This window comes from Rhodococcus sp. PSi06, from assembly GCF_054960675.1.
This window is the reverse complement of sequence record NZ_JBHNYO010000017.1, coordinates 1-56868: the sequence shown is the minus strand read 5'-3', so window position 1 is coordinate 56868 and position 56868 is coordinate 1. Positions and strand designations below refer to the sequence as shown.

The following is a 56868-nucleotide window of genomic DNA, read 5'->3' as shown; positions in this document are numbered from 1 at the left end:
TCCACCAGAGACCCGACGATGGCCTGGGTGGTGCGTGTTCCGTGCTTGAGCAGCAGGCGAGCGCCCGGGCGAAGAGGCTTCTCCGCGAGCCAGCACACGGTTGCCTCGAAGTCGCCGATCGGTTCCGGTGCGTCCTGCGGGGACGCGATGGTATCGCCGCGCGAGACGTCGACATCGTCGGCCAGCACGAGAGTGACACTGCGTCCGGCATGAGCGGTACGCAGCTCGCCGTCGGCGGTGTCGATGCGCTCGACAGTTGTTCGGGTGCCGGACGGCAGGATGACGACCTCGTCGCCCACCTCGACCGTGCCCGCCGCTACCTGACCGGCATAACCGCGGTAGTCCGGGAATTCGGCTGTGCGAGGACGAATGACGTACTGCACGGGGAAGCGCAGACCGACACGGTGCGGTTCGGCATCGACCGGTACCGACTCGAGGTGCTCGATGAGGGTGGGCCCGTCGTAGTACGGGGTCTTGTCGGATTTCACGGCGACGTTGTCACCGTGCAACGCCGAGACCGGTATTTCGATGACGTCCTCGCTGGACCACCCGAGTGAGGAAGTCAGCGAATTGAACTCGGCCGAGATTTCGGCGAACACCGTTGCCGGATCCTCGACCAGGTCGATCTTGTTGACGGCGAGCACCAGACGCGGAACACCGAGCAGAGCCAGAACGGCTGCGTGCCTACGGGTCTGGGTGATCACGCCTTTACGGGCATCGACGAGCAGGATGACGAGCTGGGCCGTCGATGCACCGGAGACGGTGTTGCGGGTGTACTGCACGTGGCCGGGGGTATCGGCGAGAACGAAGGACCGCTGCGGCGTCGCGAAGTAGCGGTACGCGACATCGATGGTGATGCCCTGTTCGCGTTCCGCGCGCAAGCCGTCGACCAGGAGGGAGAGGTCGGGAGTGGCCAGACCCTTGTCCACGGATGCACGCGTGACGGCGTCGATCTGATCTGCCAGAACGGATTTGGTGTCGTACAACAGCCGTCCGACGAGAGTGGACTTGCCATCGTCGACGCTGCCCGCGGTGGCGAGGCGAAGAAGCTGGGTGCCGCGAGTGGAGCCTGCGGAATGACCATTGGATGTGCTCGTGCTGCTCATCAGAAGTATCCTTCTCGTTTGCGATCTTCCATGGCAGCTTCGGACACGCGGTCGTCGCCGCGAGTGGCTCCGCGCTCGGTCAGCCTGGACGCGGCCACCTCGGCGAGGATTGCCTGGTTGTCGGCGGCCTCGGACAGCACGGCTCCGGTGGTGGATCCGTCGCCGACGGTGCGGTAGCGCACCGAGAGTGTCTGCAACTCCTCGCCTTCGGCCGGCCCGCCCCAGACGCCGGGCGTCATCCACATGCCGTCGCGCTGGTACACCGGACGCTGATGGGCGTAGTAGATGCTCGCCAACTCCACGTCGTCGCGGGCGATGTAGCGCCAGATGTCGAGTTCGGTGAAGTTGCTGAGCGGGAACACCCGTACCTGCTCGCCGGGAGAGTGCTTGCCGTTGTACAGGTTCCACAGTTCCGGACGTTGCTTCTTGGGCTCCCATTGCCCGAAAGCATTGCGCAGCGAGAAGATTCGCTCTTTCGCACGGGCGCGTTCCTCGTCGCGTCGGGCACCGCCGAACACGGCGTCGAACCGGTTCTCGGAGATCGCGTCGAGCAACGGCACTGTCTGCAACGGGTTACGGATGCCGTCGGGACGTTCGGTGAGACGGCCGTCGGCCAGGTACTCCTCGACGCTGGCCACGTGCAGTCGCAGGTTGTACTTCGCGACCACGTGATCGCGGAAGTCCAGCACCTCCTGCAGGTTGTGGCCGGTATCGACATGCAGCAGGGCGAACGGCAGGGGAGCCGGCCAGAAGGCCTTGATGGCCAGATGCAGCAGAACCGTCGAGTCCTTACCGCCCGAGAACAGAATGACGGGGCGCTCGAATTCGCCGGCCACCTCTCGGAAGATGTGGATGGCTTCGGATTCGAGCGCGTCGAGGGTGTCGAACCGATCTGCGTCGAGATGGGTTCGACCGACGGTTGCCGTCGTGAGGTCGAGTGTCATGAGGCGTGCAACCCACATTCGGTCTTGGCCTTACCGGCCCAACGTCCGCTACGCGGGTCGGCTCCGGGGGCAGGTTTGACGGTGCACGGTGCGCACCCGATGGACGGATATCCCTCGTCGACGAGAGGGTTGACCAGGATCGAATGTTCGTCGATGTAGGCCTGCATCTGCTCGTCGGACCACGGGGCGATCGGGTTGATCTTCACCAGGCCGAAGGCGTCGTCGAAAGAGATCAGAGGAGCGTTGGCGCGAGTCGGGGCTTCGACTCGTCGGATGCCGGTGACCCACGCGCTGTAGTTCGCGAGTTCCTTCTTCAGCGGTGCCACCTTGCGCATGGCGCAGCAGCGGTTCGGTTCGCGAGCGAACAGGTCTTTGCCCTCGATCGAATCCTGTTCTGCCACAGTCTTCTCGGCACGAGCGTTGACGACGTTGACGCCGTAGACGGACTCGACCGCGTCGCGGGTTCCGATGGTCTCCGCAAAGTGGTATCCGGTGTCGAGGAACAACACGTCCACGCCGGGATGAACCTGCGCGGCAAGATGCACCAGCACGCCGTCCTGCATGTTGGAGGCGACGATGAAATCGCTACCGAAGGTGTCTTCGGTCCACTGCAGCAACTCCAGAGGGCTCGCGCCGTCGAGTTCGCGGGCACCGCGCTCGGCGATGTCCTTCAACTGGTCGACCGTCAAATTCAGTCCGGTACTCATCGCAAATCCGCCTCGTCTGCTCGCACGGCCCATTGAGCGAACCGTTCGCCGTCTTCGCGGTGCTTGTCGAAATTGCGCACCACTCTGTCGATGTAATCTCCCAGCTCGGAGCTGTTGACCTTGTGCTGGCGCAACTTCCGGCCGAACGCACTGTCCAGGCCCAGGCTGCCTCCGAGGTGAACCTGGAATCCCTCGATCTGATTCCCGGCCCCGTCGTCCACCAGTTGTCCCTTGAACCCGATGTCCGCGATCTGCGATCGCGCACACGAATTGGGGCAACCGTTGATGTTGATGGTGATCGGCACGTCGAGTCGGCTGTTGATGTCCGACAGTCGCTCTTCGAGCTCGGGAACGAGAACTTGTGAGCGCTTGCGGGTTTCGGCGAACGAGAGCTTGCAGAACTCGATGCCGCTGCAGGCCATCAGGTTCTTGCGCCAATGGGAGGGTCGGGCCGGCAGGCCCAGTGCGTCGAGATCGGAGATCAGCTGCTCGAGCGTCTCGTCCGGAACGTCCAGCACGATCAGCTTCTGGTACGGCGTGAACCGAACGCGGTCCGAGCCGGCCTTCTCGGCGGCGTCGGCAACGGCCGCCAGGATGGTGCCGGACACGCGGCCCGCGATGGGTGCGACGCCGACCGCGTTGAGACCGTTCTTCAGTTTCTGGATGCCGACATGGTCACGCGGCCGAGCGGGCTTCTCGGGAGCCGGGCCGTCGATGAGCTTGCGGTGCAGGTACTCGTCCTCGAGGACCTGGCGGAACTTCTCGATGCCCCAGTCCTTGATCAAAAACTTCAGGCGCGCCTTGGTGCGCAGGCGGCGGTAGCCGTAGTCGCGGAAGATCGAGACGACGCCTTCCCACACGTCGGGAACGTCTTCCAGTGGAACCCAGACGCCGACGCGTTGCGCGAGCATCGGGTTGGTGGACAGTCCGCCGCCGACCCACAGGTCCAGACCCGGTCCGTGTTCGGGGTGGTTCACTCCGATGAACGCGACGTCGTTGATCTCGTGCACCACGTCCTGCAGGCCCGAGATCGCCGTCTTGAACTTGCGCGGCAGGTTCGAGTACTCGGGCTTACCGATGTAGCGCTCGACGATCTCGTCGATGGCCGAGGTGGGATCGAGAATCTCGTCGACGGCTTCACCCGCCAGGGGGGAACCGAGCACCACACGCGGGCAGTCGCCGCACGCCTCGGTGGTCTTCAACCCGACTGCTTCGATGCGACGCCAGATCTCGGGGACGTTCTCCACCTCGATCCAGTGGAACTGGACGTTCTCTCGATCGGACAGGTCGGCGGTGTCGCGCCCGAAGTCCTTCGAGATCTGGGCCAGCGTGCGGAGCTGCTCCAGATTCAGGGCTCCGGCATCGCACCGGATCCGCATCATGAAGTACTTGGCCTCGAGCAGGTCGATGTTGTCGTCACCGGTGAAGGTGCCGTCGTAGCCCTGTTCACGCTGGGTGTACAGACCCCACCAGCGGAACCGGCCGCGTAGATCGCCCTTGTCGATGCTGTCGAACCCCTGCTTCGAGTAGATGTTCTCGATGCGGGCACGCACGTTGAGCGGGTTGTCGTCCTTCTTGGACTGCTCGTTGGCGTTCAGTGGCTCCCGGTACCCCAGAGCCCACTGGCCTTCGGCGCGACGTTTGGTCGGCCGCGGTGCTCGCTCTCGCGGTGTGGCGGAGGCAGCGTCGGTGGTCGCGTCGCTGGTCGACGACATGCATTGCTCCTGCATCTTCGGTGCGGGCCGGGTCCGGTCGTTGCGCAGAAGTGCGCTCACGAGATGGTGCGGAACCGGTGGATCGAATGGACGTGCTCGAAGGAGGGCTGGGTCAGCAGCCGGTCGTGTGTCGACACGACGCGCTGCAGACGCGGCCGAGATCGACGTGGCGGCGCGCCACGAGTCGAATTCCTGAGTCGGTCACGGGTGCCATTGTGCCACGTCATCGACGGGGTGCCGACCGCGGCGGCCTATTTACCCCAAAATTCCGGTAAATAGGCTGGCAGGGTGCGATCGAGGCGTCCCCGACGCGGTGGACGGTGGGTGGATGGGGCCGCCTGTGAACTCTGGGACACTGGAGTTCGTGAATACCGTCGTACCAGTCCCGTCCACCTTCGAGTTGCCGAACGAGGCGTTCGACGGGGTCGGGGACCGTGCGTTCGGGATCTACGTCCACGTTCCGTTCTGCGCCACCCGCTGCGGCTACTGCGACTTCAACACCTATACGGCCGGCGAACTGGGCACTTCGGCATCCCCGCAGTCCTGGTTGGAGGGCCTGCGTCGAGAACTCGACAGTGCCGCGGATCTGATCGGTTCGGGCGCGGGACGTGTTCCGACCGCGGACACGGTGTTCGTCGGTGGCGGCACACCGTCGCTCCTCGGCGGTGACGGATTGGCCGACGTCCTCGGCGCGGTCCGATCGAGCTTCGGTCTCACCGACGGCGCCGAGGTGACGACGGAATCGAATCCGGAATCGACATCGCCTGCATTTTTCGAGCGGCTGCGCGACTCCGGGTTCACCCGGGTCTCGCTGGGAATGCAGTCCGCCGCACCACACGTGCTCGCCGTTCTCGATCGCACCCACACGCCGGGTCGAGCGGTGGCGGCGGCGAAGGAGGCGCGTGCGGCCGGCTTCGAGCACGTCAACCTCGATCTCATCTACGGCACTCCCGGCGAGCGCGACAGCGACCTCGATCAGTCTCTCGCCGCCGTGCTCGAGGCCGGTGTCGATCATGTCTCGGCGTACGCACTGATCGTGGAGGACGGCACGGCCATGGCGCGCAAGGTGCGTCGCGGCGAGCTGCCCGCCCCGGACGACGACGTGTTGGCGAGCCGATACGAACGCATCGACGCGGCGCTGAACTCGGCCGGGCTGTCGTGGTACGAGGTGTCGAACTGGGCCACCGACGCCGACGCGCAGTGCCGCCACAACATCGGTTACTGGGACGGCGGCGATTGGTGGGGTGCCGGGCCGGGAGCGCACAGTCATATCGGCGGTACGCGATTCTGGAACGTCAAACACCCGGCCACCTACGCAGATCGGCTCGCCGCGGGCGAGCTACCGGTGCAGGGTAGTGAGCTGCTCACTGCGCAGGACCGCCACCTCGAAGAATTGATGCTGACCGTCCGACTGCGATCGGGGGTGCCGATGAGTTTGCTGGGGCAGACCGAACTCGCCGCCGCCGAGCAGACCGTGGCGGACGGGTTGATGGAGAAGCGGCTGGATCACCTCGTGCTGACCGACCGCGGCCGGTTGCTCGCCGATGCCGTGGTGCGCACCATCGCGGCCGCGTGAACGATCTGTTTCAGGCACCCAGTGCGTCGTAGTCGAACACCCTGGCGTGCAACACCGTTCGGTTCCGCAGTGCTGCACGGACGGCGCGGTGCAGGCCGTCCTCGAGGTAGACGACGCCGCGGAACTGCACGGCGTGCGGAAACAGATCTCCGTAGAAAGTGGAGTCCTCGGAGAGAAGTCGGTCGAGTTCGAGCACCTTCGTGGTGGTGACGATCTCGTCCAGACGAAGCTGGCGCGGCGGAATTCTCGACCAATCCCTGATGGACAGGCCGTGCTCGGGGTACGGCTTGCCGTCACGAACACCTTTGAAGATCATCGCGAGCCCCGAGCCGCTGGACCGAATCGAAAGAACGTTTTCACCCGGACCACAGTAAGGCCTTGCACGAGCACGTGTACCTCGGCTACTAGACTCGAGCGGCGATTGGAAACGAGAACGGAGGTGGGCACCGATGTCGAGCACCGACGACAGGCGGTTCGAGGTTCTGCGAGCGATCGTGGCGGACTACGTGTCCACCCAGGAACCCGTCGGCTCACGTGCTTTGGTCGAGCGACACAACCTGGGCGTATCCAGTGCCACCGTGCGCAACGACATGGCCGTGCTCGAGGCCGAGGGCTACATCGCGCAACCGCACACCAGCTCCGGTCGGGTGCCGACCGACAAGGGGTATCGGCAGTTCGTCGATCGAATCGCGGACGTCAAACCACTCTCGGCTGCCGAACGCCGCGCCATCCTGGAATTTCTCGAGAACGGCGTCGACCTGGACGACGTGTTGCGCCGTGGCGTTCGACTGTTGGCCCAGTTGACCCGACAGGTCGCCGTGGTGCAGTACCCCACGCTGTCGGCCTCGTCGGTTCGGCACCTCGAAGTGGTGGCACTCACCCCGGCTCGACTGCTGCTGGTGCTGATCACCGACTCGGGTCGAGTGGATCAGCGCATCGTCGAGCTCGGCGACGTTCTCGACGACGAAAATCTGTCGCAGCTGCGTCGCCTGCTCGGCAGCGCGCTGGAAGGAAAGCGACTGGCAGCCGCGTCGGTAGCGGTGGCGGAACTTGCCGAGAACGCGCCCGCAGGGCTACGGGACGCCATGATCCGATCCGCCACCGTGCTGGTGGAATCACTGGTGGAGCACCCCGAAGAGCGCTTGGTGCTCGGCGGAACGGCGAACCTGACCCGCAACGCCGCGGACTTCGCGGGCGACGCAGGGTTTCCCGGATCGCTCAGAGCGGTACTCGAGGCGCTGGAAGAGCAAGTGGTGGTACTCAAGCTGCTCGCAGTGACACAAGACACGCGCACCGTCACCGTGCGCATCGGCGAGGAAACGCAGGTCGAGGAAATGCGCGGCACGTCGGTGATTTCCACCGGCTACGGCTCTGCTGGCATGGTCCTCGGAGGAATGGGTGTGCTGGGGCCGACCCGAATGGATTACCCAGGAACAATCGCGTCGGTAGCCGCGGTTGCCAGGTACATAGGCGAGGTTCTGGCCGAGCGTTGAGACGAGCGAAACCCGATCGAACGCCGGCAGTGGGGGCATGGGCTGCCGGAACACAGCACTAACTGACGAGATTCATCTTCTAGGACGAAAGAGACGACGTGGCACGGGATTATTACGGGACTTTGGGCGTCGGCCAGCAGGCGACGGACCAGGAGATCAAGCGCGCATACCGGAAACTGGCGCGAGAGCTGCACCCGGACGTCAACCCGGACGAGGCCGCGCAGGCCAGGTTCAAGGAAATTTCCACCGCGTACGAGGTGCTCTCGGATCCGGAGAAGCGTCGGGTCGTCGACCTCGGCGGCGATCCGCTGCAGCAGGGTGGCGGAGGCGGCGGCGGGTTCGGTGGAGCCGGATTCGGCGGTGGTCTGGGAGATGTGTTCGAGGCGTTCTTCGGCGGCGGCGCGGGCGGTGCCCAGCGCGGGCCCAAGGGGCGCGTGCAGCCGGGAGCGGACTCACTGCTGCGAACCAAGCTCACCCTCGACGAGTGCGCGACCGGGGTGACCAAGCACATCACCGTCGACACCGCGATCCTGTGCGATCTGTGCACCGGCTCGGGAACCAACGGTGACTCCAAGCCGGTTCGATGCGAAACCTGCGGCGGTGCAGGCGAGGTGCAGTCGGTGCAGCGCTCGTTCCTCGGCCAGGTCATGACCAGTCGTCCGTGCCCCACCTGCCGCGGTGCAGGCGAGACCATTCCAGATCCGTGCCGCAAGTGTGGCGGCGACGGGCGCGTGCGCTCGCGTCGCGATATCTCGGTCAAGGTTCCCGTCGGCGTGAGCAACGGCATGCGAATTCGCCTTGCCTCACAGGGTGAGGTCGGACCGGGCGGTGGCCCCGCAGGGGATCTGTACGTGGAGATCGTCGAACAGCAGCACGAGGTGTTCGTCCGCGACGGCGACGATCTGCACTGCACCGTCCGCGTTCCGATGGTCGACGCGGCACTCGGCACCTCGGTGAACATCGACGCAATCATCGACGGACCCACCGAAATCTCCATAGAACAAGGCACACAACCGAATTCGACGACGGTGCTGCGCGGGCACGGTATGCCCAAGCTGCGCTCCGGTATTCGCGGTGACCTCCATGCCCACCTCGAGGTCATCGTCCCGACCAAGCTGGACAGCAAGCAGACCCATCTGCTCGAGCAGCTCAAGTCGATGCGAGACCGTGACTCCGCGGAGGTCGTGACCACCGGTTCGGCACACAGCGGCGGCCTGTTCTCGCGGTTGCGGGAAGCGTTCAGCGGTCGTTGATCCATGGCCCCCACGGTCTTCTATCTCTCGCCGCTGCCGAACGTCGGCGAGATCGCGGTTCTCGACGGCAAGGAAGGGCATCACGCCGCAACCGTGCGGCGCATTCGCGTCGGTGAGCGGGTGCTCCTCGGTGACGGAGCGGGAGGCTTGGCCGACACGGTGGTGGCCGCCGCCGAGAAGAACCGTCTCGAGCTGACCGTGCAGTCGCGGCGCGAGATGCCGCCGCCAGCCCCGACGGTGACCCTCGTGCAGGCGCTACCCAAGGCCGATCGCTCGGAGCTGGCCGTGGAGTTGGCCACCGAGGCCGGAGTCGACGCTGTGGTGCCCTGGCAGTCCGCGCGATGTGTCGCGCGCTGGGAAGGGCCCAAGGCGGTCAAGGGCGTCGCCCGGTGGCGTAGTACTGCCGCCGAGGCAGCCAAGCAGTCGCGTCGGGCATACATCCCCGATGTCGCCGAGCTGCACGATTCGCGTGCCGTGTACGCCTGGGTCGGAGCTGCGGTGGCGCGCGGTGGGATCGTTGCCGTGCTGCACGAGAGCGCAACCTCGGCATTCGGTGACCTGCCGTTCCGATCCGTACCGGAAGTCGCGATCGTCGTCGGGCCCGAAGGCGGCCTCGACGACCGGGAAGTCGCTGCGCTGACCGAGGCCGGGGCAACGCCGGTGGTGCTGGGCCCCACGGTGCTCAGGACGTCGACGGCCGGAGCAGTGGCGCTCGGTGCTTTGGGCGTGCTGACCTCGCGCTGGACGCAACTACCCCCGGATTTCCAGAATTCGTGAGCGCACGGATCAAGATTGCGTACGGCGATCATGCGCAGCAGTTCGGCCATCTGTACCTGCCGCGTGAGACGGTCGACGCGTCGACGCCGGTCGTGGTGGTGATTCACGGCGGGTTCTGGAGCGGGCAGTACGGATCGAACCTGGGCACTCAGTTCGCGCGCGCGGTTGCGGGTGCCGGTGCGGTGGCGTGGAACATCGAATATCGACGCGTCGGCGCAGGCGGGCACTGGCCAGAGATGCAGTCGGACGTTCTCGCGGCGCTCGACGTCGTTGCCGGCGATCTGCAGCATCACGCCCCGGTCGGCATCGACGACGTCCGCGTCATCGGCCACTCGGCCGGTGGGCACCTGGCTGCGTGGCTCGGCGGCGAGACCGGCACGAAGGTCCGCCCGTCGCGCATCGTCTCGCAGGCCGGCGTTCTCGACCTCGAGCCGCACGGTGCGTCGGGTCGGACCAATCCGGCAGTCGAGGCGTTGTTGCAGGCTCGCTACGAGGACAACCCCGAGCTGTACCGTTCGGCGTCGCCTGCCGCACGCGTGCCGATCGGTATCCCGACGATCGTCCTGCACGGGTCGCAGGACGTTCAGGTACCGGTGGCACAGAGCGAACGGTATGTCGACGCCGCAACGGCGGTCGGGGACCACGCGACGTTGACGGTGGTGCAGGGCGAGGATCACTTCGCGTTCCTGAATCCCGATTCGCAGAGTTGGGCGCTCTCGCTCGACGCGGTGCTCGGCCGAGGCGGCGAGTAATCGGAATGCGCATCGAAGCTGCGGCGTTAAACTTCAATCGAACACCGATCCAGGTCTTCGGAGTCGAAACAAGAGAGCAGGCCATAGCCACCACGTGAGTGAACACAGCGAATTTCCCGCCGAGCGCGATGTTCGGTCCACCTTGGAGCTCGCCCCCGAAGCAGTGATGCCACTGCTGGGACAGTCCGACGAGAACCTGCGGGCACTCGAGCAGATGCTGACGGCAGACATCCACGTACGAGGAAACGCCGTGACGCTCACCGGAAAAGTGGCCGACGTGGCACTCGCGGAGCGGGTGATCTCGGAGTTGGCCGCGCTGGCCAAGCGCGCCCAGCCGCTCACGCCCGACGCAGTCCGTCGCTCTGTCGCGATGCTCACCGAGGGGGTGTCCGATTCACCGGCCGAGGTCCTGAGCTTGGACATTCTCTCTCGCCGCGGCAAGACGATCAGACCCAAGACGCTGAACCAGAAACGGTATGTGGACGCGATCGACGCCAACACCATCGTGTTCGGCATCGGGCCGGCCGGTACCGGAAAGACCTACCTGGCGATGGCCAAGGCCGTGCAGGCCCTGCAGACCAAGCAGGTCAGCCGCATCATCCTCACGCGCCCGGCCGTCGAAGCGGGGGAGCGCCTCGGCTTCCTGCCCGGTACCTTGCACGAGAAGATCGACCCGTACCTGCGACCGCTGCACGATGCGCTGCACGACATGATGGACGACGAAGCGATTCCCAAGCTGATGCAGGCCGGGGTCATCGAGGTCGCGCCGCTCGCGTACATGCGCGGTCGCACACTGAACGACGCGTTCATCATTCTCGACGAGGCGCAGAACACCACGGCCGAGCAGATGAAGATGTTCCTGACACGTCTGGGCTTCGGCTCGAAGATCGTCGTCACCGGCGACGTCACCCAGGTCGACCTCCCCGGTGGCGCGAAGTCGGGACTGCGCGCGGCGTCCGAGATTCTCACCGAGGTCGACGACATTCACTTTGCGCAGCTCACCAGCAGCGACGTGGTGCGGCACCGCTTGGTCTCGGAGATCGTCGACGCGTACGAGCGTTTCGAGTCGTCCGCACAGAGTGTGATTCCGGGCCGCGAGCAACGCCGCAGCGGCGGACCGCGTTCGGCGAGAAGATGATTCAGACGCAGGCAACGAGAGTGTGGGTAGTGGCTCGATGAGTATCGAAGTGTCCAACGAGTCGGGGATGGACATCTCCGAACCCGAGCTGGTCTCGGTCGCACGATTCGCGATCGCCGGTATGGACGTGCATCCCGCTGCGGAACTGTCGATGGTGCTGGTGGATTCGGCGACGATGGCGGATCTGCACATGAGGTGGATGGACCTGCCCGGACCCACCGACGTGATGTCCTTTCCGATGGACGAGCTCGAGCCCGGGGGTCGTCCGGACGCCCCCGATCCCGGACCGGCGATGCTCGGCGACATCGTGTTGTGCCCGTCGTTCGCTGCGGATCAGGCTGCGGCTGCAGGCCATTCGCTCGAGCACGAGCTGGCCTTGCTGACGGTGCACGGTGTGTTGCATCTGCTGGGCTACGACCACGCCGAGCCGGACGAAGAGAAGGAAATGTTCGAGCTGCAGAACCGTCTGCTGGCCGAGTGGTACGAGGACGCCAGGCGGGCCGAGCAGGCTGCCGAGCAGTCCGCTCGCGACGCCAGGCTGCTGGGGAAGGCCGGTTTCGTCGACGGTGTCGATCGATGACCCGCATTGTGCGAGGGCTGGATGTGCGGGGTCGTAGCGCGTGAGCAGTGCAGTTGCGCTCATCGTCTTCGCCGTCCTACTGGTCCCTCTCGGAGGCCTGTTCGCTGCGGTCGATTCTGCACTGAACACAGTCTCGCGTGCGCGTATCGAGGACATGGTCAAGGACGAGAGGCCGGGTGCCGCCGGCCTCGTCGTCGTGGTTGCCGACCGCCCGCGCTACGTCAACTTGATGGTCCTGCTGCGCATTCTGTGTGAAATCGGCGGTACCGTTCTGCTCGCAGGCGGCCTGACCCAACTCATCGATTCCACGACTGCGCTGATCGTCACTGCGGTGGTCATGGTCCTGGTCAGCTACGTCGTGATCGGTGTCGGACCACGAACCCTCGGCCGGCAGAATGCGTACTCGATCGCCCTCGCCGCAGCGTTTCCGCTCCGTGCACTCGGTTGGCTCCTCGGGCCGATCAGCAGGCTGCTCATTCTCATCGGTAATGCCATCACCCCCGGTAAGGGTTTTCGCAACGGCCCGTTCGCATCCGAAATCGAATTGCGCGAGTTGGTGGACATGGCCCGCGAGCGCGGCATCGTCGCCGACGACGAGCGTCGGATGATCCAATCGGTGTTCGAGTTGGGCGATACCTCGGCCCGCGAGGTGATGGTCCCGCGGCCCGAGATGGTGTGGATCGAATCCGACAAGTCGGCCGGGCAGGCCACCTCCTTGGCCGTCCGCAGCGGTCACTCGCGCATCCCGGTGATCGGGGAGAACGTCGACGACATCGTCGGTGTGGTGTACCTCAAAGACCTTGTGCAGCAGACGTATTACTCCACCGACGGTGGCCGCGGGGTACAGGTGTCCGAGCTGATGCGTCCGGCGGTATTCGTGCCCGACTCCAAGGCGCTCGACAGTCTGCTCGCCGAGATGCAGCGCGACCGCAACCACATGGCTCTGCTGGTCGACGAATACGGCGGCATCGCAGGCCTGGTGACCATCGAGGACGTGATCGAAGAAATCGTCGGCGAGATTGCGGACGAATACGACTCGGACGAGGTAGCGCCCATCGAAGAACTCGACGACGGACGGTACCGGGTGTCCTCGCGAGTGCCTCTCGAAGACCTCGGTGAGCTCTTCGGCATCGAGATCGAATCGGAGGAAGTCGACACCGTCGGCGGGCTGCTGGGACACGAGCTGGGCCGTGTGCCGCTGCCCGGTGCCCAGGTGATGACCCATGGTTTGTTGCTGCGCGGTGAAGGTGGAGCCGACCCCAAGGGCCGAGTTCGCATCACCACCGTGCTTGTCGAAAAGATCGAACCCGACGAAGAATCCACCGAGGACGACGATTCGTCGGACGTCGCTCACCAACACTGAAAGCTGAAGGTGCTCTTGTGTCCGAGCAGAACAACGGTGAGTTCCGATCCGGATTCGTCTGTTTCGTAGGTCGACCCAACACCGGCAAGTCCACGCTGACCAACGCGTTGGTGGGGTCGAAGATCGCCATCACGTCCTCACGTCCGCAAACCACCCGACACACGATCCGCGGCATCGTGCACCGCGACCACGCACAACTGATTCTCGTCGACACCCCCGGATTGCACCGTCCCAGAACGCTTCTGGGACAGCGACTCAACGATCTGGTGCAGGACACGTACTCCGAGGTCGATGTCATCGGCCTGTGCATCCCGGCCGACGAGAAAATCGGACCGGGCGACCGATGGATTCTCGAACAGGTGCGCCACATCGCCCCCAAGACCACCTTGATCGGGATCGTCACCAAGATCGACAAGGTCAAGAAGGAACGCGTCGTACAGCAGTTGATGGCGCTCTCGAAGCTCCTCGGCGAGTCCAGTCACGTGATTCCGGTGTCGGCCGAATCGGGAGAGCAGGTGGAGAAGCTGGTCGATCTGCTGGCGTCGGAGTTGCCGCCGGGGCCGGCGTTCTACCCCGACGGTGAGCTGACCGACGAGCCGGAGGAAATCCTCATGGCCGAGCTCATTCGAGAGGCGGCGCTCGAAGGCGTCCGCGACGAGCTTCCCCACTCACTGGCCGTCGTCATCGAGGAGGTCGTACCCCGCGAGGGCCACGACAACATGCTCGACGTGCACGCGATCCTCTACGTCGAGCGATCGAGCCAGAAGGCGATCATCATCGGCAAGGGCGGCTCGCGGCTCAAAGAGGTGGGGACGGCCTCGCGCCTGCAGATCGAAAAGCTGCTCGGCACCAGGATCTACCTCGACCTCCACGTCAAAATCGCCAAGGATTGGCAGACCGACCCCAAGCAGATGGGCAAGCTCGGCTTCTGACCTGCCATGTGTACGGGACTTCGTAGCGACTACGAAGTTCCGTTCACATCGGTCCACCAGGGATCGGGGCGCTTGCGGTGCCACTGCAGTACGTTCTCGAGTTGGGCCGCAACCGAGATCAACAGTGGCTCGGAGGATTCGTGCCCCATCAACTGCAGACCGATGGGAAGCCCGTTCTTCGTCAGCCCTGCAGGGACGTTCACGCTCGGCCAGCCGAGCACGTTCCACGGCCAGGTGTACGGGCAGTGTTCGGTGATGATCCGATCGGTGTCGGCATTGGAGACTCCGTCGATGGCGTCGACCCGCGGCGGGGGAGTGGCCGTCGTCGGGGCGAGCACGATGTCGTAGTCGTCGAAGAACCGTCCGATGCGGCGTCCGATGCGCGGTTCGGCGGCGCGGGCTGCACGCAACGGGGCTCCGGCGAGGGCTCGGCCGCTCTTGGCGTTGGCTCGGGTGCGTGGGTCTGCCAGGTTCGGGTCGGGAAGGCGATCGAGCCACGTGGCCACGCCGGCCAGCGAGCGCGGTAAGAAGTTGAGGCCCAACAGCATTCCGTAGGCGGGGTCGTCGACGACCACTCGATGTCCGAGCAATCGCAGTACCGCAGCCATCTCGTAGGCGGCAGCGGCGATCTCCGGATCCAGCGGCGCGGGCGTCGGGATGAACGGCTTACGCAGGCTCAACGCTATTCGCAGTGTGCCCGGATTGCGTCCGACAGCGTCCGAGACAGTCAACGGAGCCGGGCGGTGCAGGTCACCGTCGTGGCCGCCGGAGACCACGTCGAGCAGAAGTGCGGCGTCGGCCACCGTGCGCGCGAGCGGACCGATGACGGTGATGCCGTTGAAGGCCTCGGCGTCCGGCCACGTGGAGATCCGTCCCCGCTGCGGCTTGATGCCCACGAGATTGGTCCATGACGCGGGGATGCGAACCGAGCCCGCGCCGTCGGAACCCAATGCAGCCGAGACCAATTCGGCTGCCACAGCCGCAGAGCTGCCGCCGGAAGAGCCGCCGGGGGTGCGGTCGCGGTTCCAGGGATTCCTGGTGTGGCCGAACGACCCTCCGGTGAACGGCCACTGGCCCAGCTCCGGGCTGTTGGTCTTTCCGACGATGACAGCGCCGGCCGCGCGGAGTCTGCGCACCACCTCCGAGTCTGCGGAGGCAGGTGGAAAGTGTCCGGCGCAGCCGAACGCCGTCGGCTCCCCGGTGATGTCCACATCGTCCTTGACGGCGATCGGAACGCCGAGCAGGGGCGCGGTTCCACCGGCGAGTCGCAGGCGATCCGCCTCAGCGGCCTCGGCGAGTGCGGCGTCACGCCGCACGAGCCGGAAGGCATTGAGAGTGGGTTGGCTCTTCTCGATCCGGTCGAGTGATTCGGTGACCGCCTGTACCGAGGTGATGCGACCCGACGCGAGTGCGGCGGCCTGAGCAACGAGAGTCGACCGATGAACATCCACGTGGGCACAGTATCGGCTTCTCTCCAGCGCGGGAAGCGGCCAACGATGCGGCACCCGTGGGAGACTGGAGACCGTGAGGCCATACCGTGACAACGCAGTCGTCCTGCGCCAGCACAAGCTGGGCGAGGCCGACCGCATCGTCACGTTGCTGACCAGGGAGAACGGTATCGTGCGGGCCGTTGCCAAAGGAGTGCGTCGCACCAAGTCCAAGTTCGGCGCTCGACTGGAACCGTTCGCGCACATCGACGTCCTGCTCTATCCGGGTCGCAACCTCGACATCGTCACTCAAGTGCACACGGTCGATGCGTTCGGCGGAGACATCGTCGCCGATTACGGCCGCTACACCACCGGTTGTGCCGTTCTCGAGACGGCCGAGCGCCTGGCAGGCGAGGAGCACGCACCGGCGCAGCGACTGCATCAGCTGACCGTCGGTGCGCTCCGAGCGCTTGCCCAGCACATCCGCCCACCCGAGCTCGTGCTGGACGCCTATCTGTTGCGCGCCATGGGTTTCGCCGGATGGGCACCCGCCCTGACCGATTGCGCCCGGTGCGCCGCCGTCGGGCCGCATCGCGCATTCCACGTCGCCGCCGGTGGAGCGGTGTGTGTGCACTGCCGGCCACCTGGATCGGCGACGCCGTCGACCGGAGTCCTGGATCTGATGGTCGCGCTCGAACGAGGCGAGTGGGACTACACCGTCACCACCTCGGATGCGGTGCGCAAGCAGGCCAGTGGACTGGTGGCGGCCCATCTGCAATGGCACCTCGAACGACAATTGCGCACACTTCCGCTCATCGAGCGTTCGCATCCGCATCAGACGCCGCTGGCGCAACCTGACTCCGTGTTCGCCGACACCGTCGGGCAGGATGGGGACCGTGATTCGACGACGAGAGCCGCAACCCCGGCCTGACGGACAGTCGGCAGTGCGCCCTCCCGATCCGCACCCGTCGGGCGCTCGGCCGCCGATTCTGCAGCCGGAACTGATACCTCGCCACGTCGCTCTGGTGATGGACGGCAACGGTCGGTGGGCACAGGATCGCGGTCTGCCGCGCACTGCGGGCCACGAGCAGGGCGAAGCGGTGCTCATGGACACCGTCTGCGGATGTATCGAGATCGGTGTGCAGTGGTTGTCCGCGTACGCCTTCTCGACGGAAAACTGGAAGCGCAGCCCCGACGAGGTGAAGTTCCTGATGGGCTTCAACCGTGACGTCATTCGTCGTCGACGCGACGAGATGAACGAGATGGGCGTCCGGGTCCGCTGGGCCGGTCGGCGACCCAGGTTGTGGGGCAGCGTCATCAAGGAACTCGAAGTAGCCGAGGAACTGACGAAGCACAACACCGTGATGACGCTGACGATGTGCGTCAACTACGGCGGGCGAGCCGAGATCGCCGATGCCACAAGGGAAATTGCCCGTCAGGTTGCCGCAGGCAAGCTGAATCCGGAGAAGATCACCGAAGCAACCGTTGCGAAATACCTCGACGAAGCCGATATGCCGGACGTGGACCTGTTCCTGCGTCCGTCGGGGGAGCAGCGCACGTCTAATTTCCTACTGTGGCAATCCGCCTACGCGGAGTTCGTGTTCCAGAAGAAGCTGTTCCCGGATTTCGACCGCCGGGACCTGTGGGAGGCGTGTATCGAATTCGCTTCGCGTGACCGACGATTCGGTGGAGTGAAATATGAGTGAGGACGTACCCGGTCTGACATTGCAAACGCGTGCACAGTTGGCGCTTGCCCAGTTCGCCACAGTGACGGTAGGAGAAGAAGGCTCGCTGGGGTTCGACTACGCGGGCGCGCTGTGTTCGTTACGCGCGGTGCAACTCTCGCCGGAACTCGAGGTGCTCTCTCTCACCGCGGTGTTGGCGTGGGACAGGCCACTCAAGGCTGCTCTGCACAAGAAGGTCTCGGACCGTAATGCCGATTCACAATTCGGCGCTATCTCCGTCAACACTCACGACAAGCTGGCAGATGTACTGCTGCGCTATACCTTCCCTGCGAACGGGTTGGACGACGAGGCCATGCTCACGATGTTGATCCTGGTGCTGGCCGGAGTGGAGAAGGCGCGCGAAGGACTGCTGCCCTGATCCGTCGGCTAAGGTTTGCCTGTACTTACTTTTCGAGTAGAGGCGGATGTGATGACTGTGCGGTTCACCCGAATGCTGACAGCAGTGGCGGCGGTGATCGTCCTGGGTGTATCGGTGACGGCCTGTTCGAGCGCCGATACCGGCGATTCCGATGCCCGATCGGCGGACGGTGCCTTCCCGGTCGTCGTCGATCACATCTACGGCAGTACGACTGTTCCCGAGAAGCCCACCCGCATAGTCACACTCGGAGTGTCCGACGCCGACGCAGTCATCGCCCTCGGCACGGTGCCGGTCGGCAACACCGGGTACACCTTCTACGAGACCGGACTCGGTCCGTGGACCGACGAGTTGGTGGGCGACGCACCGCTGACGCTGCTGGGCTCGGAGTCCGAACCGAACTTCGAGCTCATTGCTTCCCTGGCACCGGATCTGATCACCGGGCTCAATGCGGGCTTCGACGAGGACACCTACGCCAAGCTCAGTGACATCGCCCCGACGGTCGCTCGACCCGCGGGGTCGGCAGCCTATGCCGTCGATCGTGAGGTGGCCACCGACACCATTGCGCGCGCGATGGGCGAATCCGAACGTGGCAAGCAGCTGAACGCGCAGACCACGGCTGCGCTCGAACAGGTGCGAGCCGCGCACCCGGAGTTCGCGGGTAAGACTGCGGCCGTGGTACTTCCGTACCAGGGTCAGTTCGGCGCATATCTGCCCGGTGATGCACGCGGTACCTTCGTCACGTCGTTGGGCTTCGAGATTCCGGACCCGATTCTGGCCGAGGACGACGGCACCAACTTCTTCGTTCCGGTCTCGGCGGAGAACATTTCCACGCTCGACGCCGATGTGGTGCTCTATCTGGGCACAGGCGAGGACGTCGACGTCGTGGCCGAGAATCCGATCTTCGCAACACTGAGCGCCGCCCGCAACAACGCCCTCGTCCCGTTGTCCATCGATCAGCGTGGCGCGATCACCTACAACTCGGTGCTGTCCATTCCGTTCGCCATCGATTCGGTGGTGCCTCGTCTTGCCGATGCGGTGGGCTGAGAGCCGGTCAGCGACCGGCCTCGCTGCACTGACTGCAGGTGCCGAAGATCTCGATGGTGTGGCTGACGTCGGTGAAACCGTTCGACTCGGCGACACTCTGGGACCACTTCTCGACGGTCGGCCCTTCGACCTCGACGGTGAATCCGCATGCTCGGCACACCAGGTGATGGTGGTGACCCGAGGAGCATCGCCGGTAGACCGATTCACCGTTGTCGGTGCGGAGTACGTCCACCGTGCCGGCGTCGGCCAGCGTCTGGAGCGTCCGGTACACAGTCGTCAGGCCGATGCCCTCGCCGCGCTTGCGTAATTCGTCGTGCAGGTCCTGTGCGGATTTGAATTCCTCGATGGTGTCGAGCAAGTCCGAGATCGCACTGCGTTGCTTCGTTGCTCGAACTCCGACGACGACGGGTCGTCTCGGCGCGGCGGTGTCGGTGGATTTCTCGGTCACAGGTTACGGCCTTCCTCGGCGTGGGCCACGGCGTCGACGACGATGTGGGAGAGGTGATCGTCGACCAATCGGTACAGGACCTCGCGGCCGTTGCGTTCACCACGCACCACCCCCGCTGCCTTCAGTACCCGAAGGTGCTGGCTGATCAAGGGCTGCGTGACGCCCAGGGCGACCACCAGTTCGTGGACGCATCGTTCGGACTCGCGCAACTGCAGCACGATCGCGATCCGGACCGGGGCCGCGAGAGCACGCAGGATGTCTCCCGCTGCAGTGAGAGTCTCTTTCGGAGGTATGGGAGCCGGCGGCGCGACGACGAACGGATCGCCCGAATGCAGTGCATCGCCCGCGTGTAACGGGTGGTCGGGGTCCTGCCTGTGGGTGGAACTGGCTTCCACTGTCGAATCCGTGGACACGGTTGCGGCTCCTTCGGTTGCCGATTCGTTCTCGGCGCACTCTCCCTGCACGATCTGTCGTCTCGACATCAGGCTAGTCGAGTTATCGCTATTGCAAATCGTATTCATTGTGATATGCACGGTTACGCATGTCAATTCCAGGCTCGACCGGTGTTCGGATTCGTTCGCAAACCCAGATAGTCTGATCAGGGCGAAAACCGCCCGCGTCACCCCTTCACACGCTGTGACCGAGAATCACGAAGTAAACCGAAGATGGAGAGCTCCGCCAGTGGCACCCAAGTCCAAAGTCGAAACCGTCGCCAACCTCGCCAAGCGCAGAGGCCTCGTCTACCCGTGCGGCGAGATCTACGGCGGTACCAAGTCGGCCTGGGATTACGGCCCGCTGGGCGTCGAGCTCAAGGAGAACATCAAGAAGCAGTGGTGGCGCAACATGATCACCAGCCGCGACGACACCGTCGGGCTGGACTCATCGGTGATCCTGCCCCGTCAGGTGTGGGAGGCGTCCGGCCACGTCGAGACGTTTTCCGATCCGCTGGTGGAGTCGTTGCACACGCACAAGCGGTACCGCGCCGATCACCTCATCGAGGCGTACGAGGAGAAGCACGGCCACCCGCCCGAGAACGGTCTCGCCGACATCCGTGACCCCGAGACCGGTGAGCCCGGATCCTGGACCGAGCCACGCGCATTCTCCGGACTGCTCAAGACCTTCCTCGGCCCGGTCGACAACGAAGAGGGGCTGCACTACCTTCGCCCCGAGACCGCTCAGGGAATCTTCGTCAACTTCGCCAACGTGCTGACCACATCGCGCAAGAAGCCGCCGTTCGGCATCGGCCAGATCGGCAAGAGCTTTCGCAACGAGATCACGCCGGGAAACTTCATCTTCCGCACCCGCGAGTTCGAGCAGATGGAGATGGAATTCTTCGTCAAGCCCGGCGAGGACGACGAGTGGCATCAGTACTGGATCGACTACCGCATGAAGTGGTACACCGATCTCGGCATCGACCCGGAGAACCTCCGCCTGTACGAGCACGCCAAGGAGAAGCTCTCGCACTACTCCAAGCGCACCGTCGATATCGAGTATCGCTTCGGTTTCCAGGGCAGTGCGTGGGGTGAGCTCGAAGGTGTGGCGAACCGCACCGATTACGACCTGTCGGTGCACTCGAAGGCGTCGGGCCAGGATCTGAGTTACTACGAGCAAGCCACCGACACCCGCTACACCCCGTACGTCATCGAACCGGCGGCAGGCTTGACGCGGTCGTTGATGGCATTCCTCGTCGACGCGTACACCGAGGACGAGGCACCCAACGCCAAGGGTGGCGTCGACAAGCGTGTCGTGCTCAAACTCGATCGCCGCTTGGCCCCGGTGAAGGTGGCTGTGCTGCCCCTGTCCCGTAACGCCGATCTGACGCCCAAGGCGAAAGATCTTGCGCAGCAACTGCGTCAGTACTGGAACGTCGAATTCGACGACGCCGGAGCCATCGGTCGCCGCTACCGTCGTCAGGACGAGATCGGCACCCCGTTCTGCATCACCGTCGACTTCGACACGATCGACGACCACGCCGTCACCATCCGCGAACGCGACACGATGGCGCAGGAGCGCGTGGCTCTCGATCAGGTCGAGGCATACATCGCGTCCCGACTGATCGGCGCATAGAACTCACGACACAACAGGGCCCGATCTCCTCGTGAGATCGGGCCCTGTTTCATGTGTAGTTCACATCAGAAGCGGCCGCCGCCACCGCCGAAGCCCCCGCCGCCTCCTCCGCCGCCACCGAAGCCGCCGCCACCACCGAAGCCGCCGCCGAACCCGCCTCCGCCGCCGCGCAGCACGCTGTTGATCAGAATTCCGCCGAGTACGGCACCGGCCACGTTGCCGCCGCTACTGCCTCCGCGTGGGCCGTGACGGTTCTCCCAGTTCTGCACGTCGGACTGGGCGATCTGCGATGCGCGCGAAGCCAATTGGCTGGCGGCATGCGCGTGCTTGAGAGCCTCGTCGGGGTTCTGCGGCTCCAGCTGGCGTGCCGCACCGAGATGCCGTTCGGCCTCGGACAGACGCGTTCTGGCATCGGCACCCACACCGCCGCGTCGCGTCGAGATGTAGTCCGCAGCGGCCGTGATCTGCGCCTGAGCAGCCGCGATGTCGCGTTCGAGACGCGCCCGCAGCTGGTCCTCGGCGGCCTTCTCCGCGGACGCCTCGTCGACGATTTTTTCCAGTTCGGAATCTGCTGCCGCAAGGGCGGTGTAACTGCCGAGGGGATCGGACGACTGCGCCGTCTCCGCGTTCTTCAGCGCCGTCCGTGCCGCGGTCATCGCCGCCTGCAATTCGGCACCGCCGTGCTCGGTCAGTCCTGTCGCCTGCTCGATGTCGCGTCGAACGTCCGCGATGGCGTCGGGCAGGGTTGCGATGGCGTGCCTGATGTCGTCGCGGGCATGGTCGACGCCATCGAGCAGAGCCGTGGCCTGATCGACAGCACGCTCCGCGGTGCGAATCGCGGTCACTGCCGGACCCTGCTTCCCCGGCGGCAGGGCTGCGGCCTTGCGTCCGGCTTCGATGTTCTCCTCGGCCAGCGCCACCCGATCCTGCGCCATGGTGACGTTGTCGGCGATGGATTTCAAGGCTGTGTCGGAGAATTCCGAATGCAGCTGTGCGAGAAGGCTTTCGGACTGCGGAATCCGCACCCTCACAGCGATGACGGCTTGGGTGAGCTCGTCGAGATGCGAGCCGGCATTCATGACGAGGTCCCGGAATCCGTCGAATTCCTGAACCCGAGAGTCGAGCTCGCGATCTGCCTGACCGCACGAGGAGATGATCTCGACGAGCATCGCCCGCCGCTGGTCCGGGGTCTCGGGAATGGCGTCGTCGAGTCGTTGACGGATCTCGAAGGCAGAGGCCAGTGCCTTCTTCGCGTTGTCGAACGCGGTGATGAACGGGGCGGCTGCGGAATCCCCGAATTCACCGCGGGCCAAGGTCAACTCTTCTTCGCTGGCGCGTACCGCGTTGTCGGTCTCGATCAGAATTTCCTTGGCGCGGGTATCGAGAACGTCGACCGGGAACGATGCCAGTGCGGCCGGGTCGCTCGGGTCGATCTTGGCCACGGCCTCGACCTCGGCGGCGATCCGTGCCTTCTTACGGCGGGACGAATAGACAGCGGCTCCGCCGCCTGCGACTGCCAGAACGCCGACGCCGATCAACAGGGGCGCGGACGATCCGCCGCTGCCGCTCGAGGCATAGGCCTCGCCGAGCGCGCCGGCCGCCGCGATGGCGGCTCCGGACCAATCTTCTTCGCCCAGTGCGGGTTCGACGTCGTTGACCCGAATGTCGTCCTGTTCGGACGTGGTGATCTGTGACAGCCCGGTGTTGACGGCGAGATAGTACGAGCGATCCACGGTCGCCACTGCGAGCAACACGTCACGCTGACCGAGATCGCTCCGTTCGTACGTCTGCTGGGCCCAGTTCGTTGCCGACATGTTGTCGAAATCTGCAACGTAGGTGACCCACAACCTGAGCTGGCTGCTGCTGTACAGGTCGTCGATGGAGGTCTGCACCTCGGCCAGCGAATCCGGATCGAGTGCCTGCACGTTGTCGGTGATCTGGGTGGCCAACCGCGAGGGAGCCTCGGCTGATGCGACCCCCGGCGCGAGCAGAACCGCGGCGAACAGGGTCAGAGCACCCGTGGCGGCGAGGCGACGAAATCGATGAACCGATCTACGGACTGCGGCGCTGGACTGCCGCCGGTGCTGGACTGCCATGCGATGAAATCTACCGGTTGGGTGGCGTCCGACTCGAAGAGGTCGATCCATGACAGTTGTCATCGTGCAATCGTGACGCTCGGTCGAGGTGGATGGGCTCGGGCCGCAGCAGAGTAGCTGTCATGACCACAACGAAGGCAGTCGAACTGCGAGGCGTCACCAAGACATACGGATCGGTCCGCGCGGTGGACGGGCTCAGCCTGTCGATCGAACCGGGCGAGGTCGTCGCATTCCTCGGACCCAATGGAGCCGGAAAGACGACGACCATCGACATGATGCTCGGCCTGGCAACACCCACCACCGGGTCGGTCTCGGTGTTCGGAGGTACGCCCGCCGACGCCATCGCCCAGGGTCGGATCTCGGCCGTCATGCAGACCGGAGGTTTGCTCCGCGACCTGACCGTCCGCGAAACCGTCGAGCTGACGTCGGCACTGTTCGCGCACACGCGGTCGGTGAAGGAGGTGCTGACTCGGGCCGGCATCGCCGACATCGGAGATCGCCGAGTGGCCAAATGCTCGGGCGGCCAGCAACAACGGCTGCGATTCGCACTCGCACTCTTGCCCGATCCGGATCTGCTGGTGCTGGACGAGCCGACCACCGGCATGGACGTCGAAGGACGTCGTGACTTCTGGAATGCCATTCGCCAGGACGCCAGTACCGGCCGAACAGTGCTTTTCGCAACGCATTACCTCGACGAAGCCGATGCCTACGCCGACCGCATCGTGCTGGTGCGGCACGGCAAGATCGTCGCCGACGGCAGCGCGGCCGAGGTGAAGAACCTGGCTGCAGGACGCACCGTCACTGCAACGCTGCCCGGCGTCGACCGGTCGGTGTTACTGGCTCTGCCGGGGGTGGACCGAGTCGAAACTCGTGGTGATCGAGTGATCGTGCACGGCCGCGACTCCGACGCGGTGGCCCGGTTCCTGCTCAACGATGCGCATGCGACCGATCTGGAGATCGTCTCGCGCAACCTCGAGGACGCGTTCCTCGCCCTGACCACAGATTCCGACAACAACTCAGCCGACAACGACCCAGCCGCACACGACCTCGCCGGGAGCATCCGATGACCACGACCACGCACTCTGCAGCCACCCGTACACCTGCCAGAGCCGTTGCCTGGGGCGGATTTTCGCCCACCTTTCTCGGACTGGAGATTCGCCGACTGTTCAGGAACAAGCGGACCCTGATCTTCACGTTGGTCATGCCGCCGGTGTTCTTCGTCATCTTCGGTACGCAGTCGGACTTCAAGACCGACTACTCCTTTGCGCACGGAAACGTTACGGGTTACATCGCCATCAGCATGGCCGTCTACGGTGCCATGCTGGCCACCACCAGCGGGGGAGCGATGGTTTCCGTCGAGCGGGCCCAGGGGTGGAGTCGGCAGCTGCGGTTGACCCCGCTCAAGCCCGTGGCATACATCGTCACCAAGGTGCTCGTGGCCATGACGATGGGTGCCGCCGCGATCGTGGTGGTGTTCGTCGTCGCGAAGTTCTTCGGAGCCGACATGCCGATCTGGGTGTGGCTCGCGTGCGGAGTGATCGCATGGCTCGGTTCTGCGGTGTTCGCCGCATTCGGTCTGTTCATGGGGTACCTCCTGCCCTCGGAGAACGTCATGCAGATCCTCGGGCCGGTACTGGCTTTCCTTGCCCTGGCCGGCGGATTGTTCGTCCCCCTCGGTGACAGCGGTTGGTTCCCGATGCTGGCCAAGTTCACTCCGCTGTACGGCCTGGCCACGGTGGCCCGAGCGCCCTTCACGTCTGCCGACGCCGGCACGTTGGCGATCGCAGTGGTGAACCTGGTGGTGTGGGCCGCAGTGTTCATTGCCGGAGCGGCCCTGCTGTTCCGGAAAGACACCAAGCGTGCCTGACGCAGAAACCACCGATCGTGTCGCCCACGGAGATACCGTGGGCGACATGACCACGTTCACCGCCGACTTGCCGGAGGGGCGGGTCTGGCGATACGGCTGGATGTTCGGAGCCATCTGGTTGATCTACCTGATCTACCCGTTGAACGACATCCTGGCCTTGGAGTCCGTGACGGCTCGAGTCTCCGGGATCGTTGCGATCGTCGGGTTCGGGGTGGTGTTCACCGCCACCTTCTGGCGCTTCCGCAACGGGCACCGTCGGGGGAATCCGCTGCCGGTGTGGCAGGGGTGGATTGCACTGGTGGTACTGCTGGCCCTCACCGTGGCCATGAGCGCGTTGATCGGAACCACCGGTTTCGGCGCAACCATCTACATCGCGGTGCTGGCGATGATGACGCTGCCGGTTCGGCACGCATGGACGTTGGTCGCGGTGATGGTCGTGATCATCGAAGTGACGCCGCGGGTGATCAGGGCCTGGGAGCCCGACAACTTCTTCGCGTTCCAGTTGCTGATCAGCGCAGCCGCTGCGTGGGGCATCACCCAGGTATTCCAGCGCAATCACGAATTGGCCGTTGCCAGGCAGCAATTGGCCGATCTGGCCATCGTCGCCGAACGGGAGCGGATGAGCCGGGACGTCCACGACATTCTCGGTCACTCGCTGACCGTCATCACCGTCAAGAGCGAGCTGGCGGGACGGCTACTCGACATCGATCCCGCCCGCGCGGCCGTGGAGATCGCCGAGTTGGAAACCCTTGCCCGGCAAGCGCTTGCCGATGTGCGGAGCACCGTGGGAGGAATGCGGCAGATCGACATCGGTACCGAACTGGCCAGCGCGCGTACGGCTCTGATGGCGGCAGGAATCGATGCCGATCTCCCCGGAGACGGAGATGTCGTGCCGTTGCGGCACCGAGAACTGTTCGGTTGGGTGATGCGGGAAGCGGTGACCAATGTGGTTCGACACTCGGAGGCCCGGCACTGCCGAGTGACGCTGACGCCGTCGAGCATCTCCATCGTCGACGACGGAGTCGGACCTGCCGAAGAAGACCACGGGGGAAACGGGCTGCGCGGGTTGGGCGAACGGGTGAGTGCTGCTGGTGGTTCACTGGCGATCGCCCGCGTGTCGACAGGGGGATTCAAGGTGGAGGTCTCGGCACCATGACTATCAGGCTGTTGCTGGCCGACGATCAAGCGCTGGTGCGCGGCGCGCTCGCTGCGCTGCTGGGGCTCGAGCACGATCTCGACGTCGTGGCCGAGGTGGGGCGCGGGGACGAAGTGGTCGCTGCCGTGGTGGAACACCGACCCGACGTCGTGTTGCTCGACGTCGAGATGCCGGGCAAGAACGGAATCGATGTGGCTGCCGAGCTGACTCTGGTGGCACCCGAGACGAGAGTGCTGATCGTCACCACGTTCGGCCGCCCCGGATACCTACGCCGCGCGATCGACGCAGGTGCATCGGGTTTCGTGGTCAAGGACACTCCTGCCAAGCAGTTGGCCGATGCTGTTCGCCGGGTGCACATGGGCCTTCGCGTCGTCGACCCGACGCTGGCGACCGAGACCCTGACCGACGGAGTCTCGCCGCTGACGGCCCGTGAGCAGGAAGTTCTACGGGCAGCGGCTCAGGGTGGGACGGCAGGCTCCATCGCTGCCACTGTGCACCTGTCGGAGGGGACGGTGCGCAACCATCTGTCGTCTGCGATAGGCAAAACCGGTACCAGTACTCGGGCGGAAGCGGTGCGTGTGGCCGAGGACCGCGGATGGTTGTAGTCCCCACCACGCGCGCCGTGACCCTGTCGATGCACGGGCCTGGCAAACTCGAGGGGTGAATTCAACTCTCGACCGAGATCCGTACGGCGGCCCGTACGACGATCGGTATGCCTCGGACTCCGGTCCCGAGCGCCTCGGCTTCTTCGGAACGCTGGGGCGCTGGACCGGTCGACTGGTCGCGGGAGTAGTCCTGATGGCGGTGGTGCTGGTGGCCGGAACTGCGGTCCGGGTCTGGCAGGTCGCTCGCATCGACGATTACTCGCAGGCCGACGCCATCGTCGTTCTCGGCGCGGCGCAGTACAGCGGGACGCCCTCGACAGTGTTCGAGGCACGTTTGGCGCAAGCCGCGTCGTTGTACGAGCGGGGTATCGCCCCCGAGATCGTCACCGTCGGCGGCAAGCAGGAAGGCGACCTGTTCACCGAGGCCGCGTCGGGCCGCAATTATCTGATCGACCAAGGAGTGCCCGCGGACGCCATCGTGGCCGTCGAAACCGGCTCGGACACTCTCGAAAGCATCGAGGCCGTGAGCGACACACTGCGCACCGAGGGGAAGTCGTCGGTGGTGTTGGTCAGTGATCCGTGGCATTCGCTGCGCACCCGAACCATGGCGCGAGATGCCGGACTGGACGCATGGACATCGCCCACCCGCACCGGGCCGGCGGTGTACACCCGAGAGTCGCAGGCACATGGAATAGCCAGGGAGACAGGCGCTCTGCTGTGGTATCAGCTGACGCACTTCACCGCAGATTTCTCCTACACGGCAGGCCAGTAGATGACCGGCACATACTCCGAGCACGACGTCGAACGATTCGTCGCCGAACCGCCGAAGACCGCCGGTCTTCGATCCGGGGCTGAGAACGCCTCGCATCGAAGCGCGTTCGCGAGAGATAGGGCGCGAGTACTGCACTGCGCTGCCCTGCGTCGCCTGGCGGACAAGACTCAGGTGACCGGGCCGCGTGACGGCGATACCCCCCGCACCCGGTTGACGCACTCGCTCGAGGTCGCGCAGATCGGGCGCAGCATCGCGGAAGGGCTCGGTAGCGACCCCGATCTGGTCGACCTGGCGGGCCTGGCTCACGACATCGGCCATCCGCCCTACGGGCACAACGGCGAGCGGGCACTCGACGAGGTGGCGCAGGACTGCGGGGGATTCGAGGGCAACGCTCAGAACCTACGCATCCTGACCGGCCTCGAGCCGAAGATCCTCGACTCCGACGGCAACAGCGCGGGACTCAACCTCACCCGCGCCGCTCTCGACGCTGCAATGAAGTACCCGTGGACCAGGCCCGCGCCCGGTGCCAAATTCGGTGCGTACGAAGATGATTCCGCCATACTCGGCTGGGTGCGCGACGGTGCACCGAACAAGCACAAGTGCCTCGAAGCGCAGACCATGGATTGGTCCGACGACGTCGCATACTCGGTACACGACGTCGAGGACGGCGTCATCGACGCCAGAATCGACCTCCGCGCGTTGTCCGACCCGATCGAACAGCGGGCGCTGGCCGAACTCGGGGTCTCGGAGTTCCGCGGACTCGTCGTCGACGAACTGATCGAAGCTGCCGACCGGTTGTCGCGGATGCCCGTCGTGACCTCGGTGGGACGCTACGACGGCACCCTGACAGCATCCGTCGCACTCAAACACATGACCAGCGAACTGGTAGGGCGTTTCGCCACGGCTGCCATCGACGGCACCCATCAGAAGTACGGCACGGCACCGCTGACCCGGTACGACGCCGACCTCGTGGTGCCCTCGATCGTCGCGTCCGAGGTGGCGCTGCTCAAGACCATGGCACTGCGGTACGTCATGTCCGACGCCGGGCATAAAATTCGGCAGGAACGCCAGCGCGACCGAATTCATCGCGTCGCGGAGTGGCTGATGCGCTCCGCGCCGGACGAGCTCGATCCCATCTTGGTGCCCGCGTGGCAACGCGCGAACAGCGATGCCGAACGCACCCGCGTCGTGGTGGATCAGATCGCGTCGTACACCGAAAGTCGACTCGAACTGGTGGACAAGCGGTCGCTCGGGGCTCAGGCCAGCTGGGGTTGATCGCGCTGCCGAGGGTGTCTGGTTCAGCGCTAGACTCCAGACGTGGCCGGCCGAATTCCTGAACGTGACATTGCCGCCATTCGCGAACGCACACGGATCGAAGACATAGTCGGCGACTACGTCTCTCTCAAGCGCGCGGGCGGCGACTCCATGAAGGGTCTGTGTCCCTTCCACGACGAGAAGTCACCGTCCTTCCATGTTCGGCCCAATCACGGTCACTATCACTGCTTCGGCTGCGGCGAGGGTGGTGATGCCTACTCCTTCCTCCAGAAGATCGAGCACATTTCGTTCGTCGAGGCCGTCGAGCAACTCGCCGACCGGCTGAACTACTCGATCTCGTACGAGGGCGGAGGGCCATCGGTCCAGCGTGACCGCGGCACCCGGGCGCGCCTGATCGCCGCGAACGCGGCGGCTCAGGAGTTCTACGCGGGGCGGCTCAGCGGGCCCGACGCTCAGGCGGCACGGGACTACCTGACCGAACGCAACTTCGACGGACACGCCGCGTTGGCCTACGGGTGTGGGTACGCACCCGACGGCTGGGACACCCTCACCAAACATCTGCTGGGCAAGGGGTTCGAGGCCAAGGAAATCGTCGACGCCGGCCTGGCGACACCCGGCAAGCGCGGAACGCCGATCGATCGTTTCCGGCGTCGGTTGGTGTGGCCGATTCGCAGTCAGAGCGGCGACGTCATCGGCTTCGGTGCCCGCAAACTGTTCGACGACGACACCATGCCGGGCAAGTACATCAACACCCCGGAAACCATGCTGTACAAGAAGTCTCAGGTGTTGTTCGGTCTCGACCTGGCGCGCAAGGAGATCGCGAAGTCGCATCAGGCCGTCATCGTCGAGGGCTACACCGACGTCATGGCGATGCACCTGGCCGGTGTCAAGACCGCGGTAGCGTCCTGCGGTACCGCGTTCGGCGAAGACCACCTCGCGATGCTCCGTCGACTGATGATGGACGACAGCTACTTTCGCGGTGAGGTGATCTACACCTTCGACGGTGACGATGCCGGCCAGGCCGCGGCCATGAAAGCGTTCGAGGGTGATCAGAAGATCGCCGGGCAGACATTCGTGGCGGTCGCACCCGACGGAATGGACCCGTGCGATCTGCGGCTGAAGTCCGGCGACAACGCTGTTCGCGATCTCGTGGCCCGGCGGACCCCGATGTTCGCCTTCGTCGTCAAATCGCTGCTGCGAGAACATGATCTCGATACCCCCGAGGGGCGCGTCGAAGCGCTCAAGCGCACCGTCCCGGTGGTGGCGCGAATCAAGGATGCCTCGCTGCGAGACGAGTACGCCAGGCAGCTCGCCGGGTGGACCGGTTGGGACGATACCGCGATGGTGCTCGCCCGAGTGCGCGACGAGGCGAAGAAGGGTGCCCGCGGCGACACGAGTGGTAAGCGCGTGCCGTTCGAGAAGCGTCAGGCAGCGCCCACCGAAGCCCCTGCCGGGCCGCCGCGCCCGAACCCCACCGATCCGTCGCTGTGGCCGCAGCGGGAGGCTCTCAAGGCGGTACTGCAGATGCCTGCGATGGCAGGCACCGTCTTCGATTCACTACCGCCGGAGAGCTTTCACCACCCGGCGTACGCGGCGGTGCGTGACGCGGTGGCTGCTGCCGGAGGGACCGCTGCGGGACTGGGCGGAGGGGAGTGGGTCGATGCCGTGGCCAAGCAGGCCAAGGACGCCGTGGTGGTGTCGTTGGTGACCGAGTTGGCCGTGGACCCGATGCGCGTCGCCGACGACGCCCTCACGCGGTACATCTCGGGCGTTCTGGCGAGGCTGCAGGAAGTATGGGTCGGCCAGCAGGTCGCCGAGCTGAAGTCCAAGCTGCAGCGGATGTCGCCGGTCGAGAAGCCCGACGACTACAACGCCTTGTTCGGCGATCTCATCGCCCTCGAGCAATACCGCCGCAGCCTGCTCGAGCTCGCTGTGGGAAGCGTCGCAGAGGTCGGTTAGCGCCGCAATTGATCGCGCGGCACGAAGACCTGGTCCTCGTCGTCGAGCGGCTTCATCGGCTCGAGTCGCGGCTGGGTGTTGAGAGAATCCGACAACTTCTGACGCCCGACCTCGATGGCCTTCTTGGTGGCCGGGCTGGACGCAACGGCACTCGCAGTTTTACGAATCTGCTCGTACCGACCGCGACCGGCCTTGGCACCGAGCACGTATGCAGCGCCAGCCGCCAGTACCAAACGAATCATCAGTGGGTCCTTCCGTAGAGCCTGCGGCGGTACGTCCATCTTGCCCGATGACGCTTCGGCGAAGCTCGAGCAGGGCGATTTGGTACTCACCTGGGTGTGTGCGCTATTGTTTCCAACGGCTCGCACGAGAGTGTGACGCCGCGAGGTAATCCCCCATAGCTCAATTGGCAGAGCATTCGACTGTTAATCGAAGGGTTCCTGGTTCGAGTCCAGGTGGGGGAGCGCAATCCCCGTCCGGTTCTCCGGGCGGGGATTTTTGTCATTCGGTTCGGGTGGTACGCGGGTGTTGGGTGGCTATCAGACCGTGACGCTCGTGGCTGTATATCGATTGAATTAATCCCATCGACGGATGCCGGATTTGTCGGTGGTCCGCGACATACTGGATGCGCGATCCGGGAAGCTCAACCAGTGCTATAAAAAACCGGATCGGTCGGTTTTAAGGGGCTTCATGAGTTTGAGTTACGCAGCAACCGTTCCGCGTCATCTCGTTCATCGGCGTTCGCCGGCCGACGTGTTGTTGACCGACTACGAAACAGCGGACGGTACCCATCGGGCGGCCGTTCAGCTTCCGACTTCCCATCGGATGTTCGCTCCGGTCCGTCGAACCCACGACTCGCTGATGGTGGCCGAGGCTCTGCGCCAAGCGATCAGCCTCTTCTGTCACGTCAATCACGGAGTTCCGCTCGATCACGTCGTCTTCATCGGGCACTCCAAATTCGAGATCATCGATCCGCTCTCGGTCGACGAGATCGACGATTCGCTGGTCGCCGAGTCGATCACCACCGACGTGACGTTCGACGACGAGTCGATGGACAACATGAAGTTGTCGGCCAGGCTGTTGAACGGCGACCGAGTGGTCGCGTTCGGTACCGCGTCCGTGCGGTCGATCGGCCCCGAGGTGTACTCGCAGTTTCGTACGTCCTCTATGGACGACCCTCATTTCCGTCATCTGCCGGCCGGTACCGAAGTGGTCGAGGCCGCCGCAGTAGGTCGGCTCGATCCCTCCGACGTCGTCTTGGCGCAGCACACCTCCGACGGGACGATCGTCGTCGCGCCCGACCCTCGGAACATGGCAATGTTCGACCACTCGGTCGAATATCTTCCCGGCGTGACGATGCTCGAAGCCGCCCGTCAGGCACTGCGCCTGGCGACCGGAACGCCGACGCTGGACTTCACATCGTGCGAGGTGCGCTTCATGGGGTTCGCCGAGTGGGCGAATCCGTGCTCGGTGATCGTCGACACCGATGGCACCGACGGTGTGCACCGCATCCAGTTCGAGCACGACGGAGCCGTGTTGTCGGCAATGTCGGTCACGGCAACGTCCGAGCCGTGGCTGGCTTCTACCGATCGCTCCAGTCGATAACGGGATCTTCCGCGATCGCGACCAATCGCGGCAGTCGTCGACGCGGGACGACGGCGGGGAGCAATATCTGCCACATCTCGGTCAGTCGCTGCTGAAGGTCGGCCCGTCCGGTCACCATCTCCGAGACCGTGTGCACTCCGGTGAACAGCGACACGATGTACCGACCCACCGCGGTCGCGTCGACGCCGTCGACGACGTCCCCCTCTTCCTGGGCACGCTCGATCAGTTCGCCGATCTTGTCGATCCACTGCTCGAACGCCAGCGCGTGAGGCCCGTCGGCAATGGCGGATTCCAGCGTCAACCGCATACCCCCACGAGAGATGGACTCGGTCTGCAGCTGACGTCCGAGCTCCTTGGTCACCAGGATCAGCGCATCGAGCGCCTTCGGGGTGGCCTCGACGATGACGGCAGTAGCAGTGGCCGCCATGGTCAACTGCGCGTCGATGACGGCCTGCGCCAACTCTTCCTTGGACGAGAAATGGAAGTACATCGCGCCTTTGCTCACCCCGGCATGCGCAATGATCGTGCTCAAACTGGCTGTGCCGTAACCGAACTTCTCGAAGCTGGCAGCCGCGCCTTCGAGTACGGCCTGCCTGGTGGACGCTGCGCGCTCTTGCATCGGTAGACAATAGCTGTTACTCGGGTTCACGGCGCGGTGTGTGAACTTACCGGTGCTTCATCGGTAGTCGGTGTCCGAACCCGATGGGCGAGCGCCGCGCTTGCTCGAGGCGATCCTGCAGATAGGTCTCGATCCAGTCGAAGGCGCGCGAGCCCAGTGGTAGACGCAGCGGAGGAGTGCTCGACGAAATTGCCGCCAGGACGGCATCCGCACCGCGGCGTGGATCGCCGGGCTGCGTGCCGTGAGTGGCCTCGAACGCTGTTCGAGCCGGTCCGATCAGACCGGCGTAATCGTCCATCGGGGTTCCCCACTGCATGGAACGGCCGCTCGCGTCCGTCCGGAACGGGCCGGGTTCGACAATGGTGACGCCGATACCGAGATGACGCACCTCCGCGGCGAGAGCCTCCGAGAACCCTTCCAGCGCGAATTTGCTTCCGGCGTAAGCGGTTCCGCCAGGACCGGGTACCACGCCTATGACCGAGGACATCTGCACGATGTGGCCGCGTCGGTGCGCCCGCATCGAGGGCAGTACCGCCCGGGTGACGGCGAGCGGACCGAAGAAGTTGACGTCGACGTTCTCACGGAACCGACAGTCGTCGATCCCCTCGAATGCGCCGAGTAGGCCGTAGCCCGCATTGTTGACCAGCACGTCGATGCGTCCGAACCGTCCGAGCGCGCGGTCCACGGCGGAATCGATCGATTCCTGGTCGGTGACGTCGAGGCGAGAGTGGAGCAATCGATCGTTTTCCGGCCTCTCGAGATCGGCCACGTCGCGGGCCGTGGCGACCACTCGATCGCCTGCCTCGAGTGCAGCACGAACGAACTCGCGGCCGAAACCGGATCCGGCACCGGTGATGAACCAGACCCTGCTCGACAACGTCGTGTCCATCTCGGTATGCCTCCCTGGGCGAGAACGATCGTGCGCCGCGCACACGGTAGCGACGTGAGATGACGGCGAGCAAGCGAATTGATGGCACGCTGTTGCCATGGTCGCTAGCAGTGCAGGGATCCTGTTGTATCGGGTTGGTACCGGCGGCCCGGAGGTCCTGATCGCACATCCCGGCGGACCGTTCTGGGCGCGTAAGGACGACGGAGCCTGGTCCATCGTCAAAGGTCTCGTGGCCGACGGCGAAGACCTGTGGACCACAGCCCAACGAGAGTTTCGCGAGGAAGTGGGGATGGACGTTCCCGCCGGACAACCGGTGGACCTCGGCACGCTGAAGCAGCGCGGTGGGAAGGTCGTCACCGCTTTCGGCGTCGAAGCCGACCTCGATGTGACGAATGCGGCGAGCAACACATTCGAGATCGAGTGGCCGCCGAAATCCGGTGTGATGGCCGCGTTTCCCGAGGTCGACCGCATCGAGTGGTTCGGGATCGCGCAGGCCAGAACGAAGCTTCTGGCATCGCAGCACCCGTTTCTCGACGCAGTGGAAGCTGTTGTGGGGGCGCGATAGTTTCGGCATGGGGGCCGGGGGTATCCAGCGGCCGGAAATGACGAGATGAGCAGATGCAGGGTGGGAAGTGGATCATGACGCAGACGGAATCGTCCAGCGCACAGGCCATGGTGGAAACGTCTCGGGTGGAAACGTCTCGGGTGGAAACGTCGGTGGTGAAAACGTCGGTGGTGGATACGTCTCTGTTGGAGACACAATGGGGCGGACGCGTCGTCGCGTCGGCGTTCGTCGTTCTGACCGCAGGACTGTCATGGGCGGTCGCGGCGACGGCCATGATCGGCTGACGACCACAGGTCGGTCGGTAGATTCTGCTCGGCGACAACTACGGAGGGCAGCACAGTGACCGACAGCAGCGTGTCGACAACCCCACCGGCCGTCGAGGTACCCAAGCGCGCCTGGCAGGCGCTGATCGTTCTGCTTCTGGGAATGTTCATGGCGCTCCTCGACACCACAATCGTGAACGTGGCCCTACCGACCATCGGCACCACGTTGAACGCGTCGGAATCGATACTGTCGTGGATCATCTCGGGCTATGCGCTGGCTTTCGGTCTTGCTCTGATTCCGGCAGGCAAGGTAGGCGACCGTATCGGCCACAAGTGGGTGTTCTTCGCCGGCCTCGCGTTGTTCACCGTCGCGAGCTTCGCGTGCGGTCTGGCTCAGGACGACCTCCAGTTGGTGATCGCAAGGGTCGTCCAAGGCCTCGCGGGCGGCATGTTCGTACCCGCGGTCACCGCGTTCATTCAGCTGCTGTTTCCGGGGCCCGTGCGTGGCAAGGCATTTGCCATCATGGGTGCCGTTATCGGAGTGTCCACTGCGCTGGGGCCCATCGTGGGTGGCCTCATCATCCAGGCGTTCGGCGAGGAGAACGGGTGGCGGTTGGTCTTCTGGGTCAATCTGCCCATCGGAATCGTCGGTTTGATCGCTGCCGCGGTATTGCTGCCGAAGAAGGAAGACTCCGCTCCCGAGGCGCGCCCCGGAATCGACTGGCTCGGACTGATTCTCATCTCCGTGGGATTGATCGCCCTGCTGGTACCGCTGATCGAGGGTCAGCAATTGGGCTGGCCGCTGTGGACCTACCTCACTATTGCTGCCGGTCTCGGTCTGATCGCGTCGTTCGGTTGGTGGGAAGTGGTTCGCACCGGCCGAGGACACAGTCCATTGGTGCCGCCGAGGTTGTTCACCCGGCCGGCGTTCACCGGGGGTGTCGTCCTGGCTCTCGTCTACTTCGCGGCGTTCACCAGCATCTTCTTCACGATCTCGCTGTTGTGGCAAACAGGGCTCGGCAACTCTGCTCTGTCGTCGGGGCTCGTGTCGATACCGTTCGCGATCGGCAGCATCATCGCGTCCTCACAGAGCAACAGGCTGACCATTCGTCTCGGTCGCACTGTTTTGATACTCGGGGCCACGCTCGTCTCGGTCGGGCTGATCTGGCTGTGGATCATACTTGCGACCAGCTCTGCCGACACCATTTCCCATTGGACGTTGATGGTTCCGCTGTTCATCGCGGGTCTGGGTAACGGTGCGTTCATCGCACCCAACGCGCAATTCATCGTAGCGACGGTGGACCGCGACGATGCGGGCGCGGCAAGCGGGGTCATCTCCACCATGCAGCGCGTCGGCTCCGCTATCGGCATCGCCGTGATCGGCAGTGTCCTGTTCGGAAGTTTGGCCATCACCGGACCCGACACGGTCGGATCGGGCTTCCTGCACGGAGCGGCCATGGCGATGGCGGTCAGTGCAGCGTTCAGCTTGGTGGCGCTGGCTCTGGTCTTCGCGCTCCCCAAGAAGGTTCAGAGCGCGGGCTGAGCGCCCACGCTCAGGTGCTCAGACCTCTGCTGTGTCGATCGACGACCGAGGCCGCAAGATCGGCGATCTTGACGTTCAGGTCCTGAGACGACTTGCGCAGTAAAGCGAACGCCTCGTCGTCGGACACGTTGTGCAGAGCCATGATCAGACCGATGGCCTTGCCGATCTCCCTGTTGCTCTCGAGCCCGTCACGCAGAGTCGACGCTTCCTGTCCGTTCATGACTGCGGCAACGGTGACCGCTGTGAACGCCGTCAGAATGACCGCCTTGTTCGCGCTGTCGGTGTCGAACACACCCGGCTGGTCGGTGAACAGATTCAGCGCGCCCACCTTCTGCTCGTCCACCTTGAGCCGAAATCCCATGGCACCGCGCACCGGCGTGCGGTTCAACACACCGCGCGCCATCGCGGGCCACTGGGTGGGGGTCCGGAAGTCGGTTTCGAGCTGCGCTGCCTCGCTGGTGATCGCGTCCAGACATGGGCCTTGACCGGTAGCGCGTTCGATGTCGTCGACGACGCGAGCGACATCGTCCGAGGCTGCGACGGTGACGGGCTTTCCGTGACGCATCAGCATCAGGCTGGCATGATCGCAATGCGGAACGATCAGTACGGCGGCGTTGCAGATCGCAGTGTAGATTTCCTCGGCGCTGCTGCCTCGGTACACGATGTCGGCCAGAGCGGCAAAAACAGTTGCCGGGTCGGTCGACGGGCTCTCGTGCTGCGAGAGGTCCTTCACGTGCAACTCCCGTCCAGTGTGCTCGGTCGAGCAATCAGTATTCGATGTACAGCAACCGTACCGCCACGGCATGGGGTGTTCGAACGGGCGGGGGCCAGCAGTAGCCTCAGATCGTGAGCGATGCGCAAGAGGCTACGGGGTTCGAATACGGCCACGACGGACCGAAATCGATCGTGGTGGGTATCGACGGGTCCGATTCGTCGTGGCGTGCGGCTGCCTACGCCGCAGGACTCGCCCGTAGGCAACGATCGCTGCTGGTACTGGTGTACGTGCAACCCATCGCCACCGCGTCGTGGGGCCAGGCCGGCATCTCACTCGTCGAAACCGGTCAGCAGATCGCCGACGAGTTGCTCGACTACATCAGAACCTCGGCTGCCCGGTTCGGGGATCGAGAGCGCGTGCGCTGGGAGTTCCGTACCGCACAGGGTGATCCGTACAACGGGCTGATCGCCGTCGCAGAACAATTGCGCACCGACGCCGTCGTCGTGGGGGCGTCCGAGAATGCTGGACATCGAATAGCGGGTTCGGTGGCGGTCCGATTGGTCAAAGCGGGACGCTGGCCGGTGACGGTGGTGCCCTGAACCTTCCGGTCGCTGAAGCCCGGGCTCGTCGAGCGGCCGCCGCCTCGGCGACGACCTGAGAGATTCGACCTGCGACCTGAGATCCGGCTGCGGACACGATGGTGGGGCGGGCGGGGCTCGAACCCGCGACCAATGGATTATGAGTCCACGGCTCTAACCGACTGAGCTACCGCCCCATGCTCGTACGAGGTACGGGCCTGCAGAATCGTACAGAATCCGGCCCCCGCGATGGTGCATCGGGTGCGCTACTTGGCGCGGACCTGCACCGGGACCCCGTTGAGGATCGCGTTGGCGGAGACGGCGTCGACGCGATTCGGGTCGGTGATGTCGTTGACACTCGGTCCCTGCACCGTCGTCGCAACGGACAACTGGACGCCGGGGCGCTGATGGCCGAAGCCGTGCGGCATGCTCACCACGCCCGGCATCATCTTCTCCGACGCGCTCACCTCGATGTCGACGGTTCCGGCAGCGGACGTGACCGACACCATGGATCCGTCCTCGATGCCGCGATGTGCGAGGTCGTCCGGATGTGCCAGAAGTTGGTGTCGCGCTTTGCCTTTGGTCAGACGAGCGGTGTTGTGCATCCACGAGTTGTTGCTGCGAAGGTGCCGCCGACCGATCATCAACAACTCGTCACCACTCGGAACTGCGCTGGAATGCAGGAGATCCACTAGTGCGGGAAGTTCGGTGACCACCACATCCTGAATCAACTGGACACGCTTGTCCCGCGTCTTCAACTTCTGTGGAAAGCCGGGACGCAGTGGGCCGAGGTCGATGCCATGCGGATTGGCCCGAAGCTTGCGCAGCGACAACCCTTTTCGTCGACTGCGAAGCAGGATATCCAGAGTGCGGGCAGGGGACAGGCGCAGGCGGGCCTCGCCGATGACGTTCTTCGGGCTCACTCGTGCCTTCAGTCGGCCGACCGTCGAACCCGCCATGCGATTCTTGTAGCGCAGCGACAGATCTCGGAAGATCTCCCAATCATGCTTGGCATCCGGCTGCTTGGGGAGCACCGCAGGCATGTACTTCGCGGTGTTGTGAACCGCGAACGAATTGAAGATCAAATCGTAGTGATCGCGCTCGAGCGACATCGTCGGTGGCAAAATCACGTGTGCGTGACGCGAGGTCTCGTTGATGTAGAAATCGAACGACACCATGAAGTCCAGATTCGCGAACGCGTCGTTCAGCGTGGTGCCGCCCGGCATCGACAACACCGGGTTACCCGACAGCACCGCCATCGCGCGGATCTGGTCCTTGCCTTCGGTGGTGATTTCGTCGACGAGCGTCGAACAGGGGTATTCGCCTGCGAACTCGGGCAGATCCCGAACGCGGCTACGCCACTTGTCGAAGTGGCCGCGGCCGACGATGCCTTGCGAGATCAGATCGATCGCAGGATCGGTCACCATCGCACCACCCGGGCGGTCGAGATTGCCGGTGATGATGTTCAGCACCTGAATTGCCCACTGACACACGGTGCCGAACTGCTGCGTCGACACGCCCATCCGGCCGTACGCGACGGCAGATTTCGCCGCGGCGAAATCACGAGCGAGACCGGAGATTTCGTCCGCCGGGATCCCGACCACCGGAGCCACGGCCTCCGGAGTGAACTCGGCGACCAGATCTTCGAGTTGGTCGGCCCCGTCGACGTACTCGGCCACCGTCACCGAGCCGTCGGCGACGATGATGTGGATCATCGCGAGCAGCAGAAGTGCGTCGCTACCGGGTCGAACGAAGAAGTGAGTGTCGGCGATGTCGGCGGTCTCGGTCCTGCGCGGATCCACCACGACCAGGCGGCCGCCCCGTTTACGCAGTGCCCGTGCCCTTTTGGCGAAGTCCGGCACCGTCATCATGCTGCCGTTCGAGGCCATCGGATTACCGCCGAGAACGAGAAAGAAATCGGTTCGATCGATGTCCGGGATCGGCAGCAGCAGCTGATGGCCGTACAACAGGTGGTCGACGAGTTGATGTGGCAGCTGATCCAGCGAGGTCGCGGAGTAGCGATTGCGCGTGCGCAGCAGCGAGGTGAACGGAATTCCGTGCGTCATCGCGCCCATCGAATGCACGTTGGGATTGCCCTGATAGAGGCCGACAGCATTGCGCCCGTACTTCTTGCGCGTCGAGACGAGACCGTCGACGACGAGGTCGTATGCCTCGTTCCATCCGATCTTCTCCCACTTTTCACCCACCCGCTTGACCGGCGTGGTGAGGCGATCGGTATCGGCATGAAGATCGATCAGTGAGAGCGCCTTGGGGCAGATGTGGCCGCGGGAGAGTGGATCCTTCTCGTCACCCCGGATCGACACCACAGCGTCGTTCTCCACGGTGAACTCGAGCCCGCAGATCGCCTCGCACAAATTGCACGATCCATACACAACCGACATTGCATCTCCCATTCCTGTGGACCGAGACTAGCCCGGCGGGGGACCGGGGCACCGTCATCGGCCGACAATTAGGCTCTGCAGTCGTGCCTACCCTCGATCTCACAGCCTCGTGGCCCGTCGATCATGTCAGTGCAGCAGTTGTCATCGACTCCGGTGTTCGGGAAGAAGTCGGCGACACCGACAGTGTCTACGAACTCGCCTCGGTGACCAAGCTACTGAGTGCGTACGCGGTTCTCGTTGCCGTCGAGGAGGGTGCGGTGGAACTCGATCAGCCCGCCGGGCCGGAGGGTTCGACGGTGCGTCATCTGCTGGCGCACGCGTCTGGATTGGCGTTCGGTGATCGGACCGTGCAGGCACCGGCGGGCACCAAGCGGATCTATTCGAGCGCCGGGTTCGAGGTGCTGGCCGAACTGATCGAAGCCGAATCGGGGATTGCCTTCCCGGACTACCTGGACGAGGCCGTGTGCGGGCCGCTGCAGATGACGAACACCTCGCTGCCGGGCTCGGCCGGTCACGGCGGCCGGTCCACGCTTGCCGACCTGACGAGGTTCGCGTCCGAGTTGCTCGCGCCGACACTCCTGGCGTCGCAGACACTGGCGTCGGCGACAGAGGTGCAGTTCCCCGGTCTGAACGGGATCGTGCCCGGTTACGGATCGCACAAGCCGTGTGATTGGGGGCTCGGCTTCGAGTTGCGTGGCGACAAGACCCCGCATTGGACTGGCAGCACCAACTCGTCGTCCACCTTCGGTCACTTCGGGCAAGCCGGAACATTCCTGTGGGTGGATCCGGCGGTACGCACTGCATGCGTGGTGTTGACCGATCGGGCCTTCGGAGACTGGGCCAAGCCGCTGTGGCCGGAGTTGTCCGACGCGGTGCTGGCAGGGTGAAACTCTTCTGTTCACAGATTGCACTGGCGCAACAGGGGCAACTCGGGGCACACTAGTACACACACGCATTGAATCACTGCAGCCAGCCGAAGCATGTCGAGGTCGTTGGGGAAGACGTCCCTCGTCGAAGCTGGAGGTAGTGCAATGCGTGGATCGAATCAGTTCGCAGAAGCGACGTCGGGTGTTGTGTACATCCACTCGTCGCCCGCTGCGCTGTGCCCGCACGTCGAATGGGCGTTGACCGACGCCCTGAATTGTCGTGCCAATTTGAAGTGGTCTGCGCAGCCCGCCTCCGACGGCCAGCTCCGCGCCACCACCGACTGGGTCGGCCCGGTCGGTACCGGAGCCACGCTGGCCGGCATCCTGCGCTCGTGGCAGATGCTGCGGTTCGAAGTGACCGAGGACGCCAGCGAAGGCGTCGACGGCGAACGGTTCTCCCACGTACCGGGGTTGGGCCTGTGGCGCGGAACGACGAGCGCCAACGGTGACGTGGTCCTCGGTGAGATGCGACTGCGCGCCCTGATGGAGAACAACCAGGGCAATTTCACTGCAGCCGTGGAGCATGCTCTCGGCTCGGACTGGGACGCCGCCCTCGAGCCGTTCCGCACCTGCGGAGCCGGAGCCGAAGTGACTTGGTTGAGCCGCGACGTCGGCTAACCGCTGGGGTTGCTGGGGTACGAGGGTGACGGTAGTTTCGCTGGCGTGCCTGGGGTAGGCATGTGGGAACGACCGTGGAGTGGTGAGTTCGATGCTGTCGACTGGAAAAGTGATTCGATTCGACGAGTTCAAGGGGTACGGATTCGTAGCGCCGGACGAGGGCGGCGAGGACGTGTTCATTCACGTCAACGATCTGGACTTCGACAAGAGACTGTTGGCACCGGGAGTTCGCGTCGAATACGTCGCCGTCGAAGGCGACCGAGGCCTCAAAGCCACCCAGGTGCAGATCATCGAGGGCCCGGCTTCGACCGCACTGGTGACCCGACACAAGCCGGACGTGCCGTTCCACAACGTTCCGCTCACCGACCACGAGCACCACGAAGACGTCATGTGCGACGTGTTGTCCGAGGCAGACTTCACCGCGGAATTGACCGAAGCGCTCCTGACCACCAACGGCACGTTGACTGCCGCACAGATTCTCGATATCCGATCAGCGATGTTGCGATTGGCTCACGACCACAAATGGATCGAGAACTGACGAACCCGTAGATGCTCGACCCACCCGGAATCTGCGTGGTCGGAACGGCCTGCCGGTTCCACAAGCACCCGGCCCGCCCGATTCCGGATAACCGCCCGCCCGGGTCCGGGTGACGCCCGCCCGGGTCCGGATGAATGTGGCTTTGTTGCACTTGGAGCGCCTGAAAGCCGCATTGATCCCAACGGGGGGCGGGGTGCTCGAGCCCAACCCGAGGCAAGTTCTCGGTGTAGCGGCGCGCCCGCAGGCCCTCAGAACTATCGAGACCGAGCCGGAGAGGGGAGCGATCAGAGTGGGATGTTCTTATGGTTGCCCCGCGCCGCGGGAGCAGCAGCGAGTGCCTTGGCGACGGTGCTGCGGGTCTTGCTCGGCTCGATGACCTCGTCGACGACACCGATGGCCACCGCGCGCTCGACGCCACCGGCGATGCTTTCGTGCTCGACGGTGAGTCGGTCGTGCAGCGCGTCACGCTCTTCCTCGGGCGCGGCGGCGAGTGCCTTCTTGTGCAGAATGCCGACGGCTGCTTTAGCGCCCATCACGGCGACCTCGGAGCCGGGCCAGGCGTACACGGCAGTGGCACCGAGTGCACGGGCGTTCATGGCGATGTACGCACCGCCGTAGATCTTGCGGGTGACCAGGGTGACGCGAGGAACGGTCGCTTCGGCGAAGGCGTGCAACAGTTTTGCTCCGCGACGCACGACGCCTTCCCATTCCATGCTGACGCCGGGGAGGTAGCCGGGTACGTCGACCACAACGATGAGCGGAATGCCGAACGCGTCGCACAGTCGCACGAATCGTGCTGCTTTCTCGGCGCTTTCGGAGTTGAGGCAGCCGCCGAGTCGGATGGGATTGTTGGCGATGACACCGACGGTGCGGCCGCTGATGCGTCCGAGTCCGATGACGATGCTGCGGGCCCAGCCGCCCTGGAACTCCTCGAAGGTCGATTCGCCCTCGACGTTGTCGAGCAGTTCGTGAACGATCGGGTGCACATCGTATGCCCGGCGGTTCGATTCGGGCATCAGTGCTCGAAGGTCGGTGTCCCCGTGCTCGGCGGCGGCGATATCGAATTCGCCCTGCTCGCAGAACATGGACACCAGACGGCGGGCGCGGGTGAAGGCGTCCATCTCGCTGTCGGCGACGATGTGGCAGACACCCGACTTCTTGTGGTGGGTGTCGGGGCCGCCGAGCGAGGCCATGTCGACCTGCTCACCGGTGACGCTGCGGACGACGTCGGGACCGGTGACGAACACGCGGCCCTCGGGAGCCATGATGACGACGTCGGTCAACGCGGGACCGTAGGCGGCACCGCCTGCGGCGAAGCCGAGGACGACGGAAATTTGGGGGACGAGGCCGGATGCTCGAACCATGGCCTCGAAGACGAGTCCGACGGCATGGAGAGCTTCGACGCCCTCGGCGAGGCGTGCGCCGCCAGAGTGCCACACGCCCACGATGGGGGCACGCTGCTCGATGGCGGTATCGATCGCGGCGACGATGTGCTTGCAGCCGTCGACGCCCATTGCTCCGCCCATGACGGTGGCGTCGGAGCAGTACGCGATGGTGTGGACTCCGTCGATCTCACCGGAGGCCGCGAGGATGCCGGACTTGTCCCGATTGTGCAGGGGAACAGTGGTTCCGGTGTCGAAGAGATTCTCGAGGCGGGCGAGAGGATCGCGCGGATCGGTGGAGGTACCGGATCGAGTGGCGGGAGCCAGAATGGTCATCGCTTGTCCTTCTTCAGGGCCCCCGTGGGGGCGAGGCCCGAACCGGGGCCGTTTGCGAGAAACGGTCCCCGGTTCGGATCATGCACTGCAAGAGCGAGATTCGCTGAGTCGAAATGAGCGACTCAGTGCATCACGCCTTTCCGAAGGCGAGCGCTACGTTGTGCCCACCGAATCCGAACGAGTTGTTGATCGCGTAGTCGATCTGTCCGACGCGGGGCTCGCCCTTGACGACGTCGAGATCGATTTCGGGATCTTGGTTCTCCAAATTCAGTGTGGGAGGGATGATTCCCTCGCGCACTGCCAGCACCGTCAGAACCGACTCGAGGGCGCCGACGGCACCGATCGAGTGGCCCAGAGCGGATTTCGGTGCGTACACCGCTGCGTGATTTCCGACGGCCTTGTTGATCGCCAGCGCCTCGGCGGTGTCTCCGATGGGAGTTGCCGTGGCGTGTGCGTTCACGTGGGTGATGTCGGACTTCTGCAGGCCTGCGGTCTCGATTGCGCGTTGCATCGCACGCGCGGCACCCTTGCCCTCCGGGTCGGGAGCCACGAGGTGGAACCCGTCGGAGGTGATTCCGGCACCGAGCAAGCGGGCGTGAATCGTTGCGCCGCGAGCCTTGGCGTGCTCCTCGGTCTCGATGACCATGAGCGCACCCGCTTCACCGAAGACGAAACCGTCACGATCCTTGTCGAACGGACGTGAGGCACCCTTCGGATTGTCGTTGTTGGTGCTCATCGCCCGCATCATGGAGAAGCTGGCGATCGGAACAGCATCGATGTATCCCTCGACGCCGCCGGTGACGACCATGTCCGCGTCGCCCATCACGATCATCCGCCACGCATGCGCGATGGCTTCCGATCCCGAGGAGCACGCCGAGACAGGAGTGATGACGCCGGCCTGCGCTTTGAGCTCGAGTCCGACGACCGCGGCGGGGCCGTTGGGCATGACCATCTGAACGGCGAGCGGCGAGACCTTGCGGTAACCGCCGGCCTTCATCTTGTCGTTGGCGTCGATCAGCGAATCGCCGCCTCCGAGGCCGGTGCCGATCGATACGCCGAGGCGAAGTGGATCGACGTCGGGGGTCCCGGCGTTCTTCCACACTTCGCGACCGAGCACGGTGGCCAGCTGCTCCACGTAGCTCAGGCGACGAATCTCGACCCGTGAGAGCAGGCTCTGCGGGTTCACCGCGAGGTGTCCGCCGATCCGCACCGGCAGGTCGTACTCGGCGACGAAATCGTCTTCCAGAGTTGCAATTCCGCTGTCGCCGTTCAGCAGACCCTTCCACGTGGCATCGACGTCACCCGCAAGTGACGTGGTCGCAGCGAGGCTGGTGACGACGACACTGGGGAAGCGTCCGTTGGCGGTGGATGGGTTGGTCATGGGCCGTGTCACTCGCTCGCGGAGTCGTCGAGCTTGGCCTTGATAGCTTCAGCGGCTTCGGGGTTCTCCGCTTCGAGCTTCTGGATGTAGTTGACGGCGTCACCGACGGTGCGCAGACCGGCGAGGTCCTCGTCGGGGATCTTCACGCCGTACTTGTCCTCGGTCTGCACTGCGATCTCGACCATGGAGAGCGAGTCGATGTCGAGGTCGTCGACGAAGGACTTCTCGATGGTCACCTCGGACGGTTCGATGCCCGTGACCTCTTCGATGATCTCTGCAAGTCCGGCGATGAGGTCTTCCTGGCTGGCCACTGTTGTGGGTCCCTTCTCTTCTGTGTCGAACGCCGAAGTCATGTGCTTCGAGACGCGGTTGTGCATTTCTGCCACTCTGGGAGTGGAAGTAGTTCCGCAGCGCTGAGGCTGCGGTGTGGGTCTGCCGAGCTATCCGAGCTCGGCCAGTGCGGAAATGTCCGCCGGTGTCTTCAGGCCGAGGTTGGCGACGCCGCGCAGTTCACGCTTGGCGATGCCGACCAGTGCGCCTGCCGGGGGCAGTTCCACAAGTCCGGTGACCTGCGCGGTGCGCAGGTAGGCGTTGCACAGATCCCATCGCACGGGGCGAGTGACCTGAGCGGCAAGTTTGTCGAGAGCGTCGGCACCCGAGGTGACCGGCTGACCGTCCGAGTTGGACAGCAGGGTCCGCGTCGGATCGGACGGTGTGATGGCGGCTGCGGCTGCGGCAACGGTGTCGCCCGCCGAGGCCATGTACTTGGTGTGGAATGCGCCGGCGACCGGGAGTGCGCGAACCCGGGCCTTCTCGGGCGCGCTCTCGGCCAGTTCGGCGAGCTTGGTCAGCAGGCCGGCAGCGACGATCTGACCGGCAGCGTTGACGTTGGCCGGGGCGAGATCCAGTTCTTCGAGTCGGGCGAGCACGGCGGCCTCGTCGCCGCCCAGGACGGCGGACATGCCTGTGGGCTCGAGCGCGCAGGCCTTCGCCATCGCAGCGCCGCGGACCGCGGCGAGGGAGACAGCGTCGTCCGAGGAGATGACTCCTGCGATCGCTGCAGCAGCGAGCTCACCGACGGAATGACCGGCGACGATGGCGTCCTCGGGGAACAGTCCACGTGCTGCGATCTCCTCGAAAGCGAGCAGAGCCGATGCGACGACCAAGGGCTGGGTCACCGCGGTGTCGGTGATTTCCTCGGCCGTGGCCGTGGTGCCGAGACGGACGAGGTCCAGGCCGGACGCCTTGGACCACAGCGCCAATCGGTCGGCTGCGCCGGGCAGTTCGAGCCATGGCAGCAGCATGCCGGGAGTCTGGGAGCCCTGACCGGGCGCAAGCAACGCAATCACAGAGTTAAGGGAACACTGTCGACCCGCTGAACAGTGATGTCGCGCTCGATGAACTCTCGACAAGCAATTTGTGGGAACCCTACAAATCGCCTCGTGAGGATCAGCTATCGCCGGACGGTGGTTCCGCGTTACGTCACCACTTCGCCGAATGTGACCTGTGTGACATATGGGGCGGAATGGGACGGTTCGTGATGCGTTCGAGCCAACCTACCTACCGTTGCCGCGACCCGAAGCACGTACGCATCGCGCGGGTTGGTGGGATCTCGACCGGTGACCTCGGCGATGCGCTTGAGGCGATAGCGGACCGTATTTGGATGAACAAACAGCTGCCGTGCGCAGGTTTCCACGGCGCCACCACAGTCCAGATAGGCGTCGAGCGTGTCGGCCAAGCCGGAGCCCGCCGCAGCCAACGGAACCACCACATGATCGTTCAGCGCCGATATGGCCGCACCGTCGTTCAACAACGCGCGCTCGGGCAACAACTCACCCGCATGCACCGGACGCGGCGCACCGCGCCACCCTGCCACGGCCTGCATCCCGGCGAATGCCTCCACCGCGCTCGAGTGCGCGGCACCGAGCGTGCGGGTGGTGGGACCGATGACGACCGGTCCGTCGGAGAAGTTCTGCAGCATCTCGTCGATGAACGTGTGGTGGGCCGACGAATCGGTGATCTGGCCGCTGACCACCATGACCAACCGCGTGCCTTGCACCACCGCCAGCGCCGCGCGTCCGTGCTTCTGCGCCACGGCGTGCACGGTTCCGACCACCGACACCCCCCGGTCTTCCGGGGGAGTGCCGACCAGCACCGTTGCGGGCGCGGTGGCGTCCCAGTTCAACGTGGCGGCGCGGGACAGCATGTCCGAGCCGGTGTCGCCGCGAACGACCGCGTCGACCACGAGGGCTTCGAGGCGGGTGTCCCAGGCTCCACGGGACTCGGCGGCACTGGCGTAGACCGACGCGGCCGCGAAGCCGAGCTCGCGGCCGTATCGCAACACGGCTTCGGTCAAGGCCACCAGTTGCTGATCGTTGCGGGCGAGAGCCGGGAGCCACTGCTCGAAGAACTCCATTGCCACCCGGACCATGTCGACTGTCTGGCGCAGAGTGAGGCGCCGGGCGAGATCCTGGGGAATCACCTGGAAGGCATCGAGCGAGAAGCGAATATCGCTGTTCGGATTCTTCAGCCATTCGAGAAAGTTGTCGACGGCCGTCTGAATGAGCAACTGGACACTCGCACGCTGCGCAGCATCCAGATCGCCGAAGAACGGCAGCTGGCCCTGCATCGTCGTCACGGCTTCGGTGGAGAGTCGGCCGGAGAACTGTTTGACCCGTCGCAGCAGGGCGTCGGGCAGAGGATCGCGCTTCTGGCGGGAGGGTGCCAGTGAGGCGACCGGAAGGTGCACCTCGTTGTCCGACGTCACTGAGTCACGGGTCAGGGAATCACGCAGAGCTTCGCGATAGGCGTCACGCCTGGACACATCGCGTGCGGACGCGGTGCCCGGAGGGTCGGGTTTCGCATCGGACATAAGGAGAACCTACGCCCGACCCCCGCCCCTATCGCGACGGACGTGCTTCGCGACGTGGGACGGGGGTCGGCCGAACAGGCGTGGAACCTACGCCGAACCGGTATCGGCGTACGACGTCGGAGCTGCAGTGACGTCGTCGATCTTGTACTTATCCGCGGCTTCGACGGCCTTGGACTTGTCGATCTCACCGGATGCGGCAAGCGCGGACAGCGTGGCGACCACGATCGACTCGGCGTCGACGTTGAACACCCGACGCGCGGCGGGACGGGTATCGGAGAACCCGAAGCCGTCGGTGCCGAGAGTGACGTAATCGCCCGGAACCCACTGGCGAATCTGGTCCGGTACTGCACGCATCCAATCCGAGGACGCGATGACCGGGCCGTTGGCATCGGCCAGAGCAGAGGTGACGAACGGAACGCGCTTGTCCGCACCCGGGTTGCGCAGCGACTCCCGCTCGGCGTCGACGCCGTCGCGGCGCAGCTCGCCCCACGACGTCACCGACCAGACTGCCGAACGAACGCCCCACTCCTCGAACAGCAATTCTCGGGCCTTGCGGGCCGAGACCATGCCGACGCCCGACGCCAGCAACTGCGCCTCGGGTCCGTCGCCCTCCTGCGGAGCAGCGAACCGGTAGATGCCCTTGAGTAGACCCTCGACATCGAGGTTCTCCGGCTCGGCCGGCTGCACGTACGGCTCGTTGTACAGGGTGATGTAGTAGAAGATGTTCTCGCCGCCGAAGCCCTCGACACCCTCGGTGCCGCCGTACATCCTCCGCAGACCGTCCTTGACGATGTGTGCAATTTCGTACGAGAACGCCGGGTCGTAGGCCACGGCCGCCGGGTTGGTCGACGCCAACAGCAGCGAGTGACCGTCGGCGTGCTGCAGGCCCTCACCGGTGAGGGTGGTGCGTCCTGCGGTGGCACCGAGGACGAACCCGCGAGCCATCTGGTCCGCGGCGGCCCACAGGCCGTCGCCGGTGCGCTGGAAGCCGAACATCGAGTAGAAGATGTACAGCGGAATCATGACCTCGCCGTGCGTGGCGTACGAGGTACCGACCGCGGTGAACGACGACGTGGAACCCGCTTCGTTGATGCCCTCGTGCAGGATCTGGCCGACCGAGCTCTCCTTGTAGGCGAGCATCAGCTCAGAGTCCACCGAGGTGTACAGCTGGCCGTTGCGGTTGTAGATCTTGAGCGAGGGGAACCACGAGTCCATACCGAACGTGCGGGCCTCGTCGGGGATGATCGGCACGATGCGGTGGCCGATCTCCTTGTCTCGCAACAACTCCTTCATGACGCGCACGAGTGCCATTGTGGTGGCGACTTCCTGCTTGCCCGAGCCCTTGCGGAGCGTTTTGTAGGTGTCGTCGCCCGGCTGCGGCAACGGCTTCACGCTCACCCGACGCTCGGGAACGAAGCCACCGAGCTTGTTGCGACGATCGAGCATGTACTGGATCTCGGGAGCATCCGCACCGGGGTGGTAGTACGGCGGCATGTACGGATCCTTCTCCAACTCTTCGTCGGAGATCGGGATGTGCTGGAGATCGCGGAACGTCTTGAGGTCGTCGAGGGTCAGCTTCTTCATCTGGTGCGTGGCGTTACGGCCCTCGAAGTGCTTGCCGAGGGTGTAGCCCTTGATGGTGTGCGCCAGGATGACCGTCGGCTGGCCCTTGTGCGACATCGCAGCCGCGTACGCAGCGTGCACCTTGCGGTAGTCGTGGCCACCGCGCTTGAGGTTCCAGATCTCGTCGTCGGACAGATCTTTGACGAGCTCCTTCGTGCGCGGATCGCGGCCGAAGAAGTGATCGCGAACGTAGCCGCCGTCGTTGGCCTTGTAGGTCTGGAAATCACCGTCGGGCGTGGTGTTCATCAGGTTGACGAGCGCGCCGTCGCGGTCCGCGTGGAGCAATGCATCCCACTCGCGGCCCCAGACGACCTTGATGACGTTCCAGCCCGCACCGCGGAAGAACGACTCGAGCTCCTGAATGATCTTGCCGTTGCCGCGCACCGGGCCGTCGAGACGCTGCAGGTTGCAGTTGACGACGAAGGTCAGGTTGTCCAGACCCTCGGTGGCGGCCACGTGAGCAAGTCCACGTGATTCCGGCTCGTCCATCTCGCCGTCGCCGAGGTAGGCCCACACGTGCTGATCGGTGGTGTCCTTGATGCCGCGGTCGTTGAGGTAGTGGTTGAAGCGAGCCTGGTAGATGGCGTTCATCGGGCCCAGGCCCATCGATACCGTCGGGAACTCCCAGAAGTCCTGCATCAGACGCGGGTGCGGGTACGACGGCAGGCCGCCGCCCTCGGTCTCGTGGCTGGCCTCCTGGCGGAAGCCGTCCATGCGCTCGGCCGGAATGCGGCCCTCGAGGAACGCGCGAGCGTAGATGCCGGGGGAGGCGTGTCCCTGGATGAAGATGTGGTCTCCGCCGCCGGGGTGATCCTTGCCGCGGAAGAAGTGGTTGAAGCCGACCTCGTAGAGCGCTGCGGAGGACGCGTACGTGGAGATGTGTCCACCGACGCCGACGCCGGGACGCTGCGCGCGGTGCACCATGATGGCCGCGTTCCAGCGGATCCAGGCGCGGTAGCGGCGCTCCATCGACTCGTCGCCCGGGAACCACGGCTCGTTCTCGGTGGGGATGGTGTTGACGTAGTCCGTCGACGTCAGCGACGGCAGCGCGACGCGGCGCTCGCCGGCGCGCTCGAGCAACCTGAGCATCAGGTAGCGAGCGCGGTTGGGTCCGGACCTTTCCAGCAGGCCGTCGAACGACTCGATCCATTCGTTGGTCTCGTCGTTGTCGATATCGGGCAAGTACGACGCGACACCCTCACGGATGACGCGGACCCGGCCGTCCGAGCCCTTCTTGCCTGCAGACGATGTGTTCTGCCGTTCGCCGCTGTTCACTTCGGACAACGTGTGCACTCCTCAATGTGGCGGACGCTCGGTGTGGCGCCCGGTCCCGGTAGACCCGCCCCTGTGACGGCGGTCTACTTTCCTCGTTCTCGTGATTCCTCCCCAATCCTGCCGCATCTCGTTGGTTCTGGTAGTACAGAGGTCCAATACCCACCAGTAGAAATTTATGTACTCAATTTCGGCGCGGTCAGCTTGCGCGAACGGCTTCGACCCTGTTCGCTTTGTCTACTGCACCCACAATTCAAGGAGGTCACCACCGTGGTCGCCGCGGCGGACGCTCAGAACTACGCTCAGAAACTTGGCATCACTCGCGACATGGTCGTTCAAGAGCTGGGCTGGGACGAGGACACCGACGATGATCTGCGCGCCGACGTAGAAGATGCGATCGGTGGGGAGACCCTCGACGAGGATTCCGACGAGGTGATCGACGTAGTGCTGCTGTGGTGGCGCGACGGAGACGGTGACCTGGTCGATGCACTCATGGATGCGATCGGTCCGCTCTCGGACGACGGCATCGTGTGGGTCCTCAGCCCCAAGACCGGCATGTCCGGTCACGTCGAACCCAGCGAGATTGCCGAATCCGCCCCGACCGCAGGATTGACGCAGACCTCTGCGGCCAACCTCGGCGACTGGATCGGAAGTCGATTGGTTCAGCCCAAGACTCCCGCGACCAAGCGGTAGGGGAGATGCTCGACACAGGAAGACGGTTCTAGATGCCGATCGAGGTTGGCGCGGAAGCGCCCGACTTCACCCTCAAGGACCAGAACAATCAACTGGTCACGTTGTCGTCGTACCGGAACGTGAAAAACGTTCTGCTCGTGTTCTATCCACTTGCTTTCACCGGCACGTGTCAGGGCGAGCTGTGCCGAGTGCGCGACGAATTACCGACATTCGAGAACGACGACACCGCGGTCCTGGCGATCTCGGTGGGTCCGCCTCCGACTCACAAGATCTGGGCCGCAGAACAGGGCTACACCTTTCCGCTGCTGTCGGATTTCTGGCCACACGGTGAAGTGGCTCAGGCGTACGGCGTCTTCAACGAGAGCGCCGGATTCGCCAATCGCGGAACGTTCGTGGTCGACAAGTCCGGAATCATCAGATTCGCAGAGATGAACGGACCCGGGGAAGCCCGAGACAGTTCATCGTGGGCCGAAGCACTCGCACAGGTGTCTTGACCTGCGGAATTGTAGTTAGAGATCAGACACGATAAATTTCTCCAAGCGTTCCGGTGGCCGGGGTTGTCCCCAGGCCACCGGTACACGGGCGTATAGCTCAGCGGTAGAGCTCTGGTTTTACACACCAGCGGTCGGGGGTTCGAACCCCTCTGCGCCCACCATCATCTCCATGCCCGGCTCGACCGAACCTCTCGCACGATCTGCTGCGCCCGATGTTCCCCGGGCAGCCGATCACCCCTTCCGAAGAGCTTGTGACGCAGAGTGCCCGGCGTGTATTCGGTGCGATAGACACCCCGACGCTGCAATTCGGGGACGACATACTGCACGACGTCTTCGAAGGTCCCCGGGGTGATGGCGTACGCAAGGTTGAATCCGTCGATGTCGGTCTCGTCCACCCACTCCTGCAGTTGATCTGCGACTTCGCCGGGGGAGCCGACGATGCGCGGGCCGGCACCACCGATGCCGCCCCACTCGGCGATATCGCGCACCGTCCATTCCTTACCGTCGGCCCCGATCGACTGGAACGACGCGACGAACGACTGAATCGCATTGCTCTCGACATTGCCGAGCGGCTCGTCCAGCGCATAGCGCGACAGGTCGACGCCCATCCAGCCCGACATGAACACCAACGCGCCCTCGGCACTGGCATACGACCGATACTCGTCGTGCTTGGCGTGGGCGAGTTCTGAAGTCTCGTCGGTGACGATGGTGAGTAGCTGATAGATCCGTGCCGAGTACGGATCGCGGCCGGCGTCGCGCAGTGCTCGACGGATGTTCGAAACCGTCTGCGCCAGAATCTCCTTCGTGGGTGCGCCGACGAAGATCGCTTCGGCATTCTGCGCCGCGAACCGTACGCCACGCGGCGACGCGCCGGCCTGAAAGATCACCGGCGTCCGCTGCGGCGACGGCTCGGCCAGATGGATTCCAGGCACCGTGAAATGCTTGCCGCGGTGGCCGATTCGATGCACCTTGGCCGGATCGGTGAACACACCGGTCTCGCGATCGCGGACCACCGCGTCGTCGTCCCATGACGCCTCCCACAGCTTGTAGAGCACCTCGAGGTACTCGTCGGCGTGGTCGTAACGATCGTCGTGCTTCAACTGGTCGTCGTGGCCCATGTTCTGAGCCGCCGACGGCAAATATCCGGTCACCACGTTCCACCCGATCCGGCCATCGGTCAGGTGATCGAGTGTCGAGAGCCGACGTGCAAAAGGGTACGGATGCTCGAAGCCGGTGCCCGCGGTGATACCGAACCCCAGATGCTCGGTGACCGCGGCCTGTGCGCTGACGAGCAGCAGCGGATCCGCCACCGGAATCTGCGCGCCGTGCCGGATGGCAGCATCGTGATTTCCGCCGTACACGTCGTAGGTGCCGAGAACGTCGGCAATGAACAGGCCGTCGAACAAGCCGCGTTCCAACAGTCTGGCCAGGTCGGTCCAGTAGCCGAGTTCCTTGTATCGCCACGACTGATCGAGCGGGTGACGCCAGAGCCCGGGGGACTGATGCGCGACGCAATTCATGTCGAAGGCATTGAAACGAATCTCGCGTGACACGGGGAACTCCTTCGGCGGGGCGACCTGTCTTCGATATCGACAGCGGTGCGACGCTACCGACGACCCAGGTTGGTGGGAACAGTTCGGATCGTGATGAGTCGATAGCTGGTCAGCCGCGCTCCGATAGCTCAGTGTTGCGCAGTCACATCAGCGAAAGAAGCGTCGGAGCATGATCGAAATAGCGCAATTGACCAAGACGTACGGGACGGGGGACAGCCGAACCGTCGTACTCGACCGCTTGGATTTCACGGTGCAGTCCGGCGAAATTCTGGCCGTCGTCGGCCCCAGTGGTGCCGGCAAAAGCACGCTGGCCCAATGCATCAACCTGCTGACCCGGCCCACCTCGGGCTCGGTGATAGTCAACGGAGACGACCTGGCGCAGTTGAACGCCCAGCAGCTCAGGGTCGCACGTCGCCGGATCGGCACGGTATTTCAGTCGTCGAGCCTGCTGTCGCGTCGAACGGTCGCGGAGAACGTCGCCCTGCCGCTGGAGTTTCTCGGGGCCACCAAGTCGGAGACGGCGAAAAGGGTGGGGGAGCTCCTCGACCGAGTAGGTCTGTCCGACAAAGCAGCTCGGTATCCGTTTCAGCTCTCGGGCGGGCAGCGTCAGCGGGTGGGAATTGCGCGAGCGTTGGCCCTGCGGCCATCGGTCCTGCTCTCGGACGAGGCAACCTCCGGCCTGGATCCGCAGACCACCGAATCGGTGGTCGAATTGCTGCGCGAACTTCGCCGCGACCTCGATCTCGCCATCGTGTTCATCACTCACGAGATGGATACTGTTCTCCGAGCTGCAGATTCGGTGGCCAGACTCGATCACGGACGCATCGTCGAATCCGGAAAGCTGGTCGATCTGCTGACCGAGCACACGTCGGCGCTCGGTAACGAGCTACGTCCACGCCGTGACGATGCAGTGGCTGCGGCAGGTGACGTGCACTGGCACGTCACTTACGACTCGCCCGATGTTCCGCAGGACTGGATCACGCGGCTGAGCCAGGATCTGGGCGCGCCGGTCGCCCTACTCGGGGCATCGGTCCAGGTTGTCGCCGGCGTGACGGTCGGGAGCGCCTCGCTCGGGATCGGTGCCCACCTGTGTGGACGGGTCTCCGGTGTACTCAAAGCTCTGGGGTTGTCCGGCTCTGCACTCACCGAGCAGCCGATTTTCGAGGCCGCGTCGTGATCGCAATTCTGGCCGCCGGCAACAAGGTTCCCGTCGACGAACTGCCCGCCCTGCTGCTGCCCGCACTCGGCGACACACTGACCATGGTCGGCATCGTGATGTTCGTCGTGGTGATCGTCGGTGTCCCTCTCGGCGCGGTGCTGTTCAACCTGGGGTCCGGGGGATTGTTCGAGAACCCGGTGCTGCATGCGCCGATCAGTTGGATCGTCAGCATCGGACGGTCGCTGCCGTTCCTGATCTTGATGGCCGCCCTGGTTCCGGTCACTCGCTGGATCACCGGAACCAACATCGGCATCGCGGCCGCGGTGGTACCGATGTCGTTGGCGGGCATCGCATTTTTCACCCGCATCGTCGAGAATTCGCTGCGCTCGGTTCCGACGTCGGTGGTCGACGTCGCCCGAGCGTCGGGCGGTTCCACGCTGCAGGTCACCACGACGCAGCTGTCCGAAGCTGTGCCGTCGATCATCGGCGGACTGACCATCAACGTCATTGCGATGATCGAATACTCGGCCATCGCCGGCACCATCGGCGCAGGCGGAATCGGTTATGTCGCAGTGACATACGGATACCAACGCTTCGATCACACCGTCATGATCGCCACGATCGTGATCTTGATTCTCACCGTCGCGGCCGTCCAACTCGTCGGCGATGCACTCGTTCGCTACACCACTCCGCATCAGCGCGCCTTGCGCACTGCCTGAACCACATTCGAAAGGTCCACTCCACCATGACAACGTCCATCGAAGCGCACGGCTTCGAGCTGAAGAACCGTCGAAAAGCTCCCTGGATCATCGCTGCAGTCGTGCTGCTGATCGCCCTGGCCGTGATTGTCCGCATCGCGTTCTTCGGCGATACCGCCTCGGCCAACGAGACCGAGGGCGCAACACTCGTCGTCGCCACTGCCGAGGGCAATGCGTCCGAGCAGGCATTGGTCGAATTCGTTGCCGATCAGGTCGCCCCCAAGTACGGCATCTCGGTCGCGTTCCGCGGACTCGCAGACAGCAACACCATCAACCGCGCGGTGAGCGAGGGTGAGGTGGCAGCCACGGTCTACCAGCACAAGTTGTGGCTCGGGCAGGTCCTCGAATCGAACCCCGACTTCCAGGAGGAAGCGGCGACTCCGGTGTTCAGGTGGGGCTTCGGACTGTGGTCCGACAAATACTCCGACCCCGCTCAACTGCCGGACGGCGCAACGGTCTCGCTCTATTCCGATCCGGCCAACGAAGCCCAGGGTCTGTGGGTGCTCGAACGAGCCGGCCTGATCACACTCGACCCCGCGGTGGACAAGTCGACGGCCACGCAGAAGGACATCGCCGGAAACCCGAAGAACCTGCAGTTCACGCTGCTGGACTTCGCTGCGCAGTCGCGGGCACTGCCGGATCTCGATGCCGCAGTGGGCTATACGGAGTACTACCTCGCGGCCGGCATCCCCGTCGAGAAGCAGATCTTCGCACCGCCGGCACCGGACGAGTTCGCCGGACAGCTGACGATCGGCAGCCGGTGGGCGGACAGCGACAACATCAAGAACCTCGTTGCCGCATTCGAGGATCCTGCGGTGCAGGAATTCCTCGCCACCGACCCTCGGGTGAAGGACATCCTGCTTCCGCTTCAGTAGCCGCCCGTCGTGGGGGGGGGGGGGGGGGGGGGGGGGGGGGGGGGGGGGGGGGGG

The 56868-nt window shown here is 64.5% G+C and carries 55 protein-coding genes and 3 tRNA genes (1 of these 58 only partly in view); 36 read left to right on the top strand and 22 right to left on the bottom strand.

Features of this window, described 5'->3' with window-relative positions; genetic code table 11:
• The 4 genes in view from ACFI9K_RS20910 to ACFI9K_RS20895 are tightly spaced (each overlapping or abutting the next) and all read right to left on the bottom strand, a layout consistent with a single transcriptional unit that may run on beyond the window.
• On the bottom strand, nt 1-1106 hold the 5' portion of the coding sequence (locus ACFI9K_RS20910; protein ID WP_462665277.1) for a sulfate adenylyltransferase subunit 1. Its footprint begins 235 nt before the window's first position; only the first 1106 of its 1341 coding nucleotides appear in the window; it begins with the start codon at nt 1104-1106; its stop codon lies beyond the left edge, outside the window.
• Nucleotides 1106-2050 carry a sulfate adenylyltransferase subunit CysD gene (gene cysD, locus ACFI9K_RS20905; protein WP_027497507.1) on the bottom strand — a complete coding sequence of 315 codons (945 nt, stop codon included), beginning with the start codon at nt 2048-2050 and terminating at the stop codon, nt 1106-1108. Before cysD ends, ACFI9K_RS20910 begins: the two co-directional genes overlap by 1 nt.
• On the bottom strand, nt 2047-2757 hold the full coding sequence (locus ACFI9K_RS20900) for a phosphoadenylyl-sulfate reductase (RefSeq protein ID WP_462665276.1): 711 nt from the start codon (nt 2755-2757) through the stop codon (nt 2047-2049). Before ACFI9K_RS20900 ends, cysD begins: the two co-directional genes overlap by 4 nt.
• Nucleotides 2754-4472, bottom strand: a complete 1719-nt coding sequence (locus ACFI9K_RS20895) for a nitrite/sulfite reductase (RefSeq protein WP_462665275.1) — start codon at nt 4470-4472, stop codon at nt 2754-2756. The genes ACFI9K_RS20900 and ACFI9K_RS20895 overlap by 4 nt, the downstream gene beginning before the upstream one ends.
• Nucleotides 4473-4800: 328 nt before the next feature.
• On the opposite strand from ACFI9K_RS20895, the gene hemW reads away from it, so the two are divergent.
• Nucleotides 4801-6048, top strand: coding sequence for a radical SAM family heme chaperone HemW (gene hemW / locus ACFI9K_RS20890; RefSeq protein ID WP_462665274.1), 1248 nt, complete (start codon nt 4801-4803; stop codon nt 6046-6048).
• Nucleotides 6049-6058: 10 nt separating this feature from the next.
• On the opposite strand, the gene ACFI9K_RS20885 is transcribed toward hemW, so the two are convergent.
• Entirely contained in the window at nt 6059-6364 is a 306-nt protein-coding gene (locus ACFI9K_RS20885; RefSeq protein ID WP_243594021.1) for a type II toxin-antitoxin system VapB family antitoxin, read from the bottom strand.
• A gap of 133 nt (nt 6365-6497) precedes the next feature.
• Between ACFI9K_RS20885 and hrcA the strand changes: the two genes are divergently transcribed.
• The 8 genes from hrcA (at nt 6498) to era (ending at nt 14336) form a co-directional block, all read left to right on the top strand.
• Complete coding sequence (hrcA, locus tag ACFI9K_RS20880; protein ID WP_032379171.1) at nt 6498-7541, top strand: heat-inducible transcriptional repressor HrcA; 1044 nt, start codon at nt 6498-6500, stop codon at nt 7539-7541.
• 98 nt (nt 7542-7639) lie between these two features.
• Entirely contained in the window at nt 7640-8794 is a 1155-nt protein-coding gene (gene dnaJ / locus ACFI9K_RS20875) for a molecular chaperone DnaJ (protein WP_222094327.1), read from the top strand.
• A gap of 3 nt (nt 8795-8797) precedes the next feature.
• Complete coding sequence (locus tag ACFI9K_RS20870; RefSeq protein WP_462665273.1) at nt 8798-9571, top strand: 16S rRNA (uracil(1498)-N(3))-methyltransferase; 774 nt, start codon at nt 8798-8800, stop codon at nt 9569-9571.
• Entirely contained in the window at nt 9568-10323 is a 756-nt protein-coding gene (locus ACFI9K_RS20865) for an alpha/beta hydrolase family protein (RefSeq protein WP_462665272.1), read from the top strand. Before ACFI9K_RS20870 ends, ACFI9K_RS20865 begins: the two co-directional genes overlap by 4 nt.
• A gap of 94 nt (nt 10324-10417) precedes the next feature.
• Nucleotides 10418-11461 carry a PhoH family protein gene (locus ACFI9K_RS20860; protein WP_462665271.1) on the top strand — a complete coding sequence of 348 codons (1044 nt, stop codon included), beginning with the start codon at nt 10418-10420 and terminating at the stop codon, nt 11459-11461.
• A 37-nt stretch (nt 11462-11498) separates the two neighbouring features.
• Nucleotides 11499-12041, top strand: a complete 543-nt coding sequence (ybeY, locus tag ACFI9K_RS20855; protein WP_222094322.1) for an rRNA maturation RNase YbeY — start codon at nt 11499-11501, stop codon at nt 12039-12041.
• A gap of 40 nt (nt 12042-12081) precedes the next feature.
• Nucleotides 12082-13404, top strand: a complete 1323-nt coding sequence (locus tag ACFI9K_RS20850) for a hemolysin family protein (RefSeq protein ID WP_462665270.1) — start codon at nt 12082-12084, stop codon at nt 13402-13404.
• 17 nt (nt 13405-13421) lie between these two features.
• Complete coding sequence (gene era / locus ACFI9K_RS20845; protein WP_222094319.1) at nt 13422-14336, top strand: GTPase Era; 915 nt, start codon at nt 13422-13424, stop codon at nt 14334-14336.
• 29 nt (nt 14337-14365) lie between these two features.
• On the opposite strand, the gene ACFI9K_RS20840 is transcribed toward era, so the two are convergent.
• Nucleotides 14366-15787: an amidase gene (locus ACFI9K_RS20840; RefSeq protein WP_462665269.1), complete on the bottom strand. Its 1422-nt coding sequence runs from the start codon at nt 15785-15787 to the stop codon at nt 14366-14368.
• Nucleotides 15788-15860: 73 nt separating this feature from the next.
• On the opposite strand from ACFI9K_RS20840, the gene recO reads away from it, so the two are divergent.
• From recO to ACFI9K_RS20820, 4 genes are read left to right on the top strand one after another with little or no spacing between them, the layout of a single operon-like run.
• Nucleotides 15861-16694, top strand: coding sequence for a DNA repair protein RecO (gene recO / locus ACFI9K_RS20835; RefSeq protein ID WP_222094316.1), 834 nt, complete (start codon nt 15861-15863; stop codon nt 16692-16694).
• A complete protein-coding gene (locus tag ACFI9K_RS20830) occupies nt 16651-17469 on the top strand; it encodes an isoprenyl transferase (RefSeq protein WP_052058432.1) in 819 nt (272 codons plus the stop codon). Before recO ends, ACFI9K_RS20830 begins: the two co-directional genes overlap by 44 nt.
• Complete coding sequence (locus ACFI9K_RS20825) at nt 17462-17866, top strand: hypothetical protein (protein ID WP_462665268.1); 405 nt, start codon at nt 17462-17464, stop codon at nt 17864-17866. The genes ACFI9K_RS20830 and ACFI9K_RS20825 overlap by 8 nt, the downstream gene beginning before the upstream one ends.
• Nucleotides 17867-17917: 51 nt before the next feature.
• On the top strand, nt 17918-18910 hold the full coding sequence (locus tag ACFI9K_RS20820; protein ID WP_462665267.1) for an iron-siderophore ABC transporter substrate-binding protein: 993 nt from the start codon (nt 17918-17920) through the stop codon (nt 18908-18910).
• 7 nt (nt 18911-18917) lie between these two features.
• On the opposite strand, the gene ACFI9K_RS20815 is transcribed toward ACFI9K_RS20820, so the two are convergent.
• Together ACFI9K_RS20815 and ACFI9K_RS20810 are read right to left on the bottom strand one after the other, a co-directional pair.
• Nucleotides 18918-19358 carry a Fur family transcriptional regulator gene (locus ACFI9K_RS20815; RefSeq protein WP_462665266.1) on the bottom strand — a complete coding sequence of 147 codons (441 nt, stop codon included), beginning with the start codon at nt 19356-19358 and terminating at the stop codon, nt 18918-18920.
• Nucleotides 19355-19840 (bottom strand): ArsR/SmtB family transcription factor, encoded by a 486-nt coding sequence (locus tag ACFI9K_RS20810; RefSeq protein WP_462665265.1) that lies wholly within the window; start codon nt 19838-19840, stop codon nt 19355-19357. Before ACFI9K_RS20810 ends, ACFI9K_RS20815 begins: the two co-directional genes overlap by 4 nt.
• A 199-nt stretch (nt 19841-20039) precedes the next feature.
• Between ACFI9K_RS20810 and ACFI9K_RS20805 the strand changes: the two genes are divergently transcribed.
• Nucleotides 20040-21425 carry a glycine--tRNA ligase gene (locus ACFI9K_RS20805; RefSeq protein ID WP_462665264.1) on the top strand — a complete coding sequence of 462 codons (1386 nt, stop codon included), beginning with the start codon at nt 20040-20042 and terminating at the stop codon, nt 21423-21425.
• 65 nt (nt 21426-21490) lie between these two features.
• Here the strand turns inward: ACFI9K_RS20805 and ACFI9K_RS20800 are convergent, their stop codons facing one another.
• The gene (locus ACFI9K_RS20800; RefSeq protein WP_462665263.1) at nt 21491-23521 is read right to left on the bottom strand and encodes a TPM domain-containing protein; all 2031 of its coding nucleotides are present in this window, start codon (nt 23519-23521) and stop codon (nt 21491-21493) included.
• A 122-nt stretch (nt 23522-23643) separates the two neighbouring features.
• Between ACFI9K_RS20800 and ACFI9K_RS20795 the strand changes: the two genes are divergently transcribed.
• From ACFI9K_RS20795 to dnaG, 7 genes are all read left to right on the top strand, one after another.
• Complete coding sequence (locus tag ACFI9K_RS20795; RefSeq protein ID WP_462665262.1) at nt 23644-24588, top strand: ABC transporter ATP-binding protein; 945 nt, start codon at nt 23644-23646, stop codon at nt 24586-24588.
• Nucleotides 24585-25388, top strand: a complete 804-nt coding sequence (locus tag ACFI9K_RS20790) for an ABC transporter permease (RefSeq protein ID WP_462665261.1) — start codon at nt 24585-24587, stop codon at nt 25386-25388. The genes ACFI9K_RS20795 and ACFI9K_RS20790 overlap by 4 nt, the downstream gene beginning before the upstream one ends.
• 46 nt (nt 25389-25434) lie before the next feature.
• Nucleotides 25435-26544 (top strand): sensor histidine kinase, encoded by a 1110-nt coding sequence (locus ACFI9K_RS20785; RefSeq protein ID WP_462665260.1) that lies wholly within the window; start codon nt 25435-25437, stop codon nt 26542-26544.
• Nucleotides 26541-27149 carry a response regulator gene (locus tag ACFI9K_RS20780; protein ID WP_462665259.1) on the top strand — a complete coding sequence of 203 codons (609 nt, stop codon included), beginning with the start codon at nt 26541-26543 and terminating at the stop codon, nt 27147-27149. Before ACFI9K_RS20785 ends, ACFI9K_RS20780 begins: the two co-directional genes overlap by 4 nt.
• A gap of 151 nt (nt 27150-27300) precedes the next feature.
• Nucleotides 27301-27921: a YdcF family protein gene (locus ACFI9K_RS20775; RefSeq protein ID WP_462665333.1), complete on the top strand. Its 621-nt coding sequence runs from the start codon at nt 27301-27303 to the stop codon at nt 27919-27921.
• Complete coding sequence (locus ACFI9K_RS20770; RefSeq protein WP_462665258.1) at nt 27922-29196, top strand: deoxyguanosinetriphosphate triphosphohydrolase; 1275 nt, start codon at nt 27922-27924, stop codon at nt 29194-29196.
• A 42-nt stretch (nt 29197-29238) separates the two neighbouring features.
• Entirely contained in the window at nt 29239-31155 is a 1917-nt protein-coding gene (gene dnaG, locus ACFI9K_RS20765) for a DNA primase (protein ID WP_462665257.1), read from the top strand.
• Here the strand turns inward: dnaG and ACFI9K_RS20760 are convergent.
• Entirely contained in the window at nt 31152-31397 is a 246-nt protein-coding gene (locus tag ACFI9K_RS20760) for a hypothetical protein (RefSeq protein ID WP_204878795.1), read from the bottom strand. The two genes, dnaG and ACFI9K_RS20760, sit on opposite strands and share 4 nt — an antisense overlap.
• A 149-nt stretch (nt 31398-31546) precedes the next feature.
• Between ACFI9K_RS20760 and ACFI9K_RS20755 the strand changes: the two genes are divergently transcribed.
• Both ACFI9K_RS20755 and ACFI9K_RS20750 read left to right on the top strand, forming a co-directional pair.
• Nucleotides 31547-31619: transfer RNA gene (locus ACFI9K_RS20755), tRNA-Asn, on the top strand.
• Between the two features lie 226 nt (nt 31620-31845).
• Nucleotides 31846-32760, top strand: coding sequence for an AfsA-related hotdog domain-containing protein (locus ACFI9K_RS20750; RefSeq protein WP_462665256.1), 915 nt, complete (start codon nt 31846-31848; stop codon nt 32758-32760).
• Here ACFI9K_RS20750 and ACFI9K_RS20745 read toward each other — a convergent pair.
• A complete protein-coding gene (locus tag ACFI9K_RS20745) occupies nt 32738-33379 on the bottom strand; it encodes a ScbR family autoregulator-binding transcription factor (RefSeq protein WP_462665255.1) in 642 nt (213 codons plus the stop codon). The genes ACFI9K_RS20750 and ACFI9K_RS20745 overlap by 23 nt on opposite strands.
• A 46-nt stretch (nt 33380-33425) precedes the next feature.
• Nucleotides 33426-34268, bottom strand: a complete 843-nt coding sequence (locus ACFI9K_RS20740) for an oxidoreductase (RefSeq protein ID WP_462665254.1) — start codon at nt 34266-34268, stop codon at nt 33426-33428.
• Nucleotides 34269-34365: 97 nt separating this feature from the next.
• On the opposite strand from ACFI9K_RS20740, the gene ACFI9K_RS20735 reads away from it, so the two are divergent.
• The 3 genes from ACFI9K_RS20735 (at nt 34366) to ACFI9K_RS20725 (ending at nt 36639) form a co-directional block, all read left to right on the top strand.
• Nucleotides 34366-34833, top strand: coding sequence for an NUDIX domain-containing protein (locus tag ACFI9K_RS20735; protein ID WP_462665253.1), 468 nt, complete (start codon nt 34366-34368; stop codon nt 34831-34833).
• 74 nt (nt 34834-34907) lie between these two features.
• Nucleotides 34908-35117, top strand: coding sequence for a hypothetical protein (locus ACFI9K_RS20730; protein ID WP_462665252.1), 210 nt, complete (start codon nt 34908-34910; stop codon nt 35115-35117).
• Nucleotides 35118-35172: 55 nt separating this feature from the next.
• Nucleotides 35173-36639, top strand: a complete 1467-nt coding sequence (locus ACFI9K_RS20725; RefSeq protein ID WP_462665251.1) for an MFS transporter — start codon at nt 35173-35175, stop codon at nt 36637-36639.
• A gap of 10 nt (nt 36640-36649) precedes the next feature.
• On the opposite strand, the gene ACFI9K_RS20720 is transcribed toward ACFI9K_RS20725, so the two are convergent.
• A complete protein-coding gene (locus ACFI9K_RS20720; protein WP_462665250.1) occupies nt 36650-37372 on the bottom strand; it encodes a GAF and ANTAR domain-containing protein in 723 nt (240 codons plus the stop codon).
• Between the two features lie 113 nt (nt 37373-37485).
• Between ACFI9K_RS20720 and ACFI9K_RS20715 the strand changes: the two genes are divergently transcribed.
• Nucleotides 37486-37953, top strand: a complete 468-nt coding sequence (locus ACFI9K_RS20715; protein WP_462665249.1) for a universal stress protein — start codon at nt 37486-37488, stop codon at nt 37951-37953.
• Nucleotides 37954-38052: 99 nt separating this feature from the next.
• Here ACFI9K_RS20715 and ACFI9K_RS20710 read toward each other — a convergent pair.
• Both ACFI9K_RS20710 and ACFI9K_RS20705 read right to left on the bottom strand, forming a co-directional pair.
• Nucleotides 38053-38129, bottom strand: a tRNA-Ile gene (locus ACFI9K_RS20710).
• Nucleotides 38130-38198: 69 nt separating this feature from the next.
• The gene (locus ACFI9K_RS20705) at nt 38199-40334 is read right to left on the bottom strand and encodes a molybdopterin-dependent oxidoreductase (RefSeq protein ID WP_462665248.1); all 2136 of its coding nucleotides are present in this window, start codon (nt 40332-40334) and stop codon (nt 38199-38201) included.
• 83 nt (nt 40335-40417) lie between these two features.
• Here ACFI9K_RS20705 and ACFI9K_RS20700 point away from each other — a divergent pair, with 83 nt between their 5' ends.
• The 3 genes from ACFI9K_RS20700 to ACFI9K_RS20690 all read left to right on the top strand — a co-directional run bounded on the left by ACFI9K_RS20700 (nt 40418) and on the right by ACFI9K_RS20690 (nt 42416).
• Nucleotides 40418-41221, top strand: a complete 804-nt coding sequence (locus ACFI9K_RS20700) for a serine hydrolase domain-containing protein (RefSeq protein ID WP_462665247.1) — start codon at nt 40418-40420, stop codon at nt 41219-41221.
• 144 nt (nt 41222-41365) lie between these two features.
• A complete protein-coding gene (locus ACFI9K_RS20695; RefSeq protein WP_462665246.1) occupies nt 41366-41878 on the top strand; it encodes a DUF3145 domain-containing protein in 513 nt (170 codons plus the stop codon).
• A 91-nt stretch (nt 41879-41969) separates the two neighbouring features.
• A complete protein-coding gene (locus ACFI9K_RS20690; RefSeq protein WP_462665245.1) occupies nt 41970-42416 on the top strand; it encodes a cold-shock protein in 447 nt (148 codons plus the stop codon).
• A 284-nt stretch (nt 42417-42700) separates the two neighbouring features.
• On the opposite strand, the gene ACFI9K_RS20685 is transcribed toward ACFI9K_RS20690, so the two are convergent.
• From ACFI9K_RS20685 to aceE, 6 genes are all read right to left on the bottom strand, one after another.
• Entirely contained in the window at nt 42701-44134 is a 1434-nt protein-coding gene (locus ACFI9K_RS20685; RefSeq protein ID WP_462665244.1) for an acyl-CoA carboxylase subunit beta, read from the bottom strand.
• Nucleotides 44135-44264: 130 nt separating this feature from the next.
• Complete coding sequence (locus ACFI9K_RS20680) at nt 44265-45515, bottom strand: KasA/KasB family beta-ketoacyl-ACP synthase (protein ID WP_032403883.1); 1251 nt, start codon at nt 45513-45515, stop codon at nt 44265-44267.
• An 8-nt stretch (nt 45516-45523) separates the two neighbouring features.
• Nucleotides 45524-45868 (bottom strand): meromycolate extension acyl carrier protein AcpM, encoded by a 345-nt coding sequence (gene acpM, locus ACFI9K_RS20675; RefSeq protein WP_052058428.1) that lies wholly within the window; start codon nt 45866-45868, stop codon nt 45524-45526.
• An 87-nt stretch (nt 45869-45955) separates the two neighbouring features.
• Nucleotides 45956-46864 carry an ACP S-malonyltransferase gene (locus tag ACFI9K_RS20670; RefSeq protein WP_462665243.1) on the bottom strand — a complete coding sequence of 303 codons (909 nt, stop codon included), beginning with the start codon at nt 46862-46864 and terminating at the stop codon, nt 45956-45958.
• Between the two features lie 128 nt (nt 46865-46992).
• Nucleotides 46993-48387, bottom strand: a complete 1395-nt coding sequence (locus ACFI9K_RS20665) for a PucR family transcriptional regulator (RefSeq protein WP_462665242.1) — start codon at nt 48385-48387, stop codon at nt 46993-46995.
• An 87-nt stretch (nt 48388-48474) separates the two neighbouring features.
• Nucleotides 48475-51294 carry a pyruvate dehydrogenase (acetyl-transferring), homodimeric type gene (gene aceE / locus ACFI9K_RS20660; RefSeq protein ID WP_222094287.1) on the bottom strand — a complete coding sequence of 940 codons (2820 nt, stop codon included), beginning with the start codon at nt 51292-51294 and terminating at the stop codon, nt 48475-48477.
• A 258-nt stretch (nt 51295-51552) separates the two neighbouring features.
• On the opposite strand from aceE, the gene ACFI9K_RS20655 reads away from it, so the two are divergent.
• The 3 genes from ACFI9K_RS20655 to ACFI9K_RS20645 all read left to right on the top strand — a co-directional run bounded on the left by ACFI9K_RS20655 (nt 51553) and on the right by ACFI9K_RS20645 (nt 52630).
• Entirely contained in the window at nt 51553-51975 is a 423-nt protein-coding gene (locus tag ACFI9K_RS20655; RefSeq protein ID WP_032379129.1) for a DUF3052 domain-containing protein, read from the top strand.
• 32 nt (nt 51976-52007) lie between these two features.
• On the top strand, nt 52008-52469 hold the full coding sequence (locus ACFI9K_RS20650) for a peroxiredoxin (protein WP_462665241.1): 462 nt from the start codon (nt 52008-52010) through the stop codon (nt 52467-52469).
• A gap of 86 nt (nt 52470-52555) precedes the next feature.
• Nucleotides 52556-52630, top strand: a tRNA-Val gene (locus tag ACFI9K_RS20645).
• Here the strand turns inward: ACFI9K_RS20645 and ACFI9K_RS20640 are convergent.
• Entirely contained in the window at nt 52631-54022 is a 1392-nt protein-coding gene (locus tag ACFI9K_RS20640) for an LLM class flavin-dependent oxidoreductase (protein WP_462665240.1), read from the bottom strand. It abuts the tRNA gene before it with no gap.
• Nucleotides 54023-54191: 169 nt separating this feature from the next.
• Between ACFI9K_RS20640 and ACFI9K_RS20635 the strand changes: the two genes are divergently transcribed.
• The 3 genes from ACFI9K_RS20635 to ACFI9K_RS20625 are packed head-to-tail and all read left to right on the top strand — an operon-like array spanning nt 54192 to nt 56814.
• Nucleotides 54192-55199 carry a methionine ABC transporter ATP-binding protein gene (locus ACFI9K_RS20635; protein WP_462665239.1) on the top strand — a complete coding sequence of 336 codons (1008 nt, stop codon included), beginning with the start codon at nt 54192-54194 and terminating at the stop codon, nt 55197-55199.
• Entirely contained in the window at nt 55196-55900 is a 705-nt protein-coding gene (locus ACFI9K_RS20630; protein WP_462665238.1) for a methionine ABC transporter permease, read from the top strand. The genes ACFI9K_RS20635 and ACFI9K_RS20630 overlap by 4 nt, the downstream gene beginning before the upstream one ends.
• Before the next feature lie 26 nt (nt 55901-55926).
• Nucleotides 55927-56814, top strand: a complete 888-nt coding sequence (locus ACFI9K_RS20625) for a MetQ/NlpA family ABC transporter substrate-binding protein (protein WP_462665237.1) — start codon at nt 55927-55929, stop codon at nt 56812-56814.
• The last annotated feature ends 54 nt before the right edge of the window (nt 56815-56868 follow it).

Excerpts from the sequence above, each read along its gene's own strand:
- ACFI9K_RS20625 (WP_462665237.1), top strand. The coding sequence starts at position 55,927 with ATGACAACGTCCATCGAAGCGCACGGCTTCGAGCTGAAGAACCGTCGA.
- ACFI9K_RS20810 (WP_462665265.1), bottom strand. The coding sequence starts at position 19,840 with ATGTCGAGACGACAGATCGTGCAGGGAGAGTGCGCCGAGAACGAATCG.
- ACFI9K_RS20745 (WP_462665255.1), bottom strand. The coding sequence starts at position 33,379 with ATGCAAGAGCGCGCAGCGTCCACCAGGCAGGCCGTACTCGAAGGCGCG.
- ACFI9K_RS20800 (WP_462665263.1), bottom strand. The coding sequence starts at position 23,521 with ATGGCAGTCCAGCACCGGCGGCAGTCCAGCGCCGCAGTCCGTAGATCG.
- hrcA (WP_032379171.1), top strand. The coding sequence starts at position 6,498 with ATGTCGAGCACCGACGACAGGCGGTTCGAGGTTCTGCGAGCGATCGTG.
- ACFI9K_RS20665 (WP_462665242.1), bottom strand. The coding sequence starts at position 48,387 with ATGTCCGATGCGAAACCCGACCCTCCGGGCACCGCGTCCGCACGCGAT.
- hemW (WP_462665274.1), top strand. The coding sequence starts at position 4,801 with ATGGGGCCGCCTGTGAACTCTGGGACACTGGAGTTCGTGAATACCGTC.
- ACFI9K_RS20650 (WP_462665241.1), top strand. The coding sequence starts at position 52,008 with ATGCCGATCGAGGTTGGCGCGGAAGCGCCCGACTTCACCCTCAAGGAC.
- ACFI9K_RS20770 (WP_462665258.1), top strand. The coding sequence starts at position 27,922 with ATGACCGGCACATACTCCGAGCACGACGTCGAACGATTCGTCGCCGAA.
- ACFI9K_RS20885 (WP_243594021.1), bottom strand. The coding sequence starts at position 6,364 with ATGATCTTCAAAGGTGTTCGTGACGGCAAGCCGTACCCCGAGCACGGC.
- ACFI9K_RS20760 (WP_204878795.1), bottom strand. The coding sequence starts at position 31,397 with ATGATTCGTTTGGTACTGGCGGCTGGCGCTGCATACGTGCTCGGTGCC.
- ACFI9K_RS20780 (WP_462665259.1), top strand. The coding sequence starts at position 26,541 with ATGACTATCAGGCTGTTGCTGGCCGACGATCAAGCGCTGGTGCGCGGC.
- ACFI9K_RS20695 (WP_462665246.1), top strand. The coding sequence starts at position 41,366 with ATGCGTGGATCGAATCAGTTCGCAGAAGCGACGTCGGGTGTTGTGTAC.
- ACFI9K_RS20820 (WP_462665267.1), top strand. The coding sequence starts at position 17,918 with ATGACTGTGCGGTTCACCCGAATGCTGACAGCAGTGGCGGCGGTGATC.
- ACFI9K_RS20750 (WP_462665256.1), top strand. The coding sequence starts at position 31,846 with ATGAGTTTGAGTTACGCAGCAACCGTTCCGCGTCATCTCGTTCATCGG.
- ACFI9K_RS20705 (WP_462665248.1), bottom strand. The coding sequence starts at position 40,334 with ATGTCGGTTGTGTATGGATCGTGCAATTTGTGCGAGGCGATCTGCGGG.
- ACFI9K_RS20680 (WP_032403883.1), bottom strand. The coding sequence starts at position 45,515 with ATGACCAACCCATCCACCGCCAACGGACGCTTCCCCAGTGTCGTCGTC.
- ACFI9K_RS20730 (WP_462665252.1), top strand. The coding sequence starts at position 34,908 with ATGACGCAGACGGAATCGTCCAGCGCACAGGCCATGGTGGAAACGTCT.
- ACFI9K_RS20785 (WP_462665260.1), top strand. The coding sequence starts at position 25,435 with ATGACCACGTTCACCGCCGACTTGCCGGAGGGGCGGGTCTGGCGATAC.
- ACFI9K_RS20830 (WP_052058432.1), top strand. The coding sequence starts at position 16,651 with ATGGGGACCGTGATTCGACGACGAGAGCCGCAACCCCGGCCTGACGGA.
- ACFI9K_RS20895 (WP_462665275.1), bottom strand. The coding sequence starts at position 4,472 with ATGTCGTCGACCAGCGACGCGACCACCGACGCTGCCTCCGCCACACCG.
- ybeY (WP_222094322.1), top strand. The coding sequence starts at position 11,499 with ATGAGTATCGAAGTGTCCAACGAGTCGGGGATGGACATCTCCGAACCC.
- ACFI9K_RS20735 (WP_462665253.1), top strand. The coding sequence starts at position 34,366 with ATGGTCGCTAGCAGTGCAGGGATCCTGTTGTATCGGGTTGGTACCGGC.
- ACFI9K_RS20795 (WP_462665262.1), top strand. The coding sequence starts at position 23,644 with ATGACCACAACGAAGGCAGTCGAACTGCGAGGCGTCACCAAGACATAC.
- ACFI9K_RS20690 (WP_462665245.1), top strand. The coding sequence starts at position 41,970 with ATGCTGTCGACTGGAAAAGTGATTCGATTCGACGAGTTCAAGGGGTAC.
- ACFI9K_RS20900 (WP_462665276.1), bottom strand. The coding sequence starts at position 2,757 with ATGAGTACCGGACTGAATTTGACGGTCGACCAGTTGAAGGACATCGCC.
- ACFI9K_RS20740 (WP_462665254.1), bottom strand. The coding sequence starts at position 34,268 with ATGGACACGACGTTGTCGAGCAGGGTCTGGTTCATCACCGGTGCCGGA.
- ACFI9K_RS20825 (WP_462665268.1), top strand. The coding sequence starts at position 17,462 with ATGAGTGAGGACGTACCCGGTCTGACATTGCAAACGCGTGCACAGTTG.
- ACFI9K_RS20685 (WP_462665244.1), bottom strand. The coding sequence starts at position 44,134 with ATGACCATTCTGGCTCCCGCCACTCGATCCGGTACCTCCACCGATCCG.
- ACFI9K_RS20635 (WP_462665239.1), top strand. The coding sequence starts at position 54,192 with ATGATCGAAATAGCGCAATTGACCAAGACGTACGGGACGGGGGACAGC.
- ACFI9K_RS20870 (WP_462665273.1), top strand. The coding sequence starts at position 8,798 with ATGGCCCCCACGGTCTTCTATCTCTCGCCGCTGCCGAACGTCGGCGAG.
- cysD (WP_027497507.1), bottom strand. The coding sequence starts at position 2,050 with ATGACACTCGACCTCACGACGGCAACCGTCGGTCGAACCCATCTCGAC.
- ACFI9K_RS20790 (WP_462665261.1), top strand. The coding sequence starts at position 24,585 with ATGACCACGACCACGCACTCTGCAGCCACCCGTACACCTGCCAGAGCC.
- acpM (WP_052058428.1), bottom strand. The coding sequence starts at position 45,868 with ATGACTTCGGCGTTCGACACAGAAGAGAAGGGACCCACAACAGTGGCC.